47 protein-coding genes (1 of these 47 only partly in view) are annotated in these 57,671 nt (G+C 74.0%); 21 read left to right on the top strand and 26 right to left on the bottom strand.

What is annotated here, in order from left to right:
- Positions 1-1,088, bottom strand: the start of a protein-coding gene (locus ACGFRF_RS26035; protein WP_393743813.1) for a SpoIIE family protein phosphatase. 1,294 nt of this gene lie to the left of the window's left edge; 1,088 of the gene's 2,382 nt are visible here — the first part of the coding sequence; its start codon is at positions 1,086-1,088; its stop codon lies beyond the left edge, outside the window.
- A 262-nt stretch (positions 1,089-1,350) separates the two neighbouring features.
- On the opposite strand from ACGFRF_RS26035, the gene ACGFRF_RS26030 reads away from it, so the two are divergent.
- Positions 1,351-4,446 carry a glycoside hydrolase family 2 TIM barrel-domain containing protein gene (locus ACGFRF_RS26030; protein WP_393743811.1) on the top strand — a complete coding sequence of 1,032 codons (3,096 nt, stop codon included), beginning with the start codon at positions 1,351-1,353 and terminating at the stop codon, positions 4,444-4,446.
- A 143-nt stretch (positions 4,447-4,589) separates the two neighbouring features.
- Positions 4,590-6,833: a glycoside hydrolase family 9 protein gene (locus ACGFRF_RS26025; protein WP_393743809.1), complete on the top strand. Its 2,244-nt coding sequence runs from the start codon at positions 4,590-4,592 to the stop codon at positions 6,831-6,833.
- Between the two features lie 86 nt (positions 6,834-6,919).
- Here the strand turns inward: ACGFRF_RS26025 and ACGFRF_RS26020 are convergent, their stop codons facing one another.
- Both ACGFRF_RS26020 and ACGFRF_RS26015 read right to left on the bottom strand, forming a co-directional pair.
- Positions 6,920-7,642, bottom strand: coding sequence for a 2OG-Fe(II) oxygenase (locus tag ACGFRF_RS26020; RefSeq protein ID WP_393743807.1), 723 nt, complete (start codon positions 7,640-7,642; stop codon positions 6,920-6,922).
- A gap of 20 nt (positions 7,643-7,662) precedes the next feature.
- On the bottom strand, positions 7,663-8,172 hold the full coding sequence (locus tag ACGFRF_RS26015; protein ID WP_393743805.1) for a methylated-DNA--[protein]-cysteine S-methyltransferase: 510 nt from the start codon (positions 8,170-8,172) through the stop codon (positions 7,663-7,665).
- A gap of 174 nt (positions 8,173-8,346) precedes the next feature.
- Here ACGFRF_RS26015 and ACGFRF_RS26010 point away from each other — a divergent pair, with 174 nt between their 5' ends.
- From ACGFRF_RS26010 to ACGFRF_RS26000, 3 genes are all read left to right on the top strand, one after another.
- Positions 8,347-8,586 carry a hypothetical protein gene (locus ACGFRF_RS26010; RefSeq protein WP_393743803.1) on the top strand — a complete coding sequence of 80 codons (240 nt, stop codon included), beginning with the start codon at positions 8,347-8,349 and terminating at the stop codon, positions 8,584-8,586.
- A gap of 3 nt (positions 8,587-8,589) precedes the next feature.
- Positions 8,590-8,967, top strand: coding sequence for a hypothetical protein (locus ACGFRF_RS26005; RefSeq protein WP_030739759.1), 378 nt, complete (start codon positions 8,590-8,592; stop codon positions 8,965-8,967).
- Between the two features lie 487 nt (positions 8,968-9,454).
- The gene (locus ACGFRF_RS26000) at positions 9,455-11,137 is read left to right on the top strand and encodes an RICIN domain-containing protein (protein WP_393743801.1); all 1,683 of its coding nucleotides are present in this window, start codon (positions 9,455-9,457) and stop codon (positions 11,135-11,137) included.
- A 49-nt stretch (positions 11,138-11,186) separates the two neighbouring features.
- On the opposite strand, the gene ACGFRF_RS25995 is transcribed toward ACGFRF_RS26000, so the two are convergent.
- Positions 11,187-12,356, bottom strand: a complete 1,170-nt coding sequence (locus ACGFRF_RS25995; protein WP_393743799.1) for a lactate 2-monooxygenase — start codon at positions 12,354-12,356, stop codon at positions 11,187-11,189.
- Positions 12,357-12,737: 381 nt separating this feature from the next.
- On the opposite strand from ACGFRF_RS25995, the gene ACGFRF_RS25990 reads away from it, so the two are divergent.
- The gene (locus ACGFRF_RS25990; protein ID WP_393743797.1) at positions 12,738-13,172 is read left to right on the top strand and encodes a protease inhibitor; all 435 of its coding nucleotides are present in this window, start codon (positions 12,738-12,740) and stop codon (positions 13,170-13,172) included.
- 208 nt (positions 13,173-13,380) lie between these two features.
- Here ACGFRF_RS25990 and ACGFRF_RS25985 read toward each other — a convergent pair whose 3' ends face one another.
- From ACGFRF_RS25985 to ACGFRF_RS25965, 5 genes are all read right to left on the bottom strand, one after another.
- The gene (locus ACGFRF_RS25985) at positions 13,381-13,539 is read right to left on the bottom strand and encodes a CDGSH iron-sulfur domain-containing protein (protein ID WP_393744267.1); all 159 of its coding nucleotides are present in this window, start codon (positions 13,537-13,539) and stop codon (positions 13,381-13,383) included.
- A gap of 22 nt (positions 13,540-13,561) precedes the next feature.
- Positions 13,562-14,236, bottom strand: coding sequence for a HemK2/MTQ2 family protein methyltransferase (locus tag ACGFRF_RS25980; RefSeq protein WP_393743795.1), 675 nt, complete (start codon positions 14,234-14,236; stop codon positions 13,562-13,564).
- Complete coding sequence (locus ACGFRF_RS25975) at positions 14,237-15,250, bottom strand: iron-containing redox enzyme family protein (RefSeq protein ID WP_393743793.1); 1,014 nt, start codon at positions 15,248-15,250, stop codon at positions 14,237-14,239.
- A gap of 354 nt (positions 15,251-15,604) precedes the next feature.
- Positions 15,605-15,772, bottom strand: a complete 168-nt coding sequence (locus tag ACGFRF_RS25970) for a hypothetical protein (RefSeq protein ID WP_393743791.1) — start codon at positions 15,770-15,772, stop codon at positions 15,605-15,607.
- A gap of 186 nt (positions 15,773-15,958) precedes the next feature.
- Positions 15,959-17,464, bottom strand: a complete 1,506-nt coding sequence (locus ACGFRF_RS25965; RefSeq protein ID WP_393743789.1) for an MFS transporter — start codon at positions 17,462-17,464, stop codon at positions 15,959-15,961.
- Positions 17,465-17,985: 521 nt separating this feature from the next.
- Between ACGFRF_RS25965 and ACGFRF_RS25960 the strand changes: the two genes are divergently transcribed.
- The 3 genes from ACGFRF_RS25960 to ACGFRF_RS25950 are packed head-to-tail and all read left to right on the top strand — an operon-like array spanning position 17,986 to position 20,604.
- On the top strand, positions 17,986-18,834 hold the full coding sequence (locus ACGFRF_RS25960; protein WP_393743787.1) for an SDR family NAD(P)-dependent oxidoreductase: 849 nt from the start codon (positions 17,986-17,988) through the stop codon (positions 18,832-18,834).
- Between the two features lie 6 nt (positions 18,835-18,840).
- Positions 18,841-19,767, top strand: coding sequence for a DMT family transporter (locus tag ACGFRF_RS25955; RefSeq protein WP_393743785.1), 927 nt, complete (start codon positions 18,841-18,843; stop codon positions 19,765-19,767).
- A gap of 42 nt (positions 19,768-19,809) precedes the next feature.
- A complete protein-coding gene (locus tag ACGFRF_RS25950) occupies positions 19,810-20,604 on the top strand; it encodes a polysaccharide deacetylase family protein (RefSeq protein ID WP_393743783.1) in 795 nt (264 codons plus the stop codon).
- 47 nt (positions 20,605-20,651) lie between these two features.
- Here the strand turns inward: ACGFRF_RS25950 and ACGFRF_RS25945 are convergent, their stop codons facing one another.
- Entirely contained in the window at positions 20,652-21,698 is a 1,047-nt protein-coding gene (locus tag ACGFRF_RS25945) for a galactosyldiacylglycerol synthase (RefSeq protein WP_393744265.1), read from the bottom strand.
- 280 nt (positions 21,699-21,978) lie between these two features.
- On the opposite strand from ACGFRF_RS25945, the gene ACGFRF_RS25940 reads away from it, so the two are divergent.
- Positions 21,979-22,794, top strand: a complete 816-nt coding sequence (locus ACGFRF_RS25940) for a ribonuclease BN (RefSeq protein ID WP_393744263.1) — start codon at positions 21,979-21,981, stop codon at positions 22,792-22,794.
- Here ACGFRF_RS25940 and ACGFRF_RS25935 read toward each other — a convergent pair.
- The 5 genes from ACGFRF_RS25935 to ACGFRF_RS25915 form a co-directional block, all read right to left on the bottom strand.
- Positions 22,791-25,616 (bottom strand): NHLP bacteriocin export ABC transporter permease/ATPase subunit, encoded by a 2,826-nt coding sequence (locus tag ACGFRF_RS25935; protein WP_393743782.1) that lies wholly within the window; start codon positions 25,614-25,616, stop codon positions 22,791-22,793. The two genes, ACGFRF_RS25940 and ACGFRF_RS25935, sit on opposite strands and share 4 nt — an antisense overlap.
- 1 nt (position 25,617) lies before the next feature.
- Positions 25,618-27,840: an NHLP family bacteriocin export ABC transporter peptidase/permease/ATPase subunit gene (locus tag ACGFRF_RS25930; RefSeq protein ID WP_393743780.1), complete on the bottom strand. Its 2,223-nt coding sequence runs from the start codon at positions 27,838-27,840 to the stop codon at positions 25,618-25,620.
- Positions 27,837-28,643, bottom strand: a complete 807-nt coding sequence (locus tag ACGFRF_RS25925; RefSeq protein ID WP_393743778.1) for an HlyD family efflux transporter periplasmic adaptor subunit — start codon at positions 28,641-28,643, stop codon at positions 27,837-27,839. The genes ACGFRF_RS25930 and ACGFRF_RS25925 overlap by 4 nt, the downstream gene beginning before the upstream one ends.
- A gap of 134 nt (positions 28,644-28,777) precedes the next feature.
- A complete protein-coding gene (locus ACGFRF_RS25920; protein ID WP_393743777.1) occupies positions 28,778-28,993 on the bottom strand; it encodes a type A2 lantipeptide in 216 nt (71 codons plus the stop codon).
- Positions 28,994-29,446: 453 nt separating this feature from the next.
- The gene (locus ACGFRF_RS25915; protein WP_393743775.1) at positions 29,447-29,860 is read right to left on the bottom strand and encodes a PaaI family thioesterase; all 414 of its coding nucleotides are present in this window, start codon (positions 29,858-29,860) and stop codon (positions 29,447-29,449) included.
- Between the two features lie 199 nt (positions 29,861-30,059).
- On the opposite strand from ACGFRF_RS25915, the gene ACGFRF_RS25910 reads away from it, so the two are divergent.
- The gene (locus ACGFRF_RS25910) at positions 30,060-31,484 is read left to right on the top strand and encodes a S1 family peptidase (RefSeq protein WP_393744261.1); all 1,425 of its coding nucleotides are present in this window, start codon (positions 30,060-30,062) and stop codon (positions 31,482-31,484) included.
- Positions 31,485-31,639: 155 nt separating this feature from the next.
- Here the strand turns inward: ACGFRF_RS25910 and ACGFRF_RS25905 are convergent, their stop codons facing one another.
- Complete coding sequence (locus ACGFRF_RS25905) at positions 31,640-33,781, bottom strand: SpoIIE family protein phosphatase (RefSeq protein ID WP_393743774.1); 2,142 nt, start codon at positions 33,779-33,781, stop codon at positions 31,640-31,642.
- A gap of 384 nt (positions 33,782-34,165) precedes the next feature.
- Here ACGFRF_RS25905 and ACGFRF_RS25900 point away from each other — a divergent pair, with 384 nt between their 5' ends.
- On the top strand, positions 34,166-34,774 hold the full coding sequence (locus tag ACGFRF_RS25900) for a LuxR C-terminal-related transcriptional regulator (RefSeq protein ID WP_393743772.1): 609 nt from the start codon (positions 34,166-34,168) through the stop codon (positions 34,772-34,774).
- On the opposite strand, the gene ACGFRF_RS25895 is transcribed toward ACGFRF_RS25900, so the two are convergent.
- The 4 genes from ACGFRF_RS25895 to lanKC all read right to left on the bottom strand — a co-directional run bounded on the left by ACGFRF_RS25895 (position 34,775) and on the right by lanKC (position 41,474).
- Positions 34,775-36,868: an ABC transporter ATP-binding protein gene (locus ACGFRF_RS25895; protein ID WP_393743770.1), complete on the bottom strand. Its 2,094-nt coding sequence runs from the start codon at positions 36,866-36,868 to the stop codon at positions 34,775-34,777.
- On the bottom strand, positions 36,868-38,595 hold the full coding sequence (locus ACGFRF_RS25890) for an ABC transporter ATP-binding protein (protein WP_393743768.1): 1,728 nt from the start codon (positions 38,593-38,595) through the stop codon (positions 36,868-36,870). The genes ACGFRF_RS25895 and ACGFRF_RS25890 overlap by 1 nt, the downstream gene beginning before the upstream one ends.
- 100 nt (positions 38,596-38,695) lie before the next feature.
- Entirely contained in the window at positions 38,696-38,809 is a 114-nt protein-coding gene (locus ACGFRF_RS25885) for a SapB/AmfS family lanthipeptide (protein WP_055704589.1), read from the bottom strand.
- 61 nt (positions 38,810-38,870) lie between these two features.
- Positions 38,871-41,474 (bottom strand): class III lanthionine synthetase LanKC, encoded by a 2,604-nt coding sequence (lanKC, locus tag ACGFRF_RS25880; RefSeq protein WP_393743766.1) that lies wholly within the window; start codon positions 41,472-41,474, stop codon positions 38,871-38,873.
- A gap of 222 nt (positions 41,475-41,696) precedes the next feature.
- Here lanKC and ACGFRF_RS25875 point away from each other — a divergent pair, with 222 nt between their 5' ends.
- The 4 genes from ACGFRF_RS25875 to ACGFRF_RS25860 all read left to right on the top strand — a co-directional run bounded on the left by ACGFRF_RS25875 (position 41,697) and on the right by ACGFRF_RS25860 (position 45,226).
- Positions 41,697-44,138, top strand: a complete 2,442-nt coding sequence (locus ACGFRF_RS25875) for a SpoIIE family protein phosphatase (protein ID WP_393743764.1) — start codon at positions 41,697-41,699, stop codon at positions 44,136-44,138.
- A gap of 81 nt (positions 44,139-44,219) precedes the next feature.
- Entirely contained in the window at positions 44,220-44,492 is a 273-nt protein-coding gene (locus ACGFRF_RS25870) for a hypothetical protein (protein ID WP_393743762.1), read from the top strand.
- Positions 44,493-44,582: 90 nt separating this feature from the next.
- Positions 44,583-44,951, top strand: coding sequence for a DUF6479 family protein (locus ACGFRF_RS25865; RefSeq protein WP_393743760.1), 369 nt, complete (start codon positions 44,583-44,585; stop codon positions 44,949-44,951).
- Between the two features lie 89 nt (positions 44,952-45,040).
- On the top strand, positions 45,041-45,226 hold the full coding sequence (locus ACGFRF_RS25860) for a hypothetical protein (protein ID WP_393743758.1): 186 nt from the start codon (positions 45,041-45,043) through the stop codon (positions 45,224-45,226).
- 200 nt (positions 45,227-45,426) lie between these two features.
- Here the strand turns inward: ACGFRF_RS25860 and ACGFRF_RS25855 are convergent, their stop codons facing one another.
- The 3 genes from ACGFRF_RS25855 to ACGFRF_RS25845 are packed head-to-tail and all read right to left on the bottom strand — an operon-like array spanning position 45,427 to position 47,850.
- Positions 45,427-46,011: an isochorismatase family protein gene (locus tag ACGFRF_RS25855; protein WP_393743756.1), complete on the bottom strand. Its 585-nt coding sequence runs from the start codon at positions 46,009-46,011 to the stop codon at positions 45,427-45,429.
- A 7-nt stretch (positions 46,012-46,018) separates the two neighbouring features.
- Positions 46,019-47,416: an MFS transporter gene (locus ACGFRF_RS25850; protein WP_393743754.1), complete on the bottom strand. Its 1,398-nt coding sequence runs from the start codon at positions 47,414-47,416 to the stop codon at positions 46,019-46,021.
- Entirely contained in the window at positions 47,413-47,850 is a 438-nt protein-coding gene (locus tag ACGFRF_RS25845) for a MarR family winged helix-turn-helix transcriptional regulator (RefSeq protein WP_393743752.1), read from the bottom strand. Before ACGFRF_RS25845 ends, ACGFRF_RS25850 begins: the two co-directional genes overlap by 4 nt.
- Positions 47,851-47,990: 140 nt before the next feature.
- On the opposite strand from ACGFRF_RS25845, the gene ACGFRF_RS25840 reads away from it, so the two are divergent.
- From ACGFRF_RS25840 to ACGFRF_RS25820, 5 genes are all read left to right on the top strand, one after another.
- On the top strand, positions 47,991-51,035 hold the full coding sequence (locus ACGFRF_RS25840; RefSeq protein ID WP_393743750.1) for an FAD-binding and (Fe-S)-binding domain-containing protein: 3,045 nt from the start codon (positions 47,991-47,993) through the stop codon (positions 51,033-51,035).
- A gap of 10 nt (positions 51,036-51,045) precedes the next feature.
- The gene (locus ACGFRF_RS25835) at positions 51,046-52,155 is read left to right on the top strand and encodes an enolase C-terminal domain-like protein (protein WP_393743748.1); all 1,110 of its coding nucleotides are present in this window, start codon (positions 51,046-51,048) and stop codon (positions 52,153-52,155) included.
- Positions 52,156-52,184: 29 nt separating this feature from the next.
- Positions 52,185-53,186 (top strand): SDR family oxidoreductase, encoded by a 1,002-nt coding sequence (locus ACGFRF_RS25830; protein WP_393743746.1) that lies wholly within the window; start codon positions 52,185-52,187, stop codon positions 53,184-53,186.
- A gap of 18 nt (positions 53,187-53,204) precedes the next feature.
- A complete protein-coding gene (locus ACGFRF_RS25825; protein ID WP_393743744.1) occupies positions 53,205-53,714 on the top strand; it encodes a metallophosphoesterase family protein in 510 nt (169 codons plus the stop codon).
- A gap of 188 nt (positions 53,715-53,902) precedes the next feature.
- Positions 53,903-54,493, top strand: a complete 591-nt coding sequence (locus ACGFRF_RS25820; protein WP_393743742.1) for a GNAT family N-acetyltransferase — start codon at positions 53,903-53,905, stop codon at positions 54,491-54,493.
- On the opposite strand, the gene ACGFRF_RS25815 is transcribed toward ACGFRF_RS25820, so the two are convergent.
- From ACGFRF_RS25815 to ACGFRF_RS25805, 3 genes are read right to left on the bottom strand one after another with little or no spacing between them, the layout of a single operon-like run.
- A complete protein-coding gene (locus ACGFRF_RS25815; protein WP_393743740.1) occupies positions 54,399-55,175 on the bottom strand; it encodes an SRPBCC family protein in 777 nt (258 codons plus the stop codon). The genes ACGFRF_RS25820 and ACGFRF_RS25815 overlap by 95 nt on opposite strands.
- A gap of 15 nt (positions 55,176-55,190) precedes the next feature.
- Positions 55,191-56,297 carry an XdhC family protein gene (locus ACGFRF_RS25810; RefSeq protein WP_393743738.1) on the bottom strand — a complete coding sequence of 369 codons (1,107 nt, stop codon included), beginning with the start codon at positions 56,295-56,297 and terminating at the stop codon, positions 55,191-55,193.
- Positions 56,290-57,471, bottom strand: coding sequence for a VWA domain-containing protein (locus tag ACGFRF_RS25805; RefSeq protein ID WP_393744259.1), 1,182 nt, complete (start codon positions 57,469-57,471; stop codon positions 56,290-56,292). Before ACGFRF_RS25805 ends, ACGFRF_RS25810 begins: the two co-directional genes overlap by 8 nt.
- Between the last annotated feature and the right edge of the window lie 200 nt (positions 57,472-57,671).

The following is a 57,671-nucleotide window of genomic DNA, read 5'->3' as shown; positions in this document are numbered from 1 at the left end:
CCGAAGGTGCGCACCCGTTCGGCGCGCTCGGTGTTCCAGGTCGCCCACCGGGCCATGTCGCCCGCGGCCCTGGAGGTGATGATCGGGTGGCCCGCGGTGAGCGAGTCGGCCTGCGGGGAGCCGGCCGGGAACTGCTCGGTCTGCCCCGGCTTCATCACCGCCTCCGGCACGCCCTCGAGGACCGACCAGTGGGCGGCCCGCCGCAGGGTGACCGGCGCCGTGATGCGTGCCGGGGGTTCACCGCCGTAGTCCTCGGGGTCCAGCAGATCGACGGTGATGAAGTCGGCGAGCGCGGGCACGCACATCTGCGCCAGCTCCTGTGCCGTGCGGGTCACGTCGAGGGTGGTGCCGATGCGGACGCTCGCCTCGTTGACCAGTTGCAGCCGCTGGCGGGCCTGGTAGTTGTCGGTGATGTCGTGCGTGGCCAGGCACACGCCCCGCACCCGGCCCTCCGGGTCCCGGACCGGTGCCATCCGGGCGAGCCAGGCGTGCGCCCGGTCCTGGCCGTCGGTGCGCATCAAGGGCTTCAGGTCCAGGGGCGAGCCCGAGGTCAGTACCCCGAGCATGGCCTGTTCCAGCTCCTCGCCCTGCGGCCGGCCGCCGATCTCCGAGGGCCGCAGCCCTCGGACCCGCTCCTGCGGCAGGCCGATGACGCGGGCCATCGCGTCGTTCATGTGGCGCAGCCGCAGCTCCTCGTCGTACACCGCGACCGCGCACGGCGACTGCATCAGGCCCGCCCCGGCGAGCGGATCGCCCGTGGCCGGCTGCTCGGCGCCCGTCAGCGGGGTGACCACCAGCCAGTCGCCCGGGTGCCGGTCGTGCGGCGGCAGACGATGGGCGAGCAGCCACACCGAGACGGTACGGCCGTCCCGGTGGCGCAGTCCGACGGTCCCTTCCCAGCGGGCACCCCTGGGCAGGGCGAGGGCACGCCCCCCGGCCAGCAATTCGGTGGCGGGCCGGCCCAGGACGGCGTCCGCGGGGTGGCCGAGCAGGCGCCGTGCGCCCTCGTTCCACTCCACCAGTGTTCCGTCGTCATCGATGACAGCCCGGGCCGTCGCCGCTTCGTCGAACGGATAGACCCGGCTCATCGTTGCCGCTCCCAAGCGCACACTCACAGTGAACAGGTGGCATCACTTCTGTTCCAGCCTAGTGCTTCCCGCACTTCCGTGAACCGCGACCCCCGGCCACTCGGCCGGTGGGACGGACCGGGGCAAGCGCAGAACCGGCCGATGTGCCGACCGGATCTCCGCGGGTTCCGGACCCTTGACGATCGTGTGTGTTACGGCGTCAGAATCTGTTCGGCCACGTTCAGTTGTGAGCAGTTATGGGCCCTGATGAGGGAGAGCCGCCTTGACGGTCACGCGTAGATCGCTTCTGGTCGCAGCCACGGCAACGCCCGCGAGCGGAGCGCTGCTGAGTATTCCGGCGGCTCCGGCCGCCCTCGCCGCCGACTCCTCCGGCGCCGGGGGGCGCCACACCGTGCCGCTGCGCGACGGCTGGCGCTTCTCACTGGCCGACCCGGGCGGCATCACGGACCCGACCGGCGCCCATGCCGATGCGGCCGCCCCCGGCTACGACGACTCCGCCTGGCGGGAGGTCGCGGTCCCGCACGACTGGAGCATCGAGCAGACCCCGACCACCGACCACGGCACCACCAGCGGCACCGGCTTCTTCCCGGGCGGCCTCGGCTGGTACCGGCTCGCCTTCACCCTCCCGCCCGCATTCGCCGGCAAGCGGATCTCGGTGGAGTTCGACGGCGTCTACATGGACTCGTACGTCTACTGCAACGGCACCGAGGTGGGCCGCCACCCCTACGGCTACACCGGCTTCGCCCTCGACCTGACCGGCCTGGTGCACACCGACGGCACCACGCCCAACGTGCTCGCGGTCAAGGTCCAGAACCAGCTGCCGAGCAGCCGCTGGTACTCCGGCAGCGGCATCTACCGCGAGGCCCGGCTGGTGATCACCGAGCCGGTGCACGTGGCCCGCTGGGGCACCTACGTCACCACCCCGGAGGTCTCCGCCGACCGTGCCCTCGTGCGGGTGCGGACCCTGGTGCGCAACGAGTCCGGCACCGGCACCGACGTGCAGGTGGTGTCCCGGATCACCGGCCCCGACGGACGCACGGCCGCCCGCACGTCCAGCACGGTCGTCGTCTCCGACGAGTCCGCCGAGACCCACGAACTGACCGTCGGCATGCCCCACCTGTGGGACTTCACGACCCCCGGGCACCGCTACACCCTGCACACCGAGGTGCGCGTCGCCGGCCGCACCACCGACACCTACCGCACCACGTTCGGCATCCGCACCTACCGCTTCGACCCCGACGAGGGCTTCTTCCTCAACGGCACCCACCACAAGATCAAGGGCGTCGACCTCCACCACGACCAGGGCGCCCTCGGCGCGGCGATCAGCATCGACGCCGTCCGCCGGCAGATGCGGATCATGAAGTCGATGGGCGTCAACGCCCTGCGCACCTCGCACAACCCGCCCTCGCCGCAGATGATCCAGGTCTGCGAGGAACTGGGCATCGTGATGATGGTGGAGGCCTTCGACTGCTGGCGGACCGGCAAGACCAGGTACGACTACGGCCGGTTCTTCGACGAATGGTGCGAGAAGGACGCCACGGAGATGGTGCTGGCCGCCCGCAACTCGCCCGCGGTGGTCCTGTGGTCCATCGGCAACGAGATCCCCGACTCCACGTCCACGGCGGGCCTCGCGATGGCCGACCGGATCATCGGCGCGATCAAGGCCGCGGACGACACCCGGCCGCTGGTCATCGGCTCGGACCGGTACCGCGGCCTGCCCGCCGGCGGCTCCGCGGCCGACCGCATGCTCGCCAAGCTCGACGGCCTCGGCCTGAACTACAACACCGCCAAGTCGGTCGACGCCCTGCACGCCAGGTACCCGCACCTGTTCCTCTTCGAGTCGGAGTCCTCCTCGGAGACCTCGACCCGGGGCACGTACCAGGAGCCGGAGCACCTGAACACGGGGGAGAACCACACGCCGGGCAGGCGGGAGGTCTCCTCCTACGACAACAACCTCGCCTCGTGGACGATGAGCGGCGAGTACGGGCACAAGAAGGACCGGGACCGGAAGTGGTTCGCGGGCCAGTTCCTGTGGTCCGGCATCGACTACATCGGCGAGCCGACCCCGTACGACGTCTTCCCGGTCAAGGCGTCCTTCTTCGGCGCGGTCGACACGGCCGGCTTCCCGAAGGACATGTACCACCTCTTCAGGAGCCAGTGGACGACCGAGCCCATGGTCCATCTGCTGCCGATGACCTGGAACCACGAGCGGGGCGACACGGTCGAGGTCTGGGCGTACGCCAACGTGCCCTCGGTCGAGCTGTTTCTCAACGGCAAGTCGCTCGGCACACGGGAGTTCGACGTCAAGAAGACCACCGACGGGCGCACGTACCTGGAGACCACCGAGGCCACCGGCGACGACAAGACCTTCACCGACGGCCCCTACCCGGGCAGTTACACCAGCCCCAACGGCAGCGCGGGCAAGCTGCACCTGACGTGGAAGGTGCCCTACCAGCCGGGCGAGTTGAAGGCGGTGGCCCGCAAGGACGGCAAGGTGGTCGCCACCGACGTCCTGCGGACGGCGGGCGCCGCGCACGCCGTGCGCCTGACCGCCGAGCGCACGTCCCTCGCCGCCGACGGGCGTTCCCTGGCCTTCGTGACCGCGGAGATCGTCGACGCGCACGGCGTGGTCGTGCCCGACGCCGAGCACCTCATCGCCTTCGCGGTGACCGGCGGTTCCCTGGCCGGCGTCGACAACGGGCGTCAGGAGAGCGCCGAACGCTACCAGGCGAGCACCCGGACCGCCTTCCACGGCAAGGCCCTGGCGATCGTACGGACCGGGACCGAGCCGGGCGTACTGAAGGTCACGGCCACGGTGGACGGCCTGCGTACCGGTTCGGTGCGGGTGCGCACCACACCGGCCCGCTCGGCCGCCACCACCCCCGCCGCCGACTTCCGGCCCGACCACCCGGCTCCGCCGCGGTACCCGTACGCGGACGCCAGTTACTCCGGCCGCCCGGACACCCTGCCCGCCGCCATGCTCGACGGCGATCCGGCGACCGGCTGGTCCAACGCCTTCGCCAAGTCGGCCACGGCACTGCTGCCGGCCTTCACCGGGGCCCGTGCCGAGGACTGGGTGTCGGTCGACTTCGGGCGGGTCCGGACCGTCGACCGGGTGGTGGTCTCCTTCACCGTCGACGCCACGCACGCGCTGCCCGCGAAGGCCCAGGTGGCGGTGTGGGACGGGCGGGCGTACGTGCCGGTGACCGGCACGAGGACGCAGTGGGCCGGCACGTCGGACGGTCCGACCGTCATCACCTTCGACGCGGTGCGCGGCTCGCGGGTGCGGCTGACGCTGACGAGCGCCTACCCGGGCGAGGCGAGGGGAGCGGTGCGCATCAGCCGGCTCGACGTCTGAGGGGACGGACGGGAAGCCGTTCCGCGGCTTCCCGTCCGGACCGTTGACGGGGTGTCACCTCGGGCACAAGCATGGGGGAGGTCCGCATCTGGGAGCGCTCCCACGGGAGGAGCGACCCGCACCTCCCGCAGAGGAGCCCAGACGTGCAACGACGCAGAACCGCCATGCTGCCGATCACCGCCCTGCTGGCGGCGGCCCTCACCGCGCTGCCGGCCGGTCCCGCCGGCGCCGACGAGGTCGAACAGGTCAGGAACGGCACCTTCGACACCGCCACCGAACCGTGGTGGACCACGAGCAACGTCACCGCGGGGCTGTCCGACGGGCGGCTGTGCGCGGACGTGCCGGGCGGCACCGCCAACCGCTGGGACGCGGCCGTGGGGCAGAACGACATCACGCTGGTGAAGGGGGAGTCGTACCGCTTCTCGTTCACGGCGTCCGGCGCGCCCGAGGGGCACGTGGTGCGCGCGATCGTGGGCCTCCAGACGGAGCCGTACGACACCTGGTACGAGGTCAGCCCGCAGCTGACCGTCTCCGGTGACGCCTACTCCTACACCTTCACCTCGCCCGTCGACACCAGCCAGGCACAGGTCGCCTTCCAGGCCGGCGGTGCGGCCGAGCCCTGGCGGTTCTGCCTGGACGACGTGTCCCTGCTCGGCGGGGTGCCGCCGGAGGTGTACGAGCCGGACACCGGGCCCCGGGTGCGCGTCAACCAGGTCGCCTATCTGCCCGCCGGCCCCAAGAACGCCACCCTCGTCACCGACGCCGGCGGCCGGTTGCCCTGGCGGCTGAACAACGCGGCCGGCGTGACGGTCGCCCAGGGCCGGACCGTGCCACGCGGCACCGACGCCTCCTCCGGGCAGAACGTCCACGCGATCGACTTCGGCGCCTACCGGGGCCGGGGCGAGGGCTTCACGCTCGTCGCCGACGGGGAGACCAGCCGCCCGTTCGACATCGGGACGCGGGCCTACGAACGGCTCCGCCTGGACGCGCTGAAGTACTACTACACCCAGCGCAGCGGCATCGCGATCCGCGACGACCTGCGCCCCGGCTACGGCAGGCCCGCCGGGCATGTGAACGCGGCCCCGAACCAGGGCGACGCGAACGTTCCCTGCCGACCGGGCGTGTGCGACCACACCTTGGACGTGACCGGCGGTTGGTACGACGCCGGTGACCACGGCAAGTACGTCGTCAACGGCGGCATCGCCACCTGGGAACTGCTCAGCACCTACGAGCGGGCCCGGCACGCCCGCACCGGCGAGCCCCGGCGGCTCGGCGACGACAGCCTCGACCTGCCCGAGAGCGGCAACAAGGTGCCCGACATCCTGGACGAGGCCCGCTGGGAGCTGGAGTTCCTGCTGAAGATGCAGGTGCCGGACGGGCAGCCGCTGGCCGGCATGGCCCACAGCAAGGTGCACGACGCCCAGTTGACCGGGCTGCCGTTGCTGCCGAGCGACGACCCGCAAAAGCGCGAACTGCACGCCCCGACCACCCAGGCCACCTTGAACCTCGCGGCGACCGCCGCCCAGGCCGCCCGCCTGTACCGGCCCTACGACCGGGCGTTCGCGGCCAAGGCCCTCACTGCCGCGCGCACGGCCTGGCAGGCCGCGCTGGCGCACCCCGAGCTGTACCCCGATCCGAACGACGGCACCGGCGGCGGTGCCTATCCCGACGACGACGCCACCGACGAGTTCTACTGGGCGGCGGCGGAGCTGTATCTCACCACGGGTGAACGGCAGTTCGCCGACCACATCCTCAGCTCACCCGTGCACACCGCCGACGTCTTCGGGCCGCTCGGCTTCGACTGGGCCCGCACGGCGGCGGCCGGCCGCCTCGACCTCGCCACCGTGCCCAGCGCGCTGCCCGGCCGGGAGCAGGTCCGCCGCTCGGTGCTCGAGGCCGCCGGCACCTATCTCGCCACGGCCCGCTCCCAGCCGTACGGCATGTCCTACGCGCCCGACGGTACCCGCTACGACTGGGGCTCCAACGCGCAGATACTGAACAACGCGCACGTCATCGCCACCGCCTACGACCTCACCGGCGCCGCCGCGTACCGCGACGGGGCGATCGAGGCCATGGACTACATCCTCGGCCGAAACGCCCTCAACATCTCGTACGTCACCGGCTACGGCGAGGTGAACTCCCACCGTCAGCACAGCCGTTGGTACGCCCGGGAACTCGACCCGAAGCTCCCGGACCCGCCGGACGGCACCCTCGCCGGCGGCGCCAACTCCAGCATCCAGGACCCCTATGCGCAGAGCAGGCTGACGGGCTGCACGGGCCAGTTCTGCTACATCGACGACATCCAGTCCTGGTCCACCAACGAGACCGCGATCAACTGGAACGCGGCCCTCGCCTGGATGGCGTCCTTCGTCGCCGACCAGGGCTGAGGCCTGTCCGACCATTCCCGTCCGCAGGGCCCGGGCGACGCCGCGAATGGTTCGACACGCCCCGGCCGGCGACCGGGCGGACCCGGTCAGGCGGCGTCGTGGAACACCAGCCCCAGGGTCCGCCGCCGCCCGGACCGTACGGTGCTCACCCCGTGCCGCATCGCCCCGGCCGACCAGCCGCGGCGGGTGCGCACGGGGCGGTCCCGGGTCGTGAACACCAGGCCGTGCCCCTGCCGCAGGGCGGTCGCCGTGCCCCGGGACTGGGCGCGCGGCCGCTGCTCCACCATCAGGAACTCGCCGCCCGTGTAGTCGGTGCCGTACTCGTCCAGGGCGATCACCACCTGGAGCGGGAAGACCAGCTCGCCGAACACGTCCCGGTGCAGGGCGTTCCAGTCGCCCGGACCGTAGCGCAACAGGATCTGCGCCGACCGGTCCTGGCCGCCGGCATGGCACCGCTCCAGCCACTCGTCGAGGGAGTCGGGCCAGCGGACCGGCCGGTCCAGGCGGGCCGCCCAGTCCCGGGCGACCGGCAGCAGACGGGGATAGAGCGCGGCCCGCAGCGCGGCCACCGGGGCGGGCAGGTCGTGGGTGAAGTAGCGGTACTCGCCGGAGCCGAACCGGTGCCGGGCCAGATCGACCGTCGTCCGGAACAGCTCCGGCTCGTCGTAGAGGGCGGCCAGGTCGGCGCACTCGGCGGGCGTGAGCAGCGGGCCGGTGGGCGCGCTGCCGTGCTCGTCCAGCTCGGCCGCGAGGGCGGACCAGTCGGTACGGGCGGCCCGGCGGCGGGCCTCGGCCGGGGTGAGGGTCATGGTCACTCCGCGTGCGGGACTCAGATCAGGGCCGGCTGCAGCGCACCCTCGTGCGTGAGCAGCCACCTCTTTCGCTCGACGCCGCCCGCGTACCCGCGCATCGAGCCGTCCGCCCCGATCACCCGGTGGCAGGGGCGGACGAGCAGGAGCGGGTTGGCGCCGAGGGCCCGGCCCACCGCGCGGATCCCGGACCGGGGCACGCCGAGCCGGGCCGCCAGCTCGCCGTAGGCGACCGTCGTGCCGTACGGGATCTCGTCCAGGGCCCGCCACACCGTCTGCTGGAACGGACTGCCCGGCGCGGCGAGCGGCAGGTCGAAGCGGGTCAGGCGGCCCGCGAAGTAGGCGTCCAGCTGACGGTGGGCCTCGGTGAACGGCCGGTCGTCGCGGTCCTTGGGACGGACGGCGGGCGCCCCGCACCGCCCCGGCAGGGACAGCGCCATGAGCGTGTGGCCGGCCGGTGAGACCGAGCCGGTCATCAGCAGGTCGCCCAGCGGGCTCGGGTGGACGGTGTGGACGGTGCGCGTGGTCATCGGTGCTCCCTCGATACGTCCGTGCTGTTTCCCGGTGCCGTCGAGTCTGCTGCGCGGCGGGCCGGGGGACCGGCGGAAATCGGACATGACTCTCGGACGCTGAAGGTACCGTGGCTGATGCCTCCTGACCTGCGGCTATTTACGCTTGAGTACCCGCGCGGTACCGTGAGGGGCATGCCAGCTCTCAACGTGGAGTTCAGCGAACGGGAACTCGAGGACCTGCGGCAGATCGCCAAGGAGCGGGGTACGTCGATGAAGGCCCTCGTACGTGAGGCGGCCGCCGCCGACATAGCGCGGCACCGCGCCCTGCAGGAGGGCGCGGAGGCCTTCCGGCGCTTCTTCTCCGCGCACGCCGAGGAGTTCGCGGAGGCCTTTCCCGAGGACGAGCCCCCCGCCAGGGGCGAGGCCGCCTGAGCGATGCCCTCCGTCATCCATATCGACGTCCCGTGGCTGCTCCAGCGGCACGAGGAGGTCCTGCCCGACCAGCCCGCCGTGGACGACTTCTCCGCACTGGTCGCCGCCGTCGCCCGGCACCGCGTCGACCCGCCCCGGCTGGGCGTGGACTCCGACCCCGCCTGGCGCGCCGCCGCCCTGCTGCACACGCTCGCCGTCCTCAAGCCGCTGCCCGCGGCCAACGCCCGCTTCGCCTGCGCGACGGCCGTGGCCTACATGTTCGTCAGCGGCGTCGGCATCGACCCGCCCTACGGCGCCCTCGTCGACCTCGCCCGCGACCTGATCTCCGGCAAGACCGACGTGTACGGCGCGGCCGACCGGCTCCGCTCCTGGCAGATCTGACCCCGCCCGGCCGGCCCGTTCCGCGCGGACGCGCTCCCCGGCCGCGGGGGAAGCCGCCGGGCCGCCGGCCGAGGGCGGGAGGAACGGGGCCGGCGGCCGGTCGCGTGCAGGAGAGCCGCCGTCCCGCGCGGGGCCTTCCGAGAGGCCGGAACCCAGTCCACCACCGGACCCGCACGCCACGGGAGAGCGCGTGACCGGCCGGTGCGTGCGCTCGGTTCACACGGGGCGCATGAAAAACCGAAAGCCACGGCAGCCGACCAGGCGCCCGGGCCCATTTCTGACTTTCTTTCAAACCGGCCGATGTCGTCCGGGCGTCTTGTTGCTCGTGTGGAAGTTGTGCAAGGGTTGAAACGCCCGTGCGGGGGGGTAAAGTCCGGGCTTCTTCCGGCAGTTGCGGAACCTGACCGGCCGGGTGCCGGTGAATTCCCGCTCCCCGCGCGCGTCCGAGATAGACATCGACGCATCACGCACCAAAGGAATCCTTTCAGTGCCCACCCCCCACCCACCTCGTCCCCTCTATCCGCCGTCCGGCCAAGACCCGGGGGAATCCGACGAGGCGCTCGCCGGCCCGCTGCGCGCCGGCTCCGACGCGGAGGCCTCCCGGTCCGCCGCCCTCCTGATGGCCCGACACTGGCAGCCGGCGCAGGACTACGCGGTGATCTGCCTGGCCGCCCCCGGGCCCCTCGCCCACATGGCCACCGCCACCGCCTTCCACCGGGTTCTCGGCCGGCTCGCCCTCGGCGAACCCGCCGAGGCGCTTCGGCCCCGCCTGCTCGTGGCCGTCCGGGACACGGTCGTCAACTGGTCCGCCACGGACCGGATCACCGCCGTACTGCCCGGACTCAAAAAGCCCGCCGGGGGCCGCGGGATGCGTGCCGCGAAGACGCTGATACCGGAAAACCGCGCCCTCTCCGACCGCTCGTTCCACGGCCTTCCCCGACTGGAGCAGGCGCTGCTGTGGCATACCGAGGTCGAGGCGGAACCGATAAACACCCCTGCTGAACTGCTCGGCGTCGACACCGAGAGCGCCATGGCCGCACTCGAACAGGCTCGCGAGAAATTCCGGGAAGGCCTGGTGCGTGCCCACCGGGAACTCGCACCCGGCACGGACTGCCGCTACTACAACCGTCTGCTCGACGTCCCGATACGCCGCGGCGGCACCCTCCTGCCCGACGTTCAGGAGCACCTGGCCGCCTGCGCCTACTGCCGGCACGCGGCCGAACAACTCGGCCATGCCGACGCCGCCTCGGGTGTGCTGCTCGCCGAAGCCGTCCTCGGCTGGGGTGCCCGCCGCTACCTCGACTCGCGGCCCGGCCGCCGACCGAGCCCCGCCCGCGGCCGCGGCGGCTCCCGGCGCTCCGGTGGACGCAGGCGCGGCGGGGGCAGGCGCGGCCTGCTCACCCGCGCCGCCCTGCCCGGCGCCCGATGGCGCGGCGCCGGGGCTCCCGGGCCGCTCGCCCGCATTCCCCTGCCGACGCGCCGCGCACCCGGCAGCGCCTGGTCCTCCAGGGCGCTGCTCCTCGGAGTCGGCGTGGCCTCGGCCGGGCTGCTGGCGACCGTGGTCGCGATCAGCCTGTGGCCGGAGGGCGGATCCGGCACCGACCCGGTCGCCTCCACCGGCGCCGCCGCCGGCACCCAGGACCCGCCCGCCTCCGGCACCGCGCCCGGCACCGCGGGCCTGCCCGCCGCCGACCGGCCCACCCGGCTGCGCAACGCCGCCGCCGACCTGTGCCTGGACATCGACGGCAGGCCCAGGGCCGGTACGAGCGCGGTCCTCGCCGCCTGCTCCTCGGCGGTCACCCAGCAGTGGACGTACGAGGCCGACGGGCTGCTGCGCAGCGCCGCCGACTCGGGTCTGTGCCTGGACTCGCACGCCGACGCCGGCGTGGTGATCCTCGGCACCTGCGCCGGCGCCGCGTCGAAGCGGGCCGACGACGTGCGCTACGACCGCACGGCGCAGGGCGAGTTGCTGCCCCGCTGGGACCGGACCCTCGCCCTCGCCACCGCCGGCGCTGAGCCCGGCGGCGACCTCGTGGTCAAGGTCCGCGACCGCTCCGCCGGTCAGCGCTGGCCGGCCGACTCGCCCACGGCGAGCCCCGGTTCGCTGTCGATCGCCGGTACGCACCGGCCGTCCGCGCAGCCGGCGGAACCGGCCGGGAAGGACACGTGACACGCCGCCGCGTCCGGGGCCGGGCGGTCCGGCCCCGGACGCGGCGGGCTCAGGCGGGTTCCTCGACCAGGTCGGCCGCCGTGACCGTTCCCGGGCCGGTGTGCCCGCAGAGCGCGAGGGTCAGGTCCAGCTCCGCGAGCAGGCACCGGATGACATGCTCCACGCCCGCCTGCCCGTCGAGGCCCAGCCCGTAGACGTACGGCCGCCCCAGCAGCACCGCCCGCGCGCCGAGGGCCAGGGCCTTGAAGACGTCGTCACCGGTGCGCACCCCGCTGTCGAACAGCACCGTCAGCCGGTCGCCGACCGCGTCCGCGACCCGGGGCAGCGCGTCGGCCGCCGCGACCGAACCGGCCACCTGCCGGCCGCCGTGGTTGGAGACCACCACGCCGTCCATGCCGGCGTCCGCGGCGAGCCGTGCGTCGTCGGGGTGCAGGACGCCCTTGAGGACGATCGGCCCGTCCCAGTGCTCGCGCAGGAAGCCCAGGTCCGGCCAGGTGTGGCTGGGGTCCCCGAACAGACCGAGGAAGTGCAGCACCGCCGCGTCCGGGTCCTCGTGAGCGGGCTTGGCGAGACCCGCCTGGAAGGCCGGATCGGTGAAGTAGTTCGCGGTGCCCACCCCGCGCAGGAACGGCAGGTACGCCTGGTCCAGATCGCGCGGCCGCCACGACAGCAGCGGAGTGTCCAGCGTGACGACCAGCACCGAGAACCCGGCCGCCCGCGCCCGGCCGAGGAAACTCCGGGTCACCTCGCGGTCCTTGCCCCAGTACAGCTGGAACCACCGCTCGGCGTCCCCCATCGCCTCCGCCACCTGCTCCATCGGCGTGCTGGACGCCGAGGACAGGATGTACGGCACGCCCTGCGCGGCTGCGGCCCGGGCGGCGGCGCACTCGGCGTCCGGATGCATGATCGACAGCACCCCGACGGGTGCCAGGGCCAGCGGCGCCGGCAGGGGGCGTCCGAGCACCTCGGCCGACAGGTCCCGTTCCCGCACGTCCCGCAGCATGCGCGGCACGATCCGGCGCCGGGCGAGGGCCCGCCGGTTGGCGCGGGCGGTACTGCCGTCGCCCGCACTGCCCGCCACATAGCCCACCGGGGCCGGACCCAGCCGGTGTTCGGCAAGCTCCTCCAGCCGGGTCAGGTCGGTCGGGAGCCGGGGCACGGCACCCGTCATCCCGTTCAGATAGATCTCGTACTGGAAGTCCGCCCAGTGCTTCGCCATCCGTCCCTCCCGCCTCTCGTCGCTCAGTCGCGTCGCGGCGCCGACGATACTGCCGGGTAGGCGGCGAGCAGGCGGCGGGTTGAACACAAGGAGTCATGAAGGGGCGCGAGGCGGTCATCACCGGAATGTTTCAGGACGATTAACGAAGCGCTGATTTTCAGCCATCGGGCCACTGCGGGAACGCGAGAACCGCTCAGTTCCAGCGTCACGGAGTTCGATTTCCGTGACTTCGCGCCACTGATTCAACACGAAAGGTTACTGAAACCCGTGGGTTCGATGTGAGTTTCGCCCGTGGACTCGGCAGAGTGGCGCTCGCCGCTCCGGCGCCCGACCGGACCGGAGCCGGCGACCCTCGACTGTTCAAGCGGAAGGATGCACACAATGCGGAACACCGCGCGCTGGGCAGCGGCCTTCGGCCTCACGGCCGCCGCCGTCTGTGGACCCCTGACCGGGGCCGCCGTCGCTGCACCGGGCGCCGCCCCGTCGTCGCTCTACGCCCCCTCGGCGCTGGTGCTCACCACCGGCCACGGCAACGACGCGGCCGCGGCCGCTCCGGAGCGCGCCGTCACGCTCACCTGCGCCCCCACCGCCTCCGGCACCCACCCCGCCGCGGCCCGGGCCTGCGCCGAACTGCGCGGCGTCGACGGCGACTTCGACGCCCTGATGGCCCAGGACGACGCGTGGTGCACCAAGCTCTACGACCCTGTGGTCGTCACGGTCCAGGGCGTCTGGCAGGGCAAGCGCGTCTCCTACGAGCGCACCTTCGGCAACACCTGCGTGAAGGACGCCGCCGCGGGCAGCGTCTTCGCGTTCTGAGGACCGGGATCGCACGGTCTCCGTGCACACCGGATCAGGTCCGCAACTGGGGAGTGCGGCCCCTGGAGCGGGGAACCTGCGATCCCGTGCCGGGACCGACGGGCGGAGTGGGGCCGCCCGCCGGCTCCCGGGCACACAGCCGCTCCCCGGGCCGGCCCGTGGGGGGCCGCCCGGGGAGCGGCGAGAAACCACCGGTTTCAACCGGTGTTCAGGCCTTGCGCCGATGACTCGTGTCACACCACGGGTAGCGGCGACTGCGCCGGCATGTGCACAGAGCGACACGGAAACGGTCCGAGGAGACCGTGGTGCCGTCCTCCAGTTCGATCTCCACCGGCCCCTCCACCAGAAGCGGCCCGCGCCGGGTCATGGTGATCCGGCGGGTGCGGTCGTCAGCGGACTCGTTCGGCACGGATGACCACCAGCTCTTCCCTGTCGTCGGACGCCTCGAGCAGCCCGCGCCGGCGCAGCCAGTCCTCCCGGGACCGCAGCACCGGACCGAAGGCGATCCAGCGGCGCCGGACCACCGTGGCCTTCAGGTCCGCCGCACGCAACAGCTCCAGGGTGCGGTCGGGATCGCTGAGCGCGGAATGCACGATCAGCAGCACACCTCCGGGCCGCAGCAGCGCGGGCGCGTCCCGGCAGATGCGGTCCAGCAGCAGCCGCCCGTCCTGGCCCGCGTCCCACGCCCGGGACCGGCCGCGCGGGCCGCCTCCGGCGTCGGGCGCGGGCACGTAGGGCGGGTTCGCCAGGATGACGTCGTAGGTGCGGTCCCGGACCGGGCCGAAGAGGTTGCCCCGGTGCAGACGCACCGGCAGCCGGGTCAGCCACGCGTTCAGCCGGGCCGTCCACACCGCCCGCCGGGAGACGTCCACCGCGGTCACCTCGGCGCCCCGCCGGGCGGCCTCGAGCGCCAGCGCCCCGCTTCCGGTGCCGACGTCCAGTACGCACGCGCCGGGCGGCGGGGCCTCCTCACGGAGGGCCTCGGCCAGCAGTTCCGTGTCGTCCTGAGGGGCGTACACGCCCGGAAGCACCAATGCGATCACGGCCCGCGAGTACCCCGGCATTCAGGATGTATGGGCCATGTGTGACTCCAGGGGTGCCCGCAGCGACGACCGGCCCGCACGCCAGTCGGCGAGCAGCCGCCGGGCCAGCCGGTCCTCCAGGTACTCCGTGGCGTCGATCCCGAAGGCGACGTCCCCCGCCAACTCCGGTTCCTCGGCGAGCAGTCCGGCGATCACCTCGTGGCGGACGACCTGCTCGTGCACCGCGTCGGCCTCCACGTGCTCGTCGTAGAAGAACTCCGCGGCCGGGCCCGCGCCGGTGCGGCGCATCGCCTCGGCGAGCCGGCGCGAACCCGGCGAGGAGGTGATCTCCACCTCGGCGAAATGACCCACCAGGGCGCCGCGCAGCTCGCGGTGCAGCCCGAAGAGGGACATCAGGTTGACGACGGCCAGCATCTCGGCGCGGGCCGCGTCCAGATAGTGCCCGTACGCGGTGTCCAGGCCCAGGTCCGTCATCAGGTCGGCGAACAGGCGCGCGTGGACCCGCTCGGCCCGGCCGCCGCCGAACTCGTCGTACTCCACCGCCGCCATCGCCGCCTTCGCCCGGCCCCACAACCGAGGCAGCACCCAGGCGTGCGGGTCGGCCTCCTTCAGGTGGTACAGGGAGCGCTGGGCCGCGTACTCGCGCAGGTGCCACAGTTCGCCCTCGTCGCGCAGGAAGTGGGTGACCCCCGCGCCGTCGACCGGTTCGACCAGCAGGGCGCCGAGCGCGTCGTCGAGGCTCGGGTGCACCGGGGTGTCGGCGCGCAGCGCGGACAGGAAGCGGTGCTCCAGCGCACCGCGGACGCGCAGCAGCTCGGGGTCCCACTCGAGCTGCGGGCCGACGCCGGCGAAGCCGCGGTAGTGCAGCTCGTAGCACAGGTACAGGGCGAGATGCAGGTCGTCGCCGTACGGGTCCGCGCCCTCGGCGTCCGCAGGGCGGGGGAGGGGGCCGGCGCCGCGCAGGTAGGCGGTGACCGCGGCGGAGAGCGGTCCCCGGGGCGGGGGCAGCTGGGGTCCTCGCAGGTGGTGGTTCATGGGGCTCGGGTACCCGGACCGCATGAAAGCACTAGTGATCGATTGCGCGCGTCGTACGGGCCGTGGACGTGGAGGGTGACCGCCTGGCCGGGGCGCCCGTCCTGCGTGGCCCAGCGGGTGCTGGAGCGGATGGACGCGATGCTGTCGGAGACCGACCACGAGGGCCGCCCGGTCGCCTACGACCGGGTCGCGGGCGTGGTCGTCACCGGCAACGACGACGGGGCCCACCGTGATCAGCGAGCATGGACCTACCGGCACCTGGGTCCCGGCCCCGGTCCCGATGGCCGCGAACCTGCACGGGGTGGCCCGGGCGCCGGCGGAGCACCCCGTGGGCGCACCGCCCGGCCAGCCGCCTCAGTCGCCGTCCGCCTGCTCCTCGGCGCCGGTGTTCGGGGTGATGGCGTCTCCCGCCTTCCCCGAGCCGGTCTTGTCCTCGCCGCGCTTCTCGGCCTCCTCGACCTCCCGGAGCACCTCCTCCAGGGCCGTCTCGGGCCGGTCCTCGTGGTCGTTCCCGCCGGGCATGGCGTCTCCTTCCCTCACCCTTGTGCTCTTGATCCACGACGAGTTACCCGCCGGCGCCGTCTCAAGCGTCGGGTGCAGGCCTCCGGGCGTCGCCGCCGTCGCCGTGCGCACCGGGCCCCCGACAGGGCGAGGGGTCGCCGTCTCCCTGCTGACGGCGGCCCCTCGGGCCCGGAGGTCCGGCCACTGTCACATGTGGACAACCGGTGCGGCGCTCGCGTCCCGCTCCGGCACCCCGCGCCGGTGGAGGAGGAAGGCGATCACCGCGCCCGCGGCGAAGAGGACCGCGGACCACCAGAAGGCGGTGGTGTAGCTCTCGATCGTGGCCTGCGCCCGCACCAGCCCGCTCGTGGCGTCCCGGCCGGCGAGGTAGTCGGTGGCGGCGCTCGCGGCGAGCGTGTTCAGCAGGGCGGTACCGATCGAACCGCCCACCTGCTGCATGGCGTTGACGGTCGCGGACGCCACGCCCGCGTCCTCGGCCGCGACCCCGCCCGTGGCCAGCTGCATGGCCGGCGGCATGACCAGACCGAGGCCCACGCCGATCACGATCAGCTGCGGCAGCACCGCGCTGCCGTAGTGGGAGTCGAGGCCGATGCCGGTCAGCCAGGCCATGCCGGCCGTGGCGATGGCGAAGCCCAGCGGGATGACCGTCTTGGGGCCGAGGCGGGGGATCAGGACCGTGGTGCCGGCCTGCGCGGTCACCATCAGCGCGGCGACCATCGGCAGGAAGGCCACACCGGTCTTCGTGGGGCTGAAACCGAGGTTGAGCTGCAGGTAGTAGGTGAGGAAGAGGAACACTCCGAACATGCCCGCGCCGGTGATCAGCACCGCGAGGAAGGCGGCCGCCCGGTCGCGGTCGAGCAGGATGCGCAGCGGCAGCAGCGGATGCGCGGCCCGGGTCTGCCACCAGGTGAAGGCCGCCAGCAGCAGACCGCCCGCGATCAGGAAGCCCCAGGTCAGCGGCGAGTCCCAGTCGTGGGTCTCGGCGTTGGAGAAGCCGTAGACCAGGGAGAACAGGCCAGCGGCGACCAGGACCGTGCCCGGCACGTCGAGCTTGGCGTTCGCCGCGTCGCGGTGGTTGCCCAGCAGGATCCAGCCGCCGGCGAAGGCGACGACCGCGATGGCCACGTTCACGTACAGGGTCCAGCGCCAGTCGAGCGCGTCGGTCAGCACCCCGCCGAGCAGCAGGCCGACGGCACCGCCCGCGCCGGCGATGGCGCCGTACACGCTGAACGCGCGCGCCCGCTCCCGGGCGTCGGTGAAGGTGGTGTTGAGCAGGGACAGCGCGGCGGGTGCGAGGAGCGCGCCGAAGGCACCCTGCAGGGCGCGGGCGACGACCAGCATGGTGAAGCCGTTCGCCGCGCCGCCCAGCGCGGAGGCGGCGGCGAAGCCCACGACGCCGACGAGGAAGGCCGGCTTGCGGCCGAACAGGTCGGCTATCCGGCCGCCGAGCAGCAGCAGGGACGCGAAGGCCAGTGCGTAGGCGGTGACGATCCACTGCCGGTTGCCGTCGGAGAACCCCAGGTCGGTCTGGGCGGACGGCAGGGCGATGTTCACGATCGTGGCGTCGAGGACCACCATCAGCTGGGCGATGGCGATGACCGCGAGGATCCACCACCGCTTGGGCGAGGCCTCGGCCTGTCCTGCCACCGCCGCTCCCTCTCGGGAGCCTTCGGCCAGGGTCTTCTGGGGCATGGAGAACCACTCCAGGGAAAGTCGTCCGGGTGCGGAGAGGCGCGCGAAAAGGGCGCGCGGACGCAGTGCCGTAAACGAAACCGTTTCGTACACCTGGAGCCTAGAGCACCGCCATCGAAACGGCAACGTTTCGCTGTGTCCCCGGTGCCGGTTCCCCGGCGGAACGACTCGCGAACACCCTGGCCAGGGCCGCGCACAGGGAGCCGGGCCCAACGTCCCCGCCGACGCGGTCCGAGCGCGGCGTGGGACCGACCGGGCCCCGTCGGCCATCAGCACCCCGGCGGGCGTCATGCGCCTCTCCGCCGGGCGGCGCCGCCCCGCTCTCCCACGAGTCCCGGCGCCGTACCACTCCCATGGTCGCCGCGGAAGCCACACCCGGCGACTCGGGACCCACCCGCCGCACGCCCGCGGGCCGCTCCGCCGTGCGCGGTGTTTCAGTCTGTGGCGCCCTGGATACACCGCGAGGGTTCGGCCCCCGGAGTCCGCGAACCCGTGCACACCGTCGCAGTGAGGTCGTCACCATGTCCCACGCCCCGTCCCCCGCAGGACCGTCGAACCGCATCGGGCCGTTCCCGGCCCCCGAGGCGGACACCGCCCCGAGGCCGGCCGAGAACCGAACCCGACTCGGCGGCACCGCCCTGGTGACGGGTGCCTCCTCCGGCATCGGCGCGGCCGTGGCCCGCCGACTGGCCGCCGAGGAGGGCTGGCGACTGGCGGTCAACGGACGCGACATCACCCGTCTGGAGCAAGTGGCCGCCCAGGCCGGTGCGGTGGCCCTGCCCGCGGACCTGACCCGGCCCGGCGCCGACCGCCGGCTCACCGACCTCGCCCTGGCCCACCTCGGACGGCTGGACCTGCTGGTGGCGGACGCGGGCGTGGGCTGGGCCGGAGACTTCGCCACCATGCCCCCGGCCCGCATCGACGAGGTCGTCGGCGTCGACCTGCTGGCCACCCTGCGCCTGGTGCGCACCCTGCTGCCCCCCATGGTCGCGGCCGGATCCGGGCGCATCGTGCTCATCGGATCCTTCGCCGGCTGCGTGGGCGTGCGCGGCGAGGCCGTCTACTCCGCGGCCAAGGCGGCCCTGGCCACCTTCGCCGACGCCCTGCGGTACGAGCTGCGCGGCACCGGCGTCGGCGTCAGCCATGTGATCCCCGGCGTGGTCGACACCCCCTTCTTCGACCGGCGGGGCACCCCCTACGCGCGGTCGTGGCCGCGGCCGGTGCCCGCCGAGCGCGTGGCGGAAGCCGTATGGGCCGCCGTCCAGCACGACAAGGACGAGGTGTACGTCCCCGGGTGGCTGCGCCTGCCCGCCCGGGTACGGGGCGCCGCGCCCGGACTCTACCGGCGGCTCGCCGCCCGCTTCGGGTGAGCGGCCGTGCTCGCCGTCACGGTGCTGCTCGCCCTGCTCGCGGCCCTGTCCAACGCGGGCGCCTCGGTGCTGCAGCGCCGGGCCGCCGTGCAGGAGCCGGACGAGGGCACCGGGGCGGGATCCGCCGTGCGCCGGCTCGCGCATCTGCTGCGGCGCCCGTACTGGCTGGCGGGCGCCGGGCTGCTGGCGCTGTCCAGCCTGCTGCAGGCGGGAGCGCTGGCGGTGGGCAGCCTGTCCCTCGTGCAGCCCCTGCTCGCCGCCGAGCTGCTGTTCACCCTGGCCGTGGGCAGTGTGGTCTTCCGGCGCCGCCCGGACCGCCGGACCTGGCTGGCGTTCGTCGCCCTCGCCGTCGGGCTGTCCGTCTTCCTCCTGGCGGCCGAGCCGTCCGCCGGCCGGCCGTCCGCACCGCCCCGGAGCTGGCTGCTGGGCGGCGGCGGGGCGCTGGCCGCCGTCGTCCTGCTCGTGGCGACCGCCCGCCCGACCAGGGGCGCGCCCAGGGCCGCACTGCTGGGCCTCGCCTCCGCCGTGGCCTTCGCCACGACCGCGGCACTGCTCAAAGAGGCCGTGGGACAGCTCGGAGACGGACCCGGGGCGATGTTCGCGCACTGGGCGCTGTACGCCACCGGCGGTGCCGGGCTCGTCGCCTTCCTGCTGCTGCAGGGCGCGCTCGGCGCCGGATCGCTCACGGCCTCGCAACCCGCCCTCACTCTCGGCGACGCGCTCACCAGCGTCGTACTCGGCTGGGTCCTGTTCGCCGAGACGATCCGTCTCGGGCTGAGCCTGATACCGGAGGCGATCGGCGTCGCCCTGATCGGCGCGGGCAGCATCGGCCTGGCCCATGCTCCGTCCCTCCGGGGGGACTGGGACTCGTCCGTGCCGGGCCGCCCGCCCGACCGGGGCGGGGAACGGCAGCCGGCGCCCCGCGGGCACTGACCGGGCGTCCTCTCCCTTCCGCACCAAGGAGGTAGCTCACCCATGACCCTCGTGTCCGGCCGCTCGTGGCGGACGGCGGCCGTCCTGCTGCCGGCCGGCATCGCCATGGCGCACATCGGCCCGGCGGCCACCTGGCTCCCGGCCGTACGGCTCCCGCTCTTCCCCGGACTGTCCGGCACCGGCCCCCGCGAGCACGTGGCACTGACCTTCGACGACGGACCCGACCCGGAGTCGACGCCGCGTTTCCTCGACGCACTGGACGGGCTCGGCGTACGGGCGACCTTCTTCGTGCTCGGCGAGCACGTGGTGCGCCACCCCGCCCTGGCCCGGGAGACGGCGGAGCGCGGCCACGAACTCGCCGTACACGGCTGGACCCACGACCGCCCCTGGCGCCCGGCGTTCGGCCGCGACGCCGAGGAGGTCGCGCGCACCGTCCGCGCGGTGCACGACCTCACGGGCCGCCGTCCGCGGTGGTACCGCCCTCCCTACGGCATCCTCACCGCGGGACGCTGGTCGGCCGCGCGGCGGGCCGGACTGCGGACGGTGCTGTGGTCCGCGTGGGGCAAGGACTGGACGGCCGACGCCACCCCGGCCTCCGTACGGGCACGGGTCGCGGCGGACCTGCGCGGCGGCGGCACGGTCCTGCTGCACGACTCGGACCGGTACTCGGCCCCCGGCTGCTGGCACGCCGCGCTGGGCGCGCTGCCCGCCCTCGTCGAAGGCTGCCGGGACGCGGGCCTGACGGTCGGCCCGCTCCGCGAACACGGCCCGGCACCCGCACCGGCCCGGACCTCGGCCCGGACACCGGCCCCGGCGGACGACGGAGGGCCCCGATGAGATCCCCGACCGGGGAGCGAACGGCTGCCGCCCCCCAGCTCGCCGCCTCACAGCCCGGCCACGCACTCCATCGGATCACGGCGGAAGAGGGCGTGGCCGCGGGCCACCCGTTCCGCGCGTTCCGGCCCGGTCTCCGAGAGCCTGCCGAGTGCCGCCAGCAGGCCGGCCCCGTCCGTGGTGAACTCCGACAGGCCGAGCGCGGCCATCCGCCGTACCCCGTCCGCCCCGTGGCCGGGCAGCGGCCGGTGCCCCACCACGGGCAGCCCCGCCGCCAGGGCCTGTACGGCGGTCTGGCCGGCGGCGTTGTCCACCAGGGCGTACGCGGCCGCCAGCAGGCCGGGCATGTCGTCGACCCAGTCCAGGGCGACCGCCGACGGCACCCGGGACACCCGGGCGAGCAGCCGTTCGTTGCGGCCGCACAGCACGACCGGCAGATAGCCGGCACCCGCCAGCAGCCGGGCCGTGTCAGCCGCACGGGACGCCGCGCCCCAGGCACCCGCGGACAGCAGCACCGGCGGCCGGCCGGGCGCCCGCCGGGCGAACCGCTCCCGCCAGCGTGCCGCTCCGGCGCCCGGCGCCAGGAAGGCGGGCGCGACCACCGGGCCGGTCGTCACCGCGGGCCCGCCCAGCGCCCGGCGCACCTCGGCCGCCGCTTGGTCCGTCAGGCACAGGTACCGGTCGTTGCCGGGGTGCAGCCACTGCCGGTGCACGGCGAAGTCGAGCACGAAGACGGCGCTCGGCACCCGCAGTCCGCCCCGGGATCTGAGATGCCCGGTCAGCTGTGCGGCCAGATGGAAGACGGACACCACCACGTCGATGTCCAGCCGGTCCACGAGGTCCGTCAGCCGGCCGGCCGCGAGCCGGGCCAGCGGCACCCCGCTGGGGCGCGGGCCGGAGCCGCCGCGCAGGAACGCCCCGTAGACACCGGCGTACACCCAGGGGGCGTGCCGCACCGAGCCCTGGTAGCAGCGGCGCAGCCCGCCGCCCAGGCCGTACGGCAGCAGCCGCAGCACGTCGACGACATGCGGCTCGTGCCCGGACGCCGCGGCACGGCGGGCGAGTTCGGCGGCCACGGTGTCATGGCCGGCGCCCATGCTCGCGCTCACGATCAGCGTCCGTCGCCGGCCGCCCGGCGAACGCGGCGCGGGGCGGGGCACCTCGGCAGGAGTACGCACGGGGTCCGATTCTCCGGTGACGGGACCGGCAAACGGCGGACTCGCCGGTCGTGTCGCGGGATCGGACGGTCCGGGCCGCGCACCGTGGCGCCGTGCCGGTGCCTGCCGTCCTCGAGGGAGCCGCCCGGTCCGCGCCGCGGCGCAGGAATCGGCACAGGAGAGCGTAGGGGCGGCGAGCACGGGAGGAGCCGTGAGCTGGTTGCGGCGCGGCCTGCACCGCGCTAGGGAGTGGCTGCGCATCGGGGCCCTGTTCGCGCACGGCCGTGAGCTGGAACTGATGCACCGGGCCATGGGGTTCGCGACGCTGGCCCTGGTGACGCTGGCGCCGCTGCTGATCGTGGTCGCGGCCGCGGATCCCCTGGTGCGGGGCGGGTTCGCCTCGTGGCTCACCGACGGCATGGGGCTGTCGGGCAAGTCCGCCCGTGTGATCACCGACGTCATCAGCCCCCCGCGCAACGTCATCGGCGCCACCAGCGTGTGGAGCGCGGTGCTGCTCGTGGTCTTCGGCGTGTCCTTCGGCGGCAGCGTGCAGAACGCCTACGAGCGGATCTGGGGCCTCGCCGCCGGCCCCTGGCACCGGGTCTGGCGCCAGGCGACGTGGCTGGTGGTCCTCACGGCGTACCTCTACCAGGAGGTGGCGACGAAGACGGCGCTGCACGGGATCCAGCGGATCGCGCTGTCCACGGCCAGCGGCGTGCTGTTCTTCTGGTGGGGGCAGCGCTTCCTGCTCGGCGGCCAGGTCCGCTGGCGCGCCCTGCTGCCGGGCGCGCTCGCCACGGTCATCGGGCTGGCCGGTCTGCGCGCCTTCTCCTCCCTCGTCTTCACCCCGCTCATCGTCACCAACGCCCTCAGCTACGGCGCCGTCGGCACCGTGCTCGTGGTCGAGTCCTGGCTCATCGGCGTCGGTTTCGTCATCTACGGCGGCGCTCTGTTCGGCCGCTGGTTCTGCGAGCACCACTGGATGCCGTCCCACGACCACGGCGAGGACGAGCCGGACGAGGCCGAGACCGACTAGGCCATCTGCCGGCGCACCAGCTCGTGCAGCCGGCCCCCGGTGTCCGCGAGCAGTTCGGCCGGTGTGCCCTGCTGGACGACCTTGCCGTCCTCCATCACGATCACCCGGTCGGCGTCCAGCACCGTGGACAGCCGGTGGGCGATGACGATACGGGTGGCGTTCAGCTTGCGGGTGCTGTCGATGACGATGCGCTGGGTGTCGTTGTCCAGGGCGCTGGTGGCCTCGTCGAAGAAGAGGATGCGGGGGCGCCGGATGAGGGCCTGGGCGATCATCAGGCGCTGGCGCTGCCCGCCGGAGATTGCGCCGTTGCCCGCGACGATCGTGTGCAGCCCCATCGGCATCCGCTGGATGTCCTCCGCCAGCCCCGCCAGCTCCGCCGCAGCCATCGCCTCCTCCGGCGTGTACGGCTCGGTGCCGCAGATGACGTCCAGGATGGAGCCGGTGAAGGGCTGGGCGTGCTGGAGGACCACTCCGCACTGGCGGCGGACCGCCGACTGATCGAGGGCCGCCAGGTCCTGGCCGTCGTACAGGACGCTGCCCGACACCGGCCTGTCGAAGCCGATGAGCAGCCGCAGGAGGGTGGACTTGCCGCAGCCGCTGGGGCCGACGACCGCCACGAACTCGCCGGGCCGGACGGCGAAGGACACGTCGTCGAGGACGAGCGGGCCGTCGTCGGCGTACCGGAAGGAGAGGCGGCGGGCCTCGACGGCGCCCGACAGCGGGCCGGGGCGGGTGCTCGCCGTGCGCACCTCGGGGGTCGCGTCCAGGACCGGCTTGATCTCCTCGAAGAGGGGCAGCGCGGCCACCGCCGAGACGAAGGAGCCGGTGAGCTGAGTGACCGAGGTCAGCACCATCGTCACCGAGGTGTTGAAGGTGAGGAACGCCGCCGCCGACATCGCGCCCCGCGCCGGACCCGCCAGCAGCATGAACATCAGCAGGGTGCACACCGGCAGGTAGACCGCGCCCAGCACCGTGGTGAGGTTCTTGATCCGGCCGACCTTCTGCTGGAGTTCCCGGCTGCGCGCGAACTGGCGCGCCCAGGCCGCGTACGCGTAGTTCTCCGCCGCCGCGACCCGCAGCTTGGGCAGGCCGCGCAGGGTCTGGAACGCCTGGTTGTTCAGCTTGTTGCCGAGCACCACGAGCCGTCGCTGCCAGCGCACCTGCCACAGCCCGAGCCCAAGGAACACGGCCGCGATGACGACGAGCATGCCGATCGCCGCCATCGCCATCGGCACGCTGTACCAGAACAGCAGACCGATGTTCATCGCGCCGACCGTCACCGACTGGGCGACCACCGGCCCGACGCCCGCGAGCACCCGGCGGATCGCGCTGATGCCCATGGCAGCACTGGCCAGTTCACCGGTCGAGCGCTGGGTGAAGAACCGGGTCGGGAGCCTGAGCAGCCGGTCCCAGACGGCCGGTTGCAGCGCCGCCTCGATACGGCCCTCCAGCCGCAGGATGGACAGGTTCTCCAGCAGCGTGAACGCCGCCGCCACCACCCCGCTCACCATCACCGCCAGGCACACCTGGACGATCAGGCCCTCCTGGGCCTTCGGCACGTACTCGCCCAGTACCTTGCCCGTCGCGATCGGCACCAGCGCGCCGATCACCACCGTCACCAGACCCGCCAGGAGCAGGTTCAGCAGATCGCCGCGGGTGCCGCGCAGGCTGAACCGCAGCAGTCCCAGCGGTCCGAGCCCCTTGTCGGGCAGCGGCCGGTAGAACATCACCGCGCGCGGCTCGAACTCCTCGGCGTTCGCCTTCTCGATCGGCGTCTCACGGCCGGTCGCGGGCTGTACGGCCACATAACCGCCGCGCCGCCACAGCAGCGCGACCGGCGCCCCGGACAGCGCCCGCTGCCCGACCAGCGGGCCCACGTTCTCCCGCCACCAGCGCCCGTCCAGGCGTACGGCCCGGGTGCGCACCCGGGAGGCCAGCGCCACCCGCTCGACCGGGTCCAGGCGGTCGCTCTCGGTGCCGCTCTGCGCGGGCCCGGCGAGCGTGATCCCGGCCGCCTCGGCGACGAGCTTGCAGGCCGCGTACGTGGCGTCCGCGTCGGCGGCCGTCGCCCGGCGGGCCGAGCGCTTGCCGATGGAGGCCAGCAGGGTCTGGTCGGCCTGCGCGCGGACCGCCTCACCGGCCTTGATCCCGGCGGCCGTGCGCGTCTCGTGCGTGCGCTCCAGCTGCTCGATCCACCGGTCCAGCGCGGTCAGCAGCCGGTACTGCTGGTCGACCATGCTCTGCCACAGCGCCGGATCCATCAGCAGGTCGGCGGCGGCCTCCGCGCCGTACAGCGACCCGTACTGGACGCTGCCCGGGGGCACCTGCATCCAGAACACGTCGTCGTCGGCCGGAGCGGCGGCCCGCTCCTTGGCCATCGGCGCCTGGAACAGGACGGACAGGCCGCGGCCCACGCCCAGGGCGACCGCGTACTCCAGCGGGCTCGACGCCGGCGGCACGTACTGCGGGTTGCCGTACTCGTCGTACGACCAGGTCTGGGTGTGCGCTGGCTGGTACAGCTCGCGCAGGTTGACGCGGTGCACCACGCAGTCGCGGACCGGGCGGGCCACCAGGGTGTGCGCGGGTCCGGCGACCGGGCCGAGCAACAGCGCGCCCGCCTCCAGCCGGCCGAGGTGGTGCCAGTGGCCCTGCTGGGCGGCGTCCACCGCGAACAGGTCCAGGGCGCCGGCCGCGACCAGCCACAGCACCTGCGGACCCTCCAGGTCCAGACGGCTCAGACCGGCGCAGTCCAGCCGTGTGCCCAGCGAGCCGAGCGCGCCGAGGACGAGGTCGCCTTCGTGCCCCTCCTGAACAGTCGTCATCTCACCGCTCCCTGACCAGCGCGGCGTACGCGCCGCCGCGCGCCACCAGCTCCTCGTGCCGCCCGCGCTCGACGACCGTGCCGTGCTGGAGCACGACGATCTCGTCGCTGTCGCGGACGGTGCTCAGCCGGTGGGCGATCACCACACAGGCGCAGCCGCGCCGCCGCAGGTTGTCCATCACGACCAGCTCGGTCTCCGCGTCCAGCGCGCTGGTGACCTCGTCCAGCACGAGGATGCTGGGCCGCCGCACCAACGCCCGCGCGATCTCCAGGCGTTGGCGCTGGCCGCCGGAGAAGTTGCGGCCGTCCTGCTCGACCCTGCTGTGGATGCCGCCGGGCCGGCGCATCACCACGTCGTACAGGGCCGCGTCCTTCAGCGCCTCCACCACGGCCTCGTCCGGGATCGACGGATCCCACAGGGCCACGTTGTCGCGGACCGAGCCCTCGAAGAGGAACACGTCCTGGTCGACGAAGGAGACGGAGGAGGCGAGCGCGCCGCGCGGGATGTCCTCCAGGCGGCGGCCGTCGATGCGGATCACGCCGTCCCAGGGCGCGTACAGGCCCGAGATCAGCCGGGACACGGTGGACTTGCCGCTGCCGGAGCCGCCGACGAGCGCCACCTGCTGCCCGGGGCCCACGGTGAGGTCGAAGCCGGTCAGCAGCGGCTGGTCCAGCGGGCTGTAGCCGAAGGTGACGTTCTCCAGCTCCACGTGCCCGTGCAGCCGGCGGGTGGAGTCGCTCCCGCCGGGGCGGGCGTAGAGGGGGTCGGCCTGGAAGTTCTCCACGTCCTTCAGCCGGGCCACGTCGGCCGCGAAGTCCTGGATGCGGCCGGCGACGCCGTTGAGCCGGGTCAGCGGTGCGGTGAAGCGGGTGACGAGCGCCTGGAAGGCGACCAGCAGACCGATCGAGATGTGTCCCTCGACGGCCCGCATGCCGCCGATCCACAGGATCAGCGCGCTGTTGAAGGTGGCCAGCGTCGGCGCGACCACACCCAGCCAGGCGCTCGGCACCCCGAGCCGCTGCTGCTCCTCCAGCGTGGTGGCGTGCTGCCCGGCCCACTTGCGGAAGTAGCCGTCCTCCCCGCCGGTCGCCTTCATCGTCTCGATCAGCTGCAGGCCGGTGTACGAGGTGTTGGTGAGCCGTGCCGTGTCCGCGCGCAGCTTCGCCGTGCGGGTCGCCCGAAGCCGTACGACCAGCCGCATCGCCACCACGTTCAGCAGGGCCACGCCGATGCCGACGAACGTCAGCTGCGGGTCGTAGGTGTACAGCAGGACGGCGTACAGCACGACCACGATCGCGTCCACGCCCGCCGCCGCGAGGTCGCGGGCCAGGGTCTCGGCGACCTGGTCGTTGGACTGCAGCCGCTGCACCAGGTCGGCGGGGGAACGCTGCGCGAAGAACGTCACCGGCAGCCGCAGCAGATGGCGCAGGAAGCGGGCGCTGGAGAGGGTGGAGGAGATGATCCGGCCGTGCAGCAGGTTGGCCTGCTGGAGCCAGGTCAGCACCAGGGACAGCAGCACACACGTGGCCATCGAGGCGAACAGCACACCCAGCAGCGAGGTCTGCCCGCCGATGAGGAACAGGTCGATGTAGGTGCGGCTGAGCGCGGGTACGGCCGCCCCCACCGCGACCAGCAGCAGGCTGGCCAGCACGGCGGCCGGCAGGGTGCCGGCGGTGCCGCGCAGCCGGGCCGGCATCGCGCCGAGCACGCCCGGCCTGCGCCCGCCCTTGGTGAAGCCCTCACCGGGCTCCAGCACCAGCACGACGCCGGTGAAGCTGCCGTCGAACTCCTCCAGGGGCACGAAACGGCGGCCCTTGGCGGGGTCGTTGACGAACACGCCGCGCCGGCCGAAGCGGCGGCCCATGCCGTCGTAGACGACGTAGTGGTTGAACTCCCAGAAGAGGATGGCCGGTGAGCGCACCTCCGCGAGGGCGGCCAGATCCATCTGCATGCCCTTGGCGGTCAGGCCGTAACCGCGCGCCGCCTTCAGCAGGTTGCTGGCGCGCGAGCCGTCGCGGGAGACACCGCAGGCGATGCGCAGCTCCTCCAGCGGGACGTGCCGGCCGTAGTGGCCGAGGACCATGGCGAGGGAGGCGGCGCCGCACTCGACGGCCTCCATCTGCAGCACGGTGGGGGTACGGACGGCGCCCGCACGGGGCTTGGGGACCGGCCGCTTGGCCGGGGCGGCCCGTCTGCGGCCACGGGTTTCCTGCGTGGTGGTCACGGGAGCAGCCAATCGACGGGGCGCTGTTCGGCCAGCTCGACCGAACCGGAGGCGAGGGTCATCGAGTCGAGCGCGTACGGGGGCCCCTCGGTGGTGGACCAGCGGTAACCGCTCTTCGTCGCCTTCGACTCGTCCAGCTCGACGAGGACGGCCACCGGGCGGCCCTTGCGGGTGAACTGCTCGCCGAGCTGGCTGTCGCCGAGGAACGCGGCGATGGACTGGGCGGACTGCGCCGTGCGGTCCACCGATTTCACCCGGCCGCGCAGCACGCCGTACTTCTGGCTCGGCACCGAGGACACGGTGAGGTCCACGGAGGCGTGCGCCGGGATGGCGGCGGCGTTCTCGGCGGGCACGTACACGGTCGCGTACAGCGGGTCGGAGGCGTGGGCGACCTTCTCGACCGCGGCCACATTCGTGCCGGTCCGGATGATCTGGCCGATGGTGGCGGCGAGTGTGGTGACCCGGCCAGCGGCCACTGTACGGACCACGGACGTGCCCTGCGGGGTACGGACCTCCAGGACGGGCGCGTTCGCCGGCAGCCGCTGGCCCTGCCGGGCGAGAACGGCCGTCACCTGGCCGGCCACGGGGCTCTGGAGCAGATAACTGCCCTGCCCGTGCGTGAGGATGGCCTGCGCGCTCACCGTGGAGGCGACCGACCCGGTCACCGCCCAGACGGAGGCCGCGGCCATGACGACGACGGTGACGCCCAGCGCGAGCCAGCCCTGCGGACGGGCGAGACGCACCGGAAGGTCCAGCTCTTCCGGTGACTGGAGCTTGGCGAGGGCCTGTTGGCGGAACTGCACGGAACTTCCCTCACCCGAGGAGAGACATCGTTACGACGACAAGGGCACGCCGACGGGGCCGTCGGGCTCCTGCGGGCACCCAAGAGCCCCGGAGCCGAGGGACGGCTCCGGGACCAAGGTGACCCGAGGTGCGATCAGAGACCGGCGACCAGGTTGGTGACCGGCTGGGTGTTCAGGCCGGTGACACCCTCGACGGTGCCGACGACCGTGTCGACCAGGCCGGCAACCGGGGCGATGCCGTTGACGGCACCGGTCACGGTGGTCAGGGCGTTCACGGACAGGCCGCCGGAGACGTTGTCCAGCTCGGCGTCCGAGATCTCGACGGTCTCGACCTGGGGGGTGGAGTTCATGGTGGAACTTCCCTTCATATGGATATTTCACAAGGGGGAGAGCGGCCCCCTCTGGGGACAGACGGACGGCCGCGACCGCAGGCGCCGGGCACCCGTCTCCGGGGACCCGGGCGCCCCCTGCGGTGCGATGGATCAAAGCACGCACGCAGGGCCAGCTTCCAATCAACCACCGCTCTCACCTGGGCACTTGGCTCCCGTGGGGGCTCATCCGTGCAGGCGTGCGCACGGCATGTCGGCGACTCCTTCACATGCCGCACGGCATCGTCGCGCCGAGGCTCTTGCCCCCCGTACGGCGAATCCGGCACTCCGCGTCAAAGGCGTACCGGGGGGCGTGCGGATGTGCAGATCCGCTGGCGGCGATGACTTGGTTGAGCATTCAATGTGGAGATTCCCTGAAGCCGGGATTCCGGTACGCGTCAGAAGCAGACCGTGATCGATCGGTGACTGATCGTGTCAGCCCAGGATCGCGTAGACCGTGCTCGCCCGGGCCGCGAGCGCACCCGACTCCGCGTCGCTCAGGGCGATGTCCGCGAACGCCGTCCGGCGGCCCAGCTTGGTGAGGACCGCTTCGATCAGGACATCCGAACCGGTCACCGCCCGCTGGAACGTCGTGGACTGCTGAACCGTCGTCATCGGCACGAACCCACCCCGCGCGGCCGACACCGCGATCACCGTCGCCGTGTCGGCGGCCGCCATCAGTGCCTGCCCCGACAGCCCTCCACCCTCCCGGGCCAGCCGCTCCGACCAGGGCAGCCGCAGCACGGCCCGGTCCTCGCCCACCGCCTCGACGGCGAGCCCGAGATCGAGCACCCAGGGGGCGAAGTTCGCGGAGAGGATCTTGTCGGCTTCGGCGGTGGTCATCGTCATATGGGGGATTGTTCCCGGCCGCCCGCCACGACACGCGGAGCCTGGCCGATTCGCCCCCGCAACGCGGCCGGGGCGAAACGGAATTGAACGCACCGCACGGCCGGTGCGTACCAACGGCCATCCAGGCGCCCCGATACGAACTGCCCGACAGCGGCAGACCCCCGTCCCCAGGAGGTCGAGAAGTTTGAGTCACAAGCGAATGCCCAAGCGCAAGGCCGCGATAGCGGTGGGCGGTGTCGCGGCACTCGGAGCGGCGGCCCTTCTGCTGCCGCACGCCAACGCGTCCCAGGACACGGACCAGGCGTCCGGCGCCACCGGCACCGCGAAGACCCTGAAGTCCGCGGACGCCTCGGACCTCGCCGCCCAGCTGGAGAAGATCCTCGGCGACGCCTTCGCCGGGTCGTACTACGACAGCGGCAAACAGCAACTCGTCGTCAACGTGGTCAGCGGCGACGACAACGTCATCGTCCAGGCGAAGAAGGCGGGCGCGGTCGTCCGCCAGGTGGACAACAGCATCGCCGAACTCACGGCGGCCGCCAGGACGTTGAAGGCCAGGGCGACGATCCCCGGCACCGCCTGGGCCGTCGACCCGCGTACCGACAAGGTCCTGGTCACCGCCGACTCCACGGTCACCGGCGCCAAGTGGAACCGGCTGGAGTCGACCGTGCGCAGCCTCGGTTCCGGCATGGCGACCCTGAAGAAGTCCGCCGGCACCTTCAAGACCTTCGTCTCGGGCGGCGACGCCATCTTCTCCCAGGTCCAGGGCGGCAGCGTCCGCTGCTCCCTCGGCTTCAACGTCACCGCGTCCGACGGCAGCCCCGCCTTCCTGACGGCCGGTCACTGCGGCGTCGCCGCCAAGGACTGGTCCGACTCCGAGACCGGCCGGCCCATCGCCACCGTCGACCAGGCCACCTTCCCGGGCAACGACTTCGCGCTGGTCAAGTACAATGACGCCGGCACGCAGGCGCCCAGCGAGGTCAACGCCGGCAACGGCCAGACCGTGCAGATCAACCAGGCCGCCGACGCCACGGTCGGCGAGACGGTGTTCCGGATGGGGTCCACCACCGGTCTGCACAACGGCCAGGTCACCGGCCTCGACGCCACCGTCAACTTCCAGAGTGAGACCGACCCGAACGGCGTCGACACCGTCACCGGCCTCATCCAGACCAACGTCTGCGCCGAACCGGGCGACAGCGGCGGCTCCCTGTTCACCCAGGACGGCAGCGCCCTCGGCCTCACCTCCGGTGGCAGCGGCGACTGCACCAGCGGCGGCGAGACCTTCTTCCAGCCCGTCACCACCGCGCTCCAGGCCACCGGCGCGAGCCTCGGCGCCGGCGGCAACGGCGGCGGTGACCAGGCGGGTGCGGGCGACCAGGCCGGTGCGGGTGATCAGGCGGGTGCCGGTGACGAGGCCGGTGCGGGTGATCAGGCGGGTGCCGGTGACCAGGCGGGTGCCGGTGATCAGGCCGGTGCGGGTGACCAGGCCGGTGCCGGCGGCGACCAGATCGGTGGTGGCGCCGACCCGTCCGCCCCGGGCGGCGACCAGTCCGGCAGTGGCTCGGCCGGCGACCAGTTGGGAACCGGCTCGGCGGACGACGGCTCGTCCCTCACCGACACGCACTGAGCCGGGAGCACGCCCGCACCCCTGCCGGCCTCGGCGCGGTTCCGGCCGGCAGGGACCGGCCCGGCCCTTCGGGGGGAGGGCCGGGTCACAGCGGACGGGCCCACAGCAGGTGGGTCACACCAGGCGGGCCGCGGCGGCACCGCCGACTCGGGATGTCAGGCGTCGGGGCATGCCCGCAACAGCAGCAGCGCCACGTCGTCCAGCCGCTCCCGGGCCGCCGCGCTGTGCCGGAGGACCTCGTCCGCGAGGTCCTCCAGCGGCCGGTCGCCGATCTCCGAGAGCAGCCCGCCCAGCTCCACCAGGGCGTCCTCGATGTCGATGCCGGGGGACTCCACCAGACCGTCGGTGTAGAGGGCGAGGACCGAGCCGGGCGCGAGCGAGACCTCGGTCGTCGGATAGACCGCCGCCGCGTCGATCCCCAGCAGCGGGCCCCCGGCCAGGTCCAGCACCCGCACCCGCCCGTCCGGCCGTCTCAGCAGCGGCGGCGGGTGCCCTGCGCGCGCCATCACGGCGCGCCCGCGCGCCGGATCCAGCCGCAGGTACAGACAACTGGCGAACAGCTCGGTACCGAGGTCGATCAGCAGCCGGTTGGTGCTGCTCATGACCTCGTGCGGCGCCTGCCCGACCGTCGTGTACGCGCGCACCCCGGTGCGGATCTGTCCCATCAGGCCCGCCGCCGTCACGTTGTGCCCCTGGACGTCCCCGATCACCGCCGCCGCCAGCGGCCGGGCCGGCACCAGGTCGTAGAAGTCGCCGCCGATCTCCATGCCGTGGGTGGCGGGCAGGTAGCGGGCCGCCGCCTCGAGGCCGGGCAGCGCGGGCAGCGAGTGCGGCAGCAGCGCCTGCTGCAGGCCGTGCGCCAGCCGGTGCTTGGCGTCATAGAGCAGGGCCCGCTCCAGGGCCTGTGCGATCAGTCCGCCGAGGGACGTCAGCACGGCCCGTTCGTCGGCGGGGAAGGTGTGCGGCTCGGCGTACGCCAGCACGCACGTGCCCACCGGCCGCCCGGACGCGATCAGCGGCAGGAAGGCCCAGGCCGCGAAGCCGTCGGGGGTCTCGTGCCGGCTCGGATACAGCCGCTCCAGATGCGCCCGGGAGTCGAAGAACCCGGGCACCCCGCTGTTCAGCGCCTGCGTCCCCGGCGTGCGCTCGCTCAGCGGCAGTCCGTCGAACCGCTCCACGACGTACGCGTCCGCATACCCCCGATGGCCCAGCACGTGCAGCCGCCCGCCCTGCGAGCGGAGGAGCACCAGAGCCTGGCTGCCGACCGCCGGGGCCACTTCGTCCCAGACCATCTGCACCACGTCCTGCACGCTCACCGCCTCGGTCAGCGCACCCGCCAGACTCAGCAGCTGGGAGATCGTCACCAGCCGCGCGGGGTGGGCATCCGCCTCCGTCGCCCCCGGCACCAGATCCGCCACCGCCCGGGCCCGGCCGATGCGTACGCTCAGCCCGGTCGTGCTGGGGTACAGCCGGAACGACAGCCAGTCGCCCGGCGGGCGCAGCGCCACGAAGGACATCACCTGCTGGCTGAGCAGCGCCGCCCGGTAACGGTCCTCGTACACCGGGTCGTTCAGCCAGGGCACCGACGCCCACAGCGGTGCGCCGAGCAGCTCCCCGGCCGGTCTGCCGAGCAGCTCGGCCGCCGCCGCGTTGACGAAGCCGATCTTGCCGTGCAGATCCAGCGACATCAGCCCGTAGGGCAGCCGGGACACCAGCCGCGCCGCCTCCGACGAGCCCAGCGTGCCCGCCACGCCCGACACCGGTGCCGCGAGCACATCGCTCTCGGGGCCCACCGGCCGGTTCTCCTCGGCGGCCCGCTCCAGTCGCAGCGCCAGCCGGGCGCAGGCCGCCGTCAGATGCTCCCGCTCCCCGTCGGACAGCTCCGGCGGACGGGCACCGGGCCAGGTCACGAACACCGCGCCGTACACCTGGTGCTCCGTCGCCACGGGCACCGCCGCCAGCGCGAACGAGTAGGGCAGCACCACTGAGACCCGCGGATAGCGGCGGGCCATCTCGTCCTCGCCGCCCACCCACACCAGTCGCCGCTCACGCGCCGCGTCCGCGACCGGGATCGGCGCGCTCAGTCCCACCCGCTCCCACGGCGCCGCGAAGGCCCGGGGCATGCCCGCCATGACCGTCAGCTCCAGGACCGGCTCGTCGGGCCTGAGCAGGTACACCGCGCCGGAGTGCGCGTGCACCTCCTCCAGCATCGAGGCCAGCGCGAGCGACAGCACCGGCTGCCCGGCCGACGCCCCGTCGGCCGCCGGCTCCCGTCCCGGACCCGGCCCGTCGGACACGCCGACCACCTCCTCGTACGGCCGCGCGTCGCTCTAAGGGACAAGACTCCCGCGCGGGCGCGCCCCGCGCATGGCGAGCGCGCCCGTGCCCTCGAGCCGGGCCCTCGTGACGAACCCCTCGTGACGGATGCCTTCGCATACCCCGGACGCCCGGACCCATGCCCCGGCAGCGGATGCGCGGGGCGGCACACGGGCGCCCTGTGTGCGCCCCCGCGCACCGCGATGGCCGGTTCTCCGCGCCCGCGAACGATGATCGGGCCCAAGAATGGGCACGCGCTTACCGCGCCCAGGCAGTCGGGGCGGGCCACGAACGGGACGGACGGCGACGCGGCACGGCGACGGGAAGCGAACGAAGGTACGGCGACCGACCGAGGGGGCGGGGTAGTGATCCGGGTGCTTCTGGTGCACGACACGAGTCTGGTGCGATCGGTCCTGGCGGAATGGCTGCGCCGGGATCCCGGGCTCGACGTGGACGACACCCCGTGGGGCGGCGCCGCGGCGCGGGTGCGGTCCTTATGCCCGGACGTGTGCGCGGCGGACCTGGACTCCACCGACGGCCACGGGGCGCCACCGCTGGGCGATCTGTGCCCGTCCGGCTCCAGGGGAAGGCCGCCGGCGCTCGTGGTGCTGGCGCGCGCGGACCGGCCGGGACTGCTCAAGCGGGCCGCCGAGGCCGGTGCGCTCGGCTTCGTCGACAAGGCGGGGTCCCCCGACCGCCTGGTGCGCGCGATCAGGAGCGTCGCGGAGAGGGAACGTTTCATCGATGCCTCGTTGGGCTTCGGTTTCCTCAAGGCGGCACAGATGCCGCTCACCAGACGCGAGCTGAGTGTGCTGTCGCTGGCGGCCGGGGGCGCGTCCATCGCGGAGATCGCCGGGAGCCTGCATCTGTCCCACGGCACCGTCCGCAACTACATGGCGTCCATCACCCGCAAGACCGGCGCACGCAACCGGATCGACGCGATCCGGATATCGCGGGGGGAAGGCTGGGTGTGACTAGCCGGGCAGCGGCGCGCGGGGTGTGGCCCAGCCGCCGACCAGGTTCCGGTACAGGGCCGAGGTCCGCAGCAGCTCCTCGTGCGCGCCGCAGGAGGTGCGCGGGCCGTCCATGACGAGGATCCGGTCGGCGCGGCGGGCGGAACTGATCCGGTGGGCGACGACCACCAGGGTGCCGCCCGGGCGTGCGGCGAAGGCCCGCTCGGCGCGCGCCTCGGCCTGCGGGTCGAGGTGGCAGGTCGCCTCGTCGAGCAGGGCGAGCGGGGCGGCGGACAGATAGGCCCGGGTCAGCGCGATCAGCTGCCGCTCGCCCGCCGACAGCGCCGCCGGTTCGACCCGGCCACCGGGCCCACCCAGCGTCCGCAGCAGCGGGGTCAGTCCGACGGCCTCGGCAGCCGCCAGCAACTCCGCCTCCGGCACCGGGTCCGGACGGAAGAGCGCCAGGTTCTCGGCCAGGGTGCCGCCGTGGACGTAGGCCTCCTGCGGGATCAGCACGCGCAGGGCGGCCGCGGCCGGTGCCGGTACGGCGTGCCCGTACACCCGGATCGTGCCGCGCACCGGCCGCAGCAGCCCGGCGACCAGCCCGGTGAGCGTCGACTTGCCGATCCCGCTCGGCCCGACGACGGCCAGATGCCCGCCCACCGGGACGGCGAGGTCGAGCCCGTCCAGCACGGGCTCGCTCGCGGGACCGTAGGCGAAGGCGACGGAGGCAAGGGCGAGCGCGGGCGCACCGGACCCCGGCACCGCGTCCGCCCCCACCCGCCCTGCCGCCGACAGCCGCACCCCCGCCCCCCGAAGCCCAGCTGACGGCCGGGCGGGTGACTGAGCGACCGGCGGGTTCTCAGCGGGGGGAGGGGTGGTGGTTGGTTGTCGGGCCGGTGGCTGGGGGGCCGGTGAGGGTGGGGCCGGACGGGTGCCGGCTGGTGGCTGGCTGATCGGCGGGTTCTCAGTGGGTGGCTGGCCGATCGGCGGGTGTCCAGCGGGAGGCGGGGTGGTGGTTGGTTGTCGGGCGGGTGGATGGGGGGCCGGGGGTTGTGGGGGCGGTGGCTGTGGGGGGAGCGGCGGTGGGGGGAGCGGTCGGGTGTCCGGTGGTTGCTCCGGGGTCAGGTGCTGTGCCGGTGCGGGCTGGGGAAGGGCGGGCTCGGCCGGAGTGGGAGGGGGCGGTGTCTGTTCCGCCGGTGGCGTGGCCAAGCGGCGCAGGACCACCGTGAGGCGGGAGCCGCCGGTGCCCAGGCCGTGGACGAGGTTGTGCAGGGCGGGCAGCAGGGACTGGGTGACGTAGGCGAGCGCCCCGACCAGGGCGCCCGGGGTGACGCCGTGGCCGAGCAGCCAGGGCGTGGCGGCGAGCAGCAGCACCACGGGCGACTGGCCTCCCACCGCCAGTGCGGCCACGCGGGCCACGCTCCAGCGGGCCAGCGCGCGGGCGGCCCCCAGCTCCGCGTCGATCCGCTCCCCGGTGTCCACGGTGACCCGCGCCTCGGCACCGGCCGACGTGATGTCCCGCAGCCCCGGACACACCGCCCCCAACTCCCCGGCCAGCGCCTCGTCCGCGGCGAGGAACGCCTCCTGACGGCGGGCCAGCGGCCCGAGCGTCGCCGCGAACAGGGTCACCCCGGCCAGCAGCGGCGGCAGGACCACCGCCAGCAGCAGCGGCGCCAGCGAGAACAGGCCGATCAGGGCACCGGCGGAGGTGATCACGAACGAGCGGGAGACCATCACCAGCCCGGCGAGCGCGTCCCGGGCGATCTCCACCTGCTGGGTCAGCCCGGACAGCGTCCCCGGGTCCGCCTCCCTGACCCCGCGCGCGACCACCGCCGTCGCCAGCCGGTCCCGGACCGGCTCGACCAGCGCGGCGACCACGCCGTAGACCCGCCCGGTCCCGTACGCGCCGACGGCCACGGCGAGCCCCGCGGCCCCCAGCCACAGCAGACCCGCCCGCGCGTCGCCGGTGAGGAAACCGGTGTCCAGCGCCCGCGCGAGGGCGTATCCGACGACGAAGGTCTGCCCCGCCTCCAGCACGGACCAGGCACCGAGCCGGACCAGCACCCGCCACCGCGCCCGGACGAACCGCCGGGCCTGCCCGCGCGTGTCCATCAGCCGCAGGTCTCCGTTCCGTCCGCGAACACCGCCCGGTACCCCGCGTCCTCCCACAGCGCCCGGTGCGTTCCCACCGCTCGTATGCGGCCGGCGTCCAGCCAGGCCACGGTGTCGGCGCGGGCCGCTGTGGTGGGGCGGTGGGCGATGAGCAGGCGGGTCGGGCCCGGGCCCGGGGCGAGCAGGGACCGGGCGATCTCGTGCTCGGTGACCGTGTCGAGGCTGGAGAGGGCGTCGTCGAGGACGAGGAGCCGGCCGCCGTGGGCGAAGGCGCGGGCGAGGCCGAGCCGCTGCGACTCGCCGCCGGAGCGGGGAGCGTCGGTGATGCGGGTCGCGTAGCCGTCGGGCAGGCGGCGGACGAAATCGTCGGCCCGGGCCGCGCGGGCGGCGGAACGGACGTCGGCGGGGGAGGGGGACGTGAGCCCGAAGGCGATGGTGTCCTCGATCGTCGTGCCGAGCAGTGCGGGACGTTCGAAGGCGTAGGCGACGGCGCGGCGCAGCTCGGTGTGGGTGAGTTCGCGCAGCGGGACACCGTCGAGGAGGACCTCGCCCGCGTCCGGGTCGGCGAGCCGGCCGGCCAGTTCCGCGAGGAGGGACTTGCCGGTACCGGAGCGGCCGACGACGGCCAGCGTGGTGCCGCCCGGGACGATCAGGTCGATACCGTCCAGGACCGTGCGCGAGCCCCGTCGGGCGGTGACTCCCCGCAGCTCCAGGCGGCCGGGGCCGGGCGGCAGGCTGCGGGTGCCGTGTCCGGGTGCGGACGCGGCCAGCACCTCGGCGAGCCGGTCCATCGCCGCGCGGGCCCGGCCGAGCGCCGCCAGCCGGCCGACCAGCACGCCGACACCGGTCGCGAGCGCCGCGTACCGGGACGCGGCCAGCACCTCGCCGACCGACAGGCGGTGCCGGGTGAGCAGCAGTCCGGCGACCGCCAGCACGCCCAGGTTCAGCAGCGGTGCCACGGTGACCGCCTGCGCGGCGGCCCGTCCCTGCACCCGCCACATACGGTGCCCGGCGCGGGACAGTTCGGGCAGCGGCGCGAGCACCCGTGCCGTCTCGCGGTCCTCGGCGCCGGCGGCCCGGATCGTACGGAAACCGCCGACCGCCTCGGCGAGGGACTCCGCGATCCGTCCCTGCACCCGCTGGTACTCCGCCGCACAGGCCGACGTGTCACGGGTGAAGGCCCGCAGGAGAAGGGTGAGGATCGGCGCCCCGGCCAGGAACACGGCCGCCAGCCACGGGTCGATCAGGCCGAGCGCCACCACACCCCCGACGGGCCCGGCGAGCGCGGCCAGGAGCGCGGCCACCGCGCCCGGTGCCGTCCCGGCCTGCGTCCCGCCGCCGACCAGCCGCGCCACCAGGTCCCCGGTGCCGAACCGGGCCGTCGCGCGCGGTCCCAGCGCCAGCACGTGCCCGGTGGCGTGGCGGCGCAGCCACGCGGTGGCGGCCGCGTCGGTCGTGCTCGCGAGCACACCCGTACAGCCCTCCAGCAGGGCGATCAGCAGCACGAGCCCGGCACAGCAGCCGACCCAGCGGGCCGCCGGGACGCGTTCCAGCAGCAGGTCGAGGGTGTGGCCGAGCAGGGCGGGCAGCAGCAGACCCGCCGCCGTGGCCGCCGTGCTCACCGCGCACAGCGCGGCGCACCGGCCGCCGGTGTGCCGCAGCACCGCTCGGGACAGGGCACGGCCGGCCGGGGGAGAGGAAGGGGTGCCGTCGGGACACAGGGTCATCGGCTGCTGCCTCGCTCGGGTCGGACGGGAACGGGAAGGCTCCGGACGGCCCCCTCCGACGGGGAGGTGGCCGTCCGGAGCCGTGGACTCGCCGGCCCGGTCAGAGACAGAGCAGAACGCTCGCCGCCGAGACGCACGAGAGCAGGCTCGCGGTGCTCGCGCCGGTGTGGGTGTGCTCTTCGGACTCGAGGGTCTGCAGGTCGAGAAGTGCCATGATGGGGTCCTTTCCCTGTGTCGGTCCCTGTCTCGGGGACGGGCGTTGTGTCACGACTCCGTCAGGTCGCGGAGCCGCGTGTGCGGGCCGCCGTCGGGGGCGGCAGGAACGGCAGGTGCGCGGTGCCCTGGGGATCGCGGGCCGCGGCGAGCGCGAGCAGGCAGCCTGCCGTACCGGTGGAGAGGTCCATGGAGAGCCGCATCATCTGGTGCCCGGGGAAGGCCAGTTGCCCCTGGTACGCCATCGCGAACCAGCCGAGCCCCGCGATCTGCTGCTCCAGCCGCTGCGGGGTGGCCCCCGGGGCGGAGCTGCGGGCGAGGTGCAGGATCAGTCCGGCGCGGCCCTGGAAGAGGCCGGGCTGGGCGTAGAAGCGGGAGGTGGCGGCGGTGAGGATGCCCGCCCGGGCGGCCTCGAACCGCCGGCTGCCGGCGTGTGCCAGGTAGTCGTCGAGGACCAGCCCGATGCCCGCGCTGCCGTCGCCGAGGTAGGGCAGGGTGCGCCGGCCCTCGTCCACCTCCAGGCCGCCACCCGCCTCCTGCACCACGCAGCAGGCCAGGTCACGGCGGAGCGCCTCGGCCGCCGCGCTCAGGAAGCGGTCCTCGCCGGTCTCCTCGTACCACCGGATCAGGAACAGCGCGGGCCCGCTCGCACCGCGCAGCAGCCCGGCGCGTCGGCGGGGGGTGTCCGGCACCGGTTCGGCGAGGCGCCGTACGAGGAGGTCGGCGGCCTCGGCGGCGCGCTGCCGCAGCTCCCCGTCGCCGGTCGTGGCCGCCAGCCGGCCGAGCACCAGGCCGAGTCCGGCCAGGCCGCCGTGCAGGTCGGAGGAGAGGCTCTGCCAGTTCTCCCGCAGGATGCCGGCCACCAGGTCCGATGCCCGCTGCCGGTGGCCGAGCCGGTCCAGCACCAGGGCGACGCCCGCGAGGCCGTCGTACAGCCCGAGCGGGGTACCGGGCGGCGGCGGGGCGGTGTGGTCCAGCAGCCAGCGCTCGCCCTCGTCGTACCGGCCGGCCCCGGACGCCTGGAGCGCGTACAGCACCCCGGCCGCGCCGTGCGCGAGACCGAGGCCGCCGCCGTCGGAGAACTGGGCGATGTCACCGGGGAAGAGCCGGTCGTCGCGTTCCGGGGTGGCGGAGGCGAGGATCGCCTTCACCATCGAGTCCCGGCTGTAGGGCCAGTCACCCGGCACCACGGGCGGCGCCGTCCTGCTGCGCAGACGTCCCGCCGGATCCCGGGTGATCTCGGCGACGGCCTCGTCGAGGAAGGCGCGCGGCACGTCCGGGAACTGCTCGGCTATCACCTCGGCGAGGTGTGCGGCCTTGCCCCGGTCCACCACGAACAGCGTGGTCACCGGCAGGAACAGGGCCAGCCGCAGACAGGCCAGCGCATAGCGGTCTACGTCCGTGCCGCGCCGGTCGGGCGGGGCGAAGAAGCCGGGGTGGGCGACGGTCTGGCGGGCGTTCTCCGTGGCGGGGGCGGCGGCCTCGAAGTCGATGAGGTAGACCGACTCCTCGTCCGGGGCCACCATGATGTTGAAGACGTGCAGGTCGTTGAAGACCAGACCGCGCGCGTGCACGGCCGCCACCGCCCGCTCCACCGCCGCGTGCACGCGCAGCGCCCACGCCGTGTAGGCGGCGACCTTCGCCGGGTCGGGGTCGGGGGTGAGCAGCGGATGCCGTTCGGCGAAGAAGGAGTTGAGGGGGCGGCCGTCGAGGAAGTCCATGACCAGGAACCGGTGCTCGCCCAGCGTGAACCAGTCCCGCACCTCGGGCACCACACCGGTCCCGGCGGCCCGTTCCAGCGCGGCCTTCTCCCGTTCCAGCCGGGCCACCGCGTCCGCGCCGTCGGCGGCGAGGCCCGCGTGCGGCCGGGCCTCCTTGAGCACCACCCGGCGCCCGTCCCGGGTGTCGGTGCCCGCGTACACGCCGCCGCCGTTGGAGAAGTGCAGGGCCTTCTCGATCCGGTACGGCAGGTCGCCGACCGTCGTGGTGTTCCGGGCGTCGAGGTGCGGCCGCAGGAACTCCGGCAGTGTCACCCACGGCGGCACCTGGAAGGACGGCGCCCGCCGGTCGGGCACCAGACGCCCCGAGCCGTCGGTCACCGCCGGGACCAGCGTGCCGCGCTCGTCGACCACGTACCGGCGGGCGAAGGCGCCGTAGCGGACGTAGAGCGGACCGTCGTGCCAGCGCAGGTCGGTGAGGACGTACGGGCCCTCGCACCCCTCGAGCAGCGCGCCCAGTTCCTCCAGGGTCCGCCGCAGCTGCTCCTCGTCGGCCGGGTAGACCGTGACGAACTTGCCGCTGGTGTCGCGGCCCGCGTACTTGGCGTTGCGCAGGTGCAGCAGGTGCGGGCCCGGTACGAACTTGAACGGGATGCGGCGCGGTACGCAGTAGTCCCACACGATCCCGGCGATCCGCTCCGCGTTCGCCGCGGTCGCCGATGAGTGGATCTTCCAGCCCTGCGCCGGCGACGGGAGCGGCAGACCGTCCGCGCCGAGCGGGGTCAGCGTGAGCCAGTCGCCGGTGCGGATCGCGTGCCAGCCCTCCGGTACGGCGCGACGCGCCGTCGCGAACAGCGGCGCGGGCTCCCCGTCGTCCGCCGAGAGCCGGTCGGGCGTGTCGTAGAAGTGCCCGTCGGCGAGCGCGTACACCTCGTAGCGCTTGTCCATGCGCCTCCCGTCCCTCGTCCGTGGGTGACGGATAGACACTCGCAGCAGCCGTACGGTCGCGGACAGTAGCGTCTGTCATGAGATCGACGTGCGGAACTCACGGGTCAAGATGTGTTCGGCGGCTTTCGAGCGATGGGTGGGGAGGCCGGGCGAGTCGACCCCACGGCACCCGGTTTGTCCACAGGGGCTGCGCAGGCGGCCCACACGCGCTGTAATGGCGACGTGGTCAGTGAGGGCGCTGCGATCAGCAGAACGAGGACGGAGCGTGCCGAAGCCGCCCTCGAAACGCTCACCGGGTACGCCACGCCGGACCGGCTCCACCGCGCCCTCGAACAGGCCCTCGTGTTCGCCGGGGCGTCCTTCGCCGGTGTGTACACGCCCGGCGACGACCCGTCCCATCTGTTCCTCGCCGAGTCGGCGGGCCTGCCCCGCACCTTCTACGGGCTCCGCGACGGCTACCCGGCCGCGGGCGGCTCCCCGGCCGCCCAGACCCACCGCACCGGACGGCCGCTGTGGCTCGGCCCCGCGGAACTGGCCGGCTGCCCGGAGGCGCGGCGCACCCCGTCCGGTGACTTCTCCCTGGCCGCGCTGCCGCTCGGCCCGGCGGGCTGCGGCTGTCTGCTGGCCGTCAGCGAGCACCCCGGCGGCTTCGGCACCGACGACCGCGCCTGCCTGGAGCTGATCGCCGGCGCGATCACCGTCCCCGCACCGCAGGCCGCCGACGACACCGGCGAACTGCCCCCCGACGCCTTCAGCCTCACCATGGACACCGGCCGGGTCGAGGTCGGCGACGCGATCCTGCGGCTGTTCGGGATCGGCCGGGACGGCTTCGACGGCCGGGTGGAGACCCTGCTCGGACGGACCGTGCCCGAGGACCTGCCCGCGCTGATGTCCGTGGTCGAGGCCGACCACATGTCCATCGGCGACCGTGAGCTGGAGTTCCGCATCCTGCAGCCGTCCGGCCCGCCCAAGTGGCTGAGGCTGCGCGGCCGGCTGGTGCCCGGCGGGGAGGGCCGCTCGGCCCGGCTCGTCGGCACCGTCGCCGATGCCTCCACCCTGCGCTCCGATGTCACCGACGTGGCCCGGGTGCAGCGCCTGGCCGCCTCCCTGGCCACCGCGGGCACCGTCAAGGACGTCGGCCAGGCCGTCGTCGCCGCCCTGCGCAAGCCGCTGCAGGCCGACCGGATCGCCCTTGCCGAACTGGAGAACGACCGGCTGGTGGTCACCGTCCTCGACCCGCCCCAGCCCGAGGCCTGGCCCGAGCTGTGGCGCAGCGAGTGGCGCACCGAGTGGCCCGACGCGCCGGTGCGCGCCATGCCCACGCTGGCCGCCGCGCTGCGCGAGGGCCGCGCCCGGATCTGGCCCGCCGGCAGCCCGCTGGAGCCCGCCCTCGCCGAGGTCGGCCCCGGCGGTCTCGCGGTGCTGCCGCTGCCCGCCGGCGGCCACATGGCCGGCGCCTGCCTGATCGGCTGGGACCGCCCGCACGACTTCGCCCCCGACGAACGTGCCCTGCTCACCGCCTGCGCCGGCCTGACCGGTCAGGCCCTGCTGCGCGCCCACGCCTTCGACGCCGAGCACGAACTGGTCGGCATGCTCCAGCGCACCCTGCTGCCCCGTCGCCTGCCCCGGCTGCCCGGCGCGGTCGCCGTGGCCCGCTACCTGCCCACCACCCAGGGCCTGGAGGTCGGCGGCGACTGGTACGACGTGATCCCGCTCGCCGACAATCACGTCGCCCTCGTCATCGGTGACGTCCAGGGCCACAACGCGGGCGCCGCCACCCTGATGGGCCAGATGCGCACCGCCCTGCGCGCCTATGCCGTCGAGGGCCACACCCCCGACGTCGTCGTCGCCCACGCCAACCGGCTGCTGCTGGACATGGAGACCGACCTCTTCGCCACCTGCGGCTACGTCGACGTCGACATGGAGCAGGGCACCGCCTGGTGCGTGCGGGCCGGCCATCTGCAGCCCGTGCTGCGCCACCCGGACGGCTCGGTCGAGATCATGCAGGCCGAGGGCGGTCCGCCGCTCGGTGTGCTCGGCCAGGCCGAGTTCCCGATGACCCCGCTCAGGCTCCAGCCCGGCACGGTGATCGCGCTGACCACCGACGGCCTGGTGGAGTCCGCCGACGCCGACATCGACATGGGCATGGACCGGCTCGCCGGCCAACTGGCCGCCGCCGACCCCGGGCACCTCGGCCTGGTCGCCGACGCCCTGCTCACCGGCGCCCACCGCGGCGACGACGTGGCCCTGCTGCTGATGCGCTACGACGGCATGGCCGTACGGCCGCTGCGCGAGAGCTGGACGGTGTGGCGGGTGCCGGAGGCGGTCCGTCACGCCCGCCGCTTCACCCGGCGCACCCTGCGCACCTGGGGCGCCTCCCGGGACACCCTCGACGCGGCCCTGCTCGTGGTCTCCGAACTCGTCACCAATGCCCTCGTGCACACCGGCGGCCCGGTCCGGCTCGACCTCAGCCTGGTCAACCACCGGCTGCGGCTCGCGGTCGCCGACTCCTCGCCGCGCAGCCCCGTCAAGCCCGCCAGCATCGGTTGGGAGGCCACCGGCGGCCGGGGCATCCTGCTGGTGGAGGCCGTGTCGGCGGCCTGGGGCACGATCCCGGTCAGTGGCGGCAAGCAGGTCTGGGCGGACCTCGTACCCGACGGCTGACCCGCCACTCGGGTGCGCAGGAGAGCCGTTCAGGCAGCCTGGAGAGGCGCGCTCCGCGACCCGTGCCTAGGGTCGGATGATGTGGCACACACCTTCGATGAACTGGTGCAGAAACAGCGCGCGGCCGACGCGGCCCACGCCACCGTCGAGGACCTGCGGGACGCCTACGGCCCGCCGGCCGAGCGCGGGATGACGGGGGCCCAGTCGGGCACCTACGAGACCGCACTGCGCGCCTGGCGGGATCTGGCCCGGGACGTGCAGACCGCGGTGAGCGAGTACGCCAAGGAGACGGGCCGGCCGCGCGCCGAGATCGAGACCGAGGTGGAACGGGCGGCGGCGGAGCAGAGTAGCTGACCGAGGCCCCGGGCGCGCGGTGCGCGGCGCCGGGCGGCTGACCCGCACCGTCGCGCGCATCCGAGGCGCGCCGCCGGGTACCCGGCGACCATGAACACTGCCATGTACGAAGCGGCCACCGGCGCCCAGGTCTTCGGGTACGTCCTGATCCTGGTCGCCGGAGTGGCCTGTGTCGTGGGACTGATCTGGGCCTTCCGGCTGGGTGCCAAGGTGCGCGAGCGCGAACCGGCTCCGCCGCGACCCGACGAGCAGCCCAAGATGCCGCCGTCCGGGCCGGTCCACGAGACCCACGAGGTGCGCGAGCCCGACGAGGTGCCCCGGGCCGCCGACGACAGCGAGCGGCTCACCCCCCACCAGCTCGGCAACGTCGGCACCAAGCGCGCCGACGACCAGCGCCGCTCCCGCTGGTCGACCGGTTCCAGCGGGTCCTTCGGCGGCGGTGGCGGCGGCCGGACCTGAGCCCGTCCCCGCGCCGCCGGGTTTGCGGGCGCCGGGGCGCGGGGACCCGGCGAGGCACAGATCGTGCCGCAGGATCGGGCAGAAGGAAGATGAACGACGTGACCGCGCATGCCAGTGAGAAGCCCGCCCTGCCCTACGCCGAGACCGGCTGGTCGAAGGCCCGCCGCCGGCGGGGCCGGGGAGTGCGCACCTGCCTCCCGGCCGTCCTGGACCGCACGTCCGCCCAGCAGCAGGGCACCGGGGCGCAGGACAACATCGTGCGCGGCGAGGACTGACCGGCCGTCCCCACCGCGACCGGCCAAGGGTGGCCGGTCGCGAACGTGGTGCCCGCCCCGGCGACGGCATCGAGCCGAGCGGCAGAGACGTACCGGGCCCCCTCCGCGACGGGCGGGAGCCGCACGGACAGCGCAGCGCCACGAGGTGACTGCTCCCCGGCGCGAGGCTGTGGAGGGTATGCCGGGCGGCGGCCGGCCTGTCAGGCGTGGGTCTTGGCCAGCAGCTCCAGGATCTCCGCGGTCGTTCCGCTCTCGCCGAGCCGCGGGAAGATCCGCTCGACGCTGCCCGTGTGTGCCACGGGGTCGCTGTCGGCCATGGCGTCCGTGGCGAGGGTGACGTGGTAGCCGTGCGCGTAGGCGTCGCGGGCGGTGGACTCGACGCCGATGCTGGTGGCGATGCCGGTCAGCACGATCTGGGTGATGCCCCGGCGGCGCAGCTGGACGTCCAGGTCGGTGCCGTGGAAGGCGCTCCAGTTGTGCTTGGTGACGCGGATGTCACCGCAGTGCCCGGACAGCTCCTCGACGATCAGGTCCCAGCCCTCCGGGAAGGCCAGTCCGCGCGGCTGGCGCTCGGTGCGGCCGGGGACGGCGTCCGCCCCGTCGGGCGCGAAGGACACCCGGACGAGGACGACGGGCAGGCCGCGGGAGCGGAAGGCGTCGGCGAGTTCGGCCGTGCGGGAGACGACGTCCGCGCCCGGGTACGGCTGGGTGGGCATGGCCACGATGCCGTTCTGCAGGTCGATCGCGACGAGGGCGGTACGGGCGTCGAGGGTGGTGAGCGACATGGGTCGGTCAGGCCTTTCGGGGGGTACGGGGGGTCAGCCGGCCGAGGGAACGGTCGGGCAGGGTCGCCGCCACCAACAGGGCGGAGCCGGCGAGCATGAACAGGGCCAGGTCGTGCAGCCCGGCGGTGTCGGCGCGGCGGGGGTAGAACGCCGCGGTGGCGGCGGACGCGCCCAGCGCGCCGAGGTACATGAAGGTCCGCAGCAGTCCGGCCGCCGAGGCGATCCGCTCCGGGTCGGCCTGCCGGTACAGGGCGTTCTGCGTGGCCAGGCCGATGAGGCCCTGCGGGATGCCGAGGAGCGCGCCGGCCGCGAGCAGCAGCCACAGCGGGCTGTCCACGCCGACGAGGAGCAGCACGGCACTGCCGGCCAGCTGCAGTACGGACCCCACGAGCAACTTGGCGCGCACCGCCTCGCGGCGCCCGGTGAGTGTCGAGACGGTCAGGGCGGCGACCGACAGCGGCAGCAGCGCGAGCCCGGCCGTCGAGGCGCTCAGCCCCCGGCCCTGTTCCAGCCACTGCGTGTAGCCGTACATGAAGGCGTAGGCGGTGGTGTAGGCCAGGAGCTGGCGCAGGTAGGTGGCGAGCAGCGGGCCGGTGCCGCCGAGCACCCTGAGGTCGATGAAGGGGTCCGGCAACCGCAGCTCGCGCCACGCGAACGCGGCGGCAGCGCCTGCGGACACGACCGGCAGGTACCAGCGGTCCTCGCGCGGGGCCATCAGGAACAGCATCAGCGCGACGAGCAGGACCGCGAACAGGGCCATGCCGGGCAGGTCCACGCCCCGCCGGCGCTGCCCCGCGGTCGTCGGCAGCCGCAGTGCCCCGAGGACCAGACAGGCGGCGGAGAGCGGCACGTTGACGGTGAACACGGCACGCCAGCCGCCCAGCCCGATCAGCAGTCCGCCGAGTGCGGGGCCGATCACGGCCACCGTCTGGTTGGCCACGGCGAGCGCGGCCAGCACGCCGGCCGGGCTGTCCTGCCCGGTGCGTTCGGCCTCGCCGCGGGTGAGCCGCATGGCCGCCGGGTACGCCGCCGAGGTCCCGAAGCCCAGCAGCGCCCGTGCCGCGATCAGCGCGCCGAGCGAGGGCGCGAGCGCGCCCAGCAGGCCGGCGACGCCGACGAGGGCCGTACCGGCGAGGTAGAGCCTGCGCGGGCCGTACATGTCGACCAGCCGGCCGATGACGGGCTGCCCGACCGCGGTGGCCAGGTAGAGCGCCGAGACCAGCCAGACCGTCTCGGCGGGCGGTGCCCCGAACGCGACGCCGATCGGCACCAGCGCCACGGCGATCATGGAGGAGTTGACGGGGTTCAGTACGGAGCCGAGGACCATCGGCGCGATCAGCCGGCGGTCGAAACCGGCGGGGGAGGGCCCGGCGGTCCCGGCGCGTGCGGTGAGCCGCGGTATCACGGCTGCGAGAGCCGTTCCATCAGCCGCAGCGCCTCGAGGACCGTCTGCCGTTCCTCGTCGGTGAACCGGTCCTGGAAGGCGCGGGCCAGCCACTCCTCGCGCACCTGCTTGTTGCCCTCGACGCGGGCCCGCCCGGCGTCGGTGAGGGTGACCAGCTGGCGGCGGCCGTCGTCGGGGTCGGGGGCGCGGCGGATCAGCCCGTGCTGGTCCAGCGCGGCCAGCGTGGTGGCCATGGACTGGGGCCGTACGCCCTCGGCGGCGGCCAGGGCGCTGGCCGTGGCCGCGCCGTGCTTGCCGACCAGGGTGAGCGCCGACTCCTGGGACGGGGTGAGGTCGGCGTTCTGCGCGATCTCCCGGATGCGGCGCCGCAGCCGGCTGAACACCACGCGCAGGTCGCGCGCGGCACGGACGGCCGAGTCGGAGATGTGGTCCATGCCCGCAGCGTAGAACCGTCAGGCCCAACTGTCCAGGTGAAACTGTTCAGCTTTGCCTGAAGAATAGTCGGGTACTCGCCGGTCCTCGGACAACACGACGGGTCGCTGACCCCGCACCCCGGTGAAGTGAAGGAGCGCAGATGACCTCTCCGGACATGTCCGGCCTGGAGACGGCGCTCCGCGCCGAGGTGGACGGCGAAGTCCGCTTCGACGCGGGCAGCCGCGGCGCCTACGCCACGGACGGATCGAACTACCGGCAGGTCCCCCTCGGCGTCGTCGTACCCCGCACGGTGGAGGCCGGTGCCCGCGCCCTGTCGGTGTGCGCGCGCTTCGCCGCCCCCGTCCTGTCCCGGGGCGGCGGCACCAGCCTGGCCGGACAGTCGACCAACGCCGCCGTCGTGATCGACTGGAGCAAGTACTGCACCACAGTCCTCTCCGTCGATCCCGGACAGCGCACCTGCGTGGTCGAGCCCGGGATCGTCCTCGACGAACTCAACCGCCGACTCGCCCGCCACCAGCTGCAGTTCGGCCCGAAACCCTCCACCCACAGCCACTGCGCCCTCGGCGGCATGATCGGCAACAACTCCTGTGGCGCCTCCGCCCAGGCCTACGGCAAGACCGTCGACAACGTCCGGCGGCTGGAGATCCTCACCTACGACGGGCAGCGCGCCTGGGTCGGCCCGACCCCGCCCGACGAACGCGCCCGGATCATCGCCGGCGGCGGACGGCTCGCCGAGATCTACACCGGCCTCGACCGCATCGCCACCACGTACCTGGCCGACATCCGCCGCGGCTACCCCAAGATCCCCCGCCGCGTCTCCGGCTACAACCTCGACTCCCTGCTGCCCGAGAACGGCTTCGACGTGGCCAAGGCGCTCGTCGGCAGCGAGGGCACCCTGGTCACCGTCCTGCGCGCCGAACTCGACCTCGTCCCGGTCCCGGCGTACCAGTCGCTGCTGGTTCTCGGCTACAACGACATCTGCTCCGCCGCCGACGACGTACCCCGGCTGCTGGAGCACTGCAACCCCACCCAGCTGGAGGCCCTGGACGGGCGCATGGCACAGCTCATGCGCGAGGAGGGCGCCTTCCTCGACTCCCTCGACGTCCTGCCCGCGGGCGACAGCTGGCTGATGGTGCAGTACAGCGGCGACAGCCAGGAGGACGTCGACGGGCAGGCACACGCGCTGCTGCGCGCCATCGGCCGCGGCGCGAAGGACGCGAACGTCGCCTTCTCCGACGACCCCGAGCGCGAGCAGAAGATGCTCAAGGCCCGCGAGGCCGGACTCGGCGTCACCGCGCGCCCGCCGGACGACCGTGAGACCTGGGAGGGCTGGGAGGACTCCGCCGTACCGCCCGAGCGGCTCGGTGACTACCTGCGCGACCTGAAGAAGCTGTTCGAGGAGTTCGACTACGACCACCCGTCCCTGTACGGGCACTTCGGGCAGGGTTGCGTCCACACTCGGATCCCGTTCGGGCTGAAGACCGCCGAGGGCGTCGCCGACTTCCGCCGCTTCCTGGAACGCGCCGCCGACCTCGTCGCCTCCTACGGCGGCTCCCTGTCCGGCGAGCACGGCGACGGCCAGGCCCGCGGCGAACTGCTCACCCGTATGTTCGGCGAACGGCTCGTGACCGCCTTCGGCGAGCTGAAGGCCCTCTTCGACCCCGCCAATCGGATGAACCCCGGGAAGATCGTCCACCCCGACCCGGTCGACGGACAGCTCCGGCTCGGCCCCGCCTGGCGGCCGGACACCCCAGCGACGCACTTCGGCTTCCCCGAGGACGACCATTCCTTCAACCGCGCCGTGATGCGCTGTGTCGGCATCGGCAACTGCCGCGGCCACTCCGGTGGCGTGATGTGCCCCTCCTACCGGGCCACCATGGAGGAGGAGCACTCCACCCGCGGCCGCGCCCGGCTGCTGTTCGAGATGCTGAACGGACACGCCGACTCCGCCGTCAAGGACGGCTGGCGCTCCACCGCCGTCCACGACGCGCTCGACCTGTGCCTGGCCTGCAAGGGCTGCAAGTCCGACTGCCCGACCGGCGCCGACATGGCCACCCTCAAGGCCGAGTTCCTCTCCCACCACTACGAAGGCCGCCTCCGCCCCGCCGCCCACTACTCGATGGGCTGGCTGCCGGTGTGGGCGCGGCTGTCCCGCCTCGCCCCCTCCCTGGTCAACTCCGCGCTCCACGCGCCCGGTCTGGCCCGCGCGGCCAAACGGCTGGCCGGCCTCGACGAGGCCCGCCCGGCGCCCCTTTTCGCCGAACAGTCCTTCCTCCAGTGGTGGCGGGCACGGGGCGCCGAGGAGCCCGACCCGGCCGACCCGCGCACCGTCGTGCTGTGGCCCGACACCTTCAGCAACTACTTCCACCCCTCCATCGCGACAGCGGCCGTACGCGTCCTGGAGGACGCCGGCTTCCGGGTCGCCGTCCCCACCGAACCGGTGTGCTGCGGCCTGACCTGGATCTCCACCGGGCAACTGCCCACCGCCAAGCGCGTGCTGCGCCGTACTCTCGACGTACTGCGCCCCCACCTGGAGGCGGGCACCCCGGTCATCGGCCTCGAACCCTCCTGCACGGCCGTCTTCCGGTCCGACGCCCCCGAACTGCTGGCCGGCGACCAGGACGCGCAGCGGCTGGCCGGACAGGTCCGCACCTTCGCCGAACAGCTCGTCCACCACGCGCCCGGCGACTGGCGGCCACCGCAGCTCGCCCGGCAGGCGACCGTGCAGACCCACTGCCACCAGCACGCCGTCATGAAGTTCGACGCCGACCGCGAACTGATGCGCCGCGCCCACCTCGACGCCGAGGTCCTCGACGAGGGCTGCTGCGGCCTGGCCGGCAACTTCGGTTTCGAACGCGGTCACCACGAGGTCTCCATGGCCGTCGCCGAACAGGGCGTCCTGCCCGCCGTACGAGGAGCCGCCCCCGACAGCCTGGTCCTCGCCGACGGCTTCAGCTGCCGCACCCAGATCGAACAGGGCGGCACCGGCCGCCGCGCCCTGCACCTCGCCGAGGTCCTGGCGCTCGCCCTCGACGGCACCCTGCCCAGCGACCGCCCGGAGCGCCTGGCCGACCGCCCGCCCGAGCCGTCCCGCACGGCCCGCTGGACGACGACCGCCTCCGCCGCGGCCCTCGCCGCGGCGGCCGGCGCGGGCACCATACTGCGGCTGCGGCGCCGGAACTGAGGAGGCGACCGTGAGCGACCAGCCGGCCGTCGAGGCCGTGGACACCGCCGTCTACACCGTACCCACCGACGCCCCCGAGGCGGACGGCACCCTCGCCTGGGAGCGGACCACCCTCGTCCTGGTCACCGCCCGCTGCGCATCCACCACCGGGCTCGGCTACACCTACGCGCCCGCCGCCACCGCCCACGTCGTCCGCGAACTGCTCGCCGACACCGTCACCGGCCTCCCGGCGTTCGACGTGCCGCGCGCCAACGAGCGCATGTGCCGGGCCGCGCGCAACGCCGGACTGCCGGGCGTGGCCGCCCAGGCGATCTCCGCCGTCGACATCGCCCTGTGGGACCTGAAGGCCCGCCTGCTCGCCCTGCCCCTCGTCCGCCTGCTGGGCGCCGCCCGCGACGACGTGCCCGTCTACGGCAGCGGCGCCTTCACCACCTACGACGACGGGCGCCAGGACCGCCAACTGCGCGGCTGGACCGAGGAACAGGGCATTCCACGCGTCAAGATCAAGATCGGGGAGTCCTGGGGCGCCCGGGAAGCCCGCGACCTGGAACGGGTCGCCCGCGCGCGGGCGAGCATCGGCGACGCGGCCGAGCTGTACGTGGACGCCAACGGCGCCTACACCGGCGGCCAGGCCGTACGGACCGCGCACGGCCTCGCCGAGGAGGGCGTGACCTGGTTCGAGGAACCCGTCTCCTCCGACCACCTCGGCACGCTCGCGGACCTCCGCGGCCGGCTCCCGATGGACGTCACGGCCGGCGAATACGGCTACACCCTGCCCTACTTCGAGCACATGCTGGCCGCCCGAGCCGTGGACTGCCTCCAGGCGGACGTCACCCGCTGCGGCGGCATCACCGTCTGGCTGCGCGCCGCCGCGCTCGCCCACGCGCGCGGGATCGACATCTCCGGGCACTGCGCTCCCCACGCCCACGCCCAGGTGGCCGCCGCCGTGCCCAACCTCCGCCACCTGGAGTGGTTCCACGACCACGTCCGCATCGAACGGCTCCTCTTCGACGGCGCCCTCGACCCCGGCGGCGGCAGCATCGTCCCGGGCGCCGACGGGGCACCCGGACTGGGCCTGAGCCTCGCCGAGAAGCGGGCCGAACCCTACCGGGTGCAGTGACAGACACCGCGTTGCAAGAGGAGAGGACCATGCCCCCTACCGTCGTCATCACCGGCGCCAGCGCCGGCATCGGCCGCGCCACCGCCCGCCGGTACGCCCGGCGCGGCGCGCACGTCGTGCTGGTCGCGCGTGGCGAGGGCGGCCTGGAGGCGGCGGCCGACGAGGTCGCCGCGCTCGGCGGACGCCCCCTGGTCCAGGCCGCCGACGTGGCCGACCCGGCCCAGGTGGAGGCCGTCGCCGAGGCCGCGGAGAAGCGGTTCGGCCCGATCGACGTCTGGATCAACTGCGCCTTCTCCACCGTGTTCGCGCCGTTCGAGGAGATCAGCGCCGAGGAGTTCAAGCGGGTCACCGAGGTGACCTACCTCGGCTTCGTCAACGGCACCCGCTCCGCCCTCAAGCGCATGCTGCCCCGCGACCGCGGCACGATCGTGCAAGTCGGCTCGGCGCTCGGGGAGCGGTCCATCCCGCTGCAGTCGGCGTACTGCGGCGCCAAACACGCCATCAACGGCTTCACCTCCGCCCTGCGCACCGAACTGCTGCACCGCGGCAGCAACGTGCACATCACCGTCGCCCAGATGCCCGGGGTCAACACGCCCCAGTTCCAGTGGGTCCGCTCCCGGCTCTCCCGGCACCCCATGCCGGTGCGACCGATCTACCAGCCGGAGGTCGCCGCGCGAGGCGTGCTGTACGCGGCCGACCACCCGCGCCGCAAGCAGTACTACGTCGGCGCCACCACCGTCGCCACCATCTGGGCGAACCGTCTCGCCCCGGCCCTGCTCGACCGCTATCTGGCCCGCACCGGCTTCGACTCCCAGCAGAGCGACAGCATCCCGCCCGCCGGCCTGGACAACCTCTTCGAACCGGTCGACCGCACGCCCGCCGACGACCAGGGCGCCCACGGCGCCTTCGACGACAGCGCCCACTCCCGTTCCTGGCAGGAGACCCTGGTCCGGCACCCCGCCGTCACGGCCCTCGGCGCGGGCGCCGCCGCGCTCGGCGCCGTACGCGGCATCCGCCGCCTGACCTCCTGAGCCGCATAGGCTGACGGCGTGCGCCTCCTCCTCATGTCCGACACGCACCTCCCGAAGCGCGCCAAGCGACTTCCGGAGCCGCTGCTCGCCGAAATCCCCGCCGCGGACGTCGTGTTCCACGCCGGGGACTGGGTCGACATCGCCACCCTCGATCTGCTGGAGAGCCGCAGCCGCCGGCTGATCGGGGTCTACGGCAACAACGACGGCCCCGAACTGCGCGCCCGGCTGCCCGAGGTCGCGTACGCCGAGCTGGGCGGCCTGCGCTTCGCCGTCGTGCACGAGACCGGCCCCGCCCAGGGCCGAGAGGCCCGCTGCGCCGCCCGCTTCCCGGACCTCGACGTCCTGGTCTTCGGCCACAGCCACATCCCCTGGGACACCACCGCCCCCGGCGGCCTGCGGCTGCTCAACCCCGGTTCCCCGACCGACCGCCGCCGCCAGCCCCACTGCACCTACCTCACGGCGACGGCCGCCGACGGAACCCTCACCGACGTGACCCTGCACCGCCTGCCCCAGCGGGAGCGGACCTGACGGCGCCGTTTCCCGGACTAAGGCTTCGGCGCCCGTGAGGCTGCCGGAACGACCGTGTTCCACGACCAGGCCTGGTGCGCGGTCGGTCGGCGTGCCGGATCCGCCGTGACGGGAGCGGGGGCGCCGGTCCGGCCCGTCCCGCCGTCCGCTCCGCGGTGGCGGTCCGTTGCTCGTGCGAGGATGCCGGGATGATCTCCAGCACCGGTATACCCGACGTCGTACCCGCAGGTCGCATGGCCTACCACGGTCAGCCCGTCCTCGGCCTGCCGGACGGCCGGGAGTTGCGGCCCTGGCGGCCGGACGACGCCGACCCGCTGCTCGCCGCCGGACAGGACCCGGCGATCCGCCGGTGGAACCTGTTCACCGTGGCCGACCGCGCGGAGGCCCGCACCCGGATCGCCCGCATGCACGAGCGGTGGCGGGCCGAGACCGGCGCCGTGTGGGCCGTCGCCCGGCCGGGCGGCCCGGCCGTCGGGCTCATCGGGCTCAACGACGTCGACCTGGCGGGCGGCGCCGCGGAACTCGTGTACTGGCTGCTGCCGGAGGCCCGCGGCGGCGGGGTCGCGGTCGAGGCGGCCCGGCGACTCTCCCGGTGGGCCCTGGACGAACTGGGCCTGCACCGCGTGCGCCTGTGCCACTCGACGGCGAACCCGGTGTCCTGCCGGGTGGCGGAGAAGGCCGGATTCACCTTCGAAGGCACGCAGCGCGGTGCCCTGCTGCACGCGGACGGCTGGCACGACCAGCACCTGCACGCGCGCGTGGCCGGCGACCCCGAGTAGCGCGCCAAGGGGACTGCCGGTGCCACCCGGTCCTGCTCGACGTCACGCGGCGCCGAAGCCGGACGGCCACCAGCGCCACGGCGGCGACCGCCGCCGCGAGACCCGCGGCCCGCTTGGCGACGGGCATTCCGGCGGCGCGCAGCAGGTCGAGCGGTTCGGGTTCCGCCTGCTCCGCCTGCCGGAGCGGGGCCGGCTCGGTCTCCTGCGGGCGGCCCGGTTCCTCGTCGGCGGCCGGGGCCCGTTCCGTCAGCCGTTGCGCCAGGCACGTCGCGAACTGGCTCACCAGCCGGTCGCCCACCTCCGCCAGCACCCCGCGGCCGAACTGCGCCGGACGTCCGGTCACCGTCAGATCGGTCCGCACCGACACCGCCGTACCGCCGTCGCGCTCGCTCAGCGTGCCGGTGACCGTCGCCCTGGCCGTGCCCTGCCCCCGGGTCTCCCGGCCGCTCGCCACGAGCACCAGCCGGTGCGCCGACCCGTCCTGCTCCTCGAAGACCGCGGTACCCCGGTAGGCCACGGTGACCGGGCCGACCTTGACCTTCACCGAGCCGGTCACGGTCTTGCCGTCGTACTCCTCCACCACCGCGCCCGGCAGACACGGCGCGACGCGTTCGATGTCCAGGAGCGCGTGCCAGGCGTCGTCGACCGGGACGGGGACGGTGAACTCGTGCTGCAACTCCATGGTTCCTCCTCGCACTCAGCGGGCCGCGGTCGGGTGGATGGCTCCGGTGGTCGCGGTGAGCGGCGCCCCGCTGCCGCCCCAGCGCAGCGCGACGATCTCGGCGGCGACGGACACGGCGACCTCCTCGGGTGTACGGGCCCCCAGGTCGAGCCCGAGCGGTGAGCGCAGCCGGGCCAGCTCGGCGTCGGTCAGCCCCGCCTCGGTGAGCCGCTCGCGCCGCTCGTCGTGGGTACGGCGGCTGCCCATCGCCCCGATGTAGGCGGCCGGCCGGCGCAGCGCCTCCTGAAGCAGCGGCACGTCGAACTTCGGGTCGTGGGTGAGCACGCAGATCACCGTGCGCTCGTCGGTGTGGGTGCCCTCGAGATAGCGGTGCGGCCAGTCGGCGACGACCTCCACGGCCGCCGGGAAGCGCTTCGGGGTGGCGAAGACCGGGCGGGCGTCGCACACGGTCACCCGGTAGCCGAGGAAGTCACCGATACGGGCCACCGCGGCCGCGTAGTCGATCGCGCCGAAGACCAGCATGCGCGGCGGCGGCGCGAAGGAGTGCAGGAACACCGTGACGTCGTCCTCGCGGCGCTCACCGTGCGGCCCGTAGTGCCTCAGGATCGTGGCGCCGAGGGCGAGTTCGCCGCGCGCGTCGGCGGTGACGGCGGCATCGAGCCCGGCCGTGCCCAGTGTCCCGGCCACACTGTCCGGCCAGACCGCGAGGGAGGCACCGCGCGGGGCGGGCCCGTCGACCACCGTCGCCAGGGTCACCGGCTCACCCGCGGTGACCGACGCGGCGACCGGGCCGAACGCCGGGTCCGAGCCGGAAGTGACCGGCCGCACCAGCACGGTGATCTCGCCCCCGCAGGTGAGACCGACCGCGAACGCGTCCTCGTCGCTGTACCCGAAGGTCTCCAGCCGCGCCTCGCCGCTCGCCACCACCTCCTGCGCGAGCTCGAACACCGCGCCTTCCACACAGCCGCCGGACACGCTCCCCACGACCTCGTCGTCCGGGCCCACGGCCATGGCGGCGCCGGGCCCGCGTGGGGCGCTGCGGCTGACCGCGACGACCGTGGCGAGCCCGAACGGGCTCCGGGCCGCGTACCAGCGCTCCAGCGCCGGGAGGATCTCACGCACGCCGTGCTCCTTTCACGATCGCGGCACCGTCCGCGGCGCCGCGCACCACCGCCGCGAGCCGCTCCAGTGCCGCGAGGCTGTGCCCCTCGACGAAGGCGTCCACGCTGGGCAGGGCCGCGGCCATCCCGGCGGCCAGGGGCGCGTAGCCGGGCCGGGCCTTGCGCGGGTTGGCCCAGACCACCTGGTGCGCCAAGGCGTGCAGGCGGCGCATCTGCGCACCGAGCAGCTCCGGATCACCGCGTTCCCAGCCGTCCGAGAGGAGTACGACGACCGCGCCGCGCGCCATGCCGCGCTGTCCCCAGCGGTTCAGGAACTCGCGCACCAGCTCGCCCAGCCGGGTGCCGCCGCGCCAGTCCGGCACGGCGGCGGCGAGGGCCGTCATCGCCAGGTCCGGGTCGCGGTGGGACAGCTCGCGGGTCGCCCGGGTCAGCCGGGTACCGATGGTGAACACCTCCGTGCGGCCACCGCGCACCGCCGCGTGCGCGAACCGCAGCAGCGCGTCGGCGTACGGTGCCATCGAGCCGCTCACGTCGACGAGCAGCACGACCCGGCGGGGCCGTTCCACGCGCGCGTGCCGCCGCAGCTGGGCGGGTTCGCCGCCGCGTCGCAGCAACTCCCGTACCGTGCGGCGCGGGTCGACGTCACCGCGCCGGGCGGGCCGCCGCCGTGCCGAGCGCCGGGTCTGCCCGTGCAGCGCGAACGCGGCGAGCAGGCGCCGCAGCTGGGCGCGTTCGGCGGCGTCCAGCTCGGCGACGTCGCGGTGCCGCAGCACCTCGGCGGCGCTGGCGAGCGTGGCCGTGGGCGGACCCGACGGCTCGCCCTCGCCGGGCCGGTGAGGAGTGCCGGACGCCTCCCGGGCGACGAGCCTGAGCCGGGGCGGGGAAGCGGTCCGCACCGCGCGCGCGGACGGTTCGCCGGGCGCCCCGAAGTACGCGGCGAACACGCGCTCGTACCGCTCCAGGTCGTCGTGCCCGCCGCACAGGGTCGCCCGCCCCGCCCAGTACACGTCCGTCCGCACACCCGGCCGCAGGACGTCCACGGCACGCAGGAAGGCGTACAGCCGCTCGGCACTGGCATCGAGCCCGGCCGCCCGCAGCGCCCGCACGAAACCCAGCAGCACGGCATCCGCCCGAAGTCCCCCGTTCTCCGCCCCTGCCCCGGCACCCGCCCGCAGCGACCCGTCCTCCGCCCGGCCGGCCCCGGCAGCGGCACCTGCCCCGCCCAGGTCGCCATCCGCCTTGCGCGCCCGGTCGTTCTCGCTCCCGGTGCCTGCCCGGAGCAGGTCGGCGTCTGTCTCTGACGGCTGGTGGGCCCCTGCCCCGGCACCGGCCCGCAGCGACCCGTCGTCCGCCCCTCCCGCCCGGCCGGCCCCGG

Source organism: Streptomyces sp. NPDC048521 (assembly GCF_043199855.1).
Classification (GTDB): Bacteria; Actinomycetota; Actinomycetes; order Streptomycetales; family Streptomycetaceae; genus Streptomyces.
The sequence above is the reverse complement of the archived record's forward strand: the minus strand, read 5'-3'. Positions and strand labels throughout refer to the sequence as shown.

Bases quoted from the DNA above. Each gene is read 5' to 3' on its own strand.
- ACGFRF_RS26020 (WP_393743807.1), bottom strand. From the start codon at position 7,642: ATGACCCTCACCCCGGCCGAGGCCCGCCGCCGGGCCGCCCGTACCGAC.
- ACGFRF_RS26015 (WP_393743805.1), bottom strand. From the start codon at position 8,172: ATGACCACGCGCACCGTCCACACCGTCCACCCGAGCCCGCTGGGCGAC.
- ACGFRF_RS26010 (WP_393743803.1), top strand. From the start codon at position 8,347: ATGCCAGCTCTCAACGTGGAGTTCAGCGAACGGGAACTCGAGGACCTG.
- ACGFRF_RS26005 (WP_030739759.1), top strand. From the start codon at position 8,590: ATGCCCTCCGTCATCCATATCGACGTCCCGTGGCTGCTCCAGCGGCAC.
- ACGFRF_RS25995 (WP_393743799.1), bottom strand. From the start codon at position 12,356: ATGGCGAAGCACTGGGCGGACTTCCAGTACGAGATCTATCTGAACGGG.
- ACGFRF_RS25990 (WP_393743797.1), top strand. From the start codon at position 12,738: ATGCGGAACACCGCGCGCTGGGCAGCGGCCTTCGGCCTCACGGCCGCC.
- ACGFRF_RS25985 (WP_393744267.1), bottom strand. From the start codon at position 13,539: ATGACCCGGCGCGGGCCGCTTCTGGTGGAGGGGCCGGTGGAGATCGAA.
- ACGFRF_RS25980 (WP_393743795.1), bottom strand. From the start codon at position 14,236: ATGCCGGGGTACTCGCGGGCCGTGATCGCATTGGTGCTTCCGGGCGTG.
- ACGFRF_RS25975 (WP_393743793.1), bottom strand. From the start codon at position 15,250: ATGAACCACCACCTGCGAGGACCCCAGCTGCCCCCGCCCCGGGGACCG.
- ACGFRF_RS25970 (WP_393743791.1), bottom strand. From the start codon at position 15,772: ATGCCCGGCGGGAACGACCACGAGGACCGGCCCGAGACGGCCCTGGAG.
- ACGFRF_RS25965 (WP_393743789.1), bottom strand. From the start codon at position 17,464: ATGCCCCAGAAGACCCTGGCCGAAGGCTCCCGAGAGGGAGCGGCGGTG.
- ACGFRF_RS25960 (WP_393743787.1), top strand. From the start codon at position 17,986: ATGTCCCACGCCCCGTCCCCCGCAGGACCGTCGAACCGCATCGGGCCG.
- ACGFRF_RS25950 (WP_393743783.1), top strand. From the start codon at position 19,810: ATGACCCTCGTGTCCGGCCGCTCGTGGCGGACGGCGGCCGTCCTGCTG.
- ACGFRF_RS25945 (WP_393744265.1), bottom strand. From the start codon at position 21,698: ATGGGCGCCGGCCATGACACCGTGGCCGCCGAACTCGCCCGCCGTGCC.
- ACGFRF_RS25935 (WP_393743782.1), bottom strand. From the start codon at position 25,616: ATGACGACTGTTCAGGAGGGGCACGAAGGCGACCTCGTCCTCGGCGCG.
- ACGFRF_RS25920 (WP_393743777.1), bottom strand. From the start codon at position 28,993: ATGAACTCCACCCCCCAGGTCGAGACCGTCGAGATCTCGGACGCCGAG.
- ACGFRF_RS25915 (WP_393743775.1), bottom strand. From the start codon at position 29,860: ATGACGATGACCACCGCCGAAGCCGACAAGATCCTCTCCGCGAACTTC.
- ACGFRF_RS25910 (WP_393744261.1), top strand. From the start codon at position 30,060: ATGCCCAAGCGCAAGGCCGCGATAGCGGTGGGCGGTGTCGCGGCACTC.
- ACGFRF_RS25895 (WP_393743770.1), bottom strand. From the start codon at position 36,868: ATGGACACGCGCGGGCAGGCCCGGCGGTTCGTCCGGGCGCGGTGGCGG.
- ACGFRF_RS25890 (WP_393743768.1), bottom strand. From the start codon at position 38,595: ATGACCCTGTGTCCCGACGGCACCCCTTCCTCTCCCCCGGCCGGCCGT.
- ACGFRF_RS25885 (WP_055704589.1), bottom strand. From the start codon at position 38,809: ATGGCACTTCTCGACCTGCAGACCCTCGAGTCCGAAGAGCACACCCAC.
- lanKC (WP_393743766.1), bottom strand. From the start codon at position 41,474: ATGGACAAGCGCTACGAGGTGTACGCGCTCGCCGACGGGCACTTCTAC.
- ACGFRF_RS25865 (WP_393743760.1), top strand. From the start codon at position 44,583: ATGAACACTGCCATGTACGAAGCGGCCACCGGCGCCCAGGTCTTCGGG.
- ACGFRF_RS25860 (WP_393743758.1), top strand. From the start codon at position 45,041: ATGAACGACGTGACCGCGCATGCCAGTGAGAAGCCCGCCCTGCCCTAC.
- ACGFRF_RS25855 (WP_393743756.1), bottom strand. From the start codon at position 46,011: ATGTCGCTCACCACCCTCGACGCCCGTACCGCCCTCGTCGCGATCGAC.
- ACGFRF_RS25845 (WP_393743752.1), bottom strand. From the start codon at position 47,850: ATGGACCACATCTCCGACTCGGCCGTCCGTGCCGCGCGCGACCTGCGC.
- ACGFRF_RS25840 (WP_393743750.1), top strand. From the start codon at position 47,991: ATGACCTCTCCGGACATGTCCGGCCTGGAGACGGCGCTCCGCGCCGAG.
- ACGFRF_RS25830 (WP_393743746.1), top strand. From the start codon at position 52,185: ATGCCCCCTACCGTCGTCATCACCGGCGCCAGCGCCGGCATCGGCCGC.
- ACGFRF_RS25820 (WP_393743742.1), top strand. From the start codon at position 53,903: ATGATCTCCAGCACCGGTATACCCGACGTCGTACCCGCAGGTCGCATG.
- ACGFRF_RS25815 (WP_393743740.1), bottom strand. From the start codon at position 55,175: ATGGAGTTGCAGCACGAGTTCACCGTCCCCGTCCCGGTCGACGACGCC.